At 60.9% G+C, this 57,671-nt stretch carries 51 protein-coding genes, 1 tRNA gene and 2 riboswitches (2 of these 54 only partly in view); of the genes, 31 read left to right on the top strand and 21 right to left on the bottom strand.

Features of this window, described 5'->3' with window-relative positions:
• Window positions 1–3,844: the final stretch of a glucoamylase family protein gene (locus J3A65_RS16985; RefSeq protein ID WP_209902416.1), read on the top strand. The gene continues 4,652 nt to the left of window position 1, outside the view; only the last 3,844 of its 8,496 coding nucleotides appear in the window; the start codon falls outside the window, past its left edge; the stop codon is at window positions 3,842–3,844.
• A 384-nt stretch (window positions 3,845–4,228) separates the two neighbouring features.
• On the opposite strand, the gene J3A65_RS16980 is transcribed toward J3A65_RS16985, so the two are convergent.
• A complete protein-coding gene (locus J3A65_RS16980; RefSeq protein WP_209902414.1) occupies window positions 4,229–6,004 on the bottom strand; it encodes a glucan ABC transporter ATP-binding protein/ permease in 1,776 nt (591 codons plus the stop codon).
• 315 nt (window positions 6,005–6,319) lie between these two features.
• On the opposite strand from J3A65_RS16980, the gene J3A65_RS16975 reads away from it, so the two are divergent.
• Together J3A65_RS16975 and pyc are read left to right on the top strand one after the other, a co-directional pair.
• Window positions 6,320–7,057 (top strand): LuxR family transcriptional regulator, encoded by a 738-nt coding sequence (locus J3A65_RS16975; protein WP_062462620.1) that lies wholly within the window; start codon window positions 6,320–6,322, stop codon window positions 7,055–7,057.
• Window positions 7,058–7,157: 100 nt separating this feature from the next.
• The gene (gene pyc, locus J3A65_RS16970) at window positions 7,158–10,619 is read left to right on the top strand and encodes a pyruvate carboxylase (RefSeq protein ID WP_209902412.1); all 3,462 of its coding nucleotides are present in this window, start codon (window positions 7,158–7,160) and stop codon (window positions 10,617–10,619) included.
• A 20-nt stretch (window positions 10,620–10,639) separates the two neighbouring features.
• Here the strand turns inward: pyc and J3A65_RS16965 are convergent, their stop codons facing one another.
• Window positions 10,640–11,551 carry a DMT family transporter gene (locus J3A65_RS16965; protein WP_062462167.1) on the bottom strand — a complete coding sequence of 304 codons (912 nt, stop codon included), beginning with the start codon at window positions 11,549–11,551 and terminating at the stop codon, window positions 10,640–10,642.
• Between the two features lie 220 nt (window positions 11,552–11,771).
• On the opposite strand from J3A65_RS16965, the gene J3A65_RS16960 reads away from it, so the two are divergent.
• From J3A65_RS16960 to J3A65_RS16950, 3 genes are all read left to right on the top strand, one after another.
• Window positions 11,772–12,965, top strand: a complete 1,194-nt coding sequence (locus tag J3A65_RS16960; RefSeq protein ID WP_209902410.1) for an MFS transporter — start codon at window positions 11,772–11,774, stop codon at window positions 12,963–12,965.
• Window positions 12,966–13,070: 105 nt separating this feature from the next.
• The gene (gene ispG, locus J3A65_RS16955) at window positions 13,071–14,321 is read left to right on the top strand and encodes a flavodoxin-dependent (E)-4-hydroxy-3-methylbut-2-enyl-diphosphate synthase (protein WP_113165653.1); all 1,251 of its coding nucleotides are present in this window, start codon (window positions 13,071–13,073) and stop codon (window positions 14,319–14,321) included.
• 114 nt (window positions 14,322–14,435) lie between these two features.
• On the top strand, window positions 14,436–15,095 hold the full coding sequence (locus tag J3A65_RS16950) for an OmpA family protein (protein WP_062462176.1): 660 nt from the start codon (window positions 14,436–14,438) through the stop codon (window positions 15,093–15,095).
• 25 nt (window positions 15,096–15,120) lie between these two features.
• Here the strand turns inward: J3A65_RS16950 and J3A65_RS16945 are convergent, their stop codons facing one another.
• On the bottom strand, window positions 15,121–15,762 hold the full coding sequence (locus J3A65_RS16945) for a LysE family translocator (RefSeq protein WP_062462179.1): 642 nt from the start codon (window positions 15,760–15,762) through the stop codon (window positions 15,121–15,123).
• 49 nt (window positions 15,763–15,811) lie between these two features.
• The gene (locus tag J3A65_RS16940) at window positions 15,812–16,726 is read right to left on the bottom strand and encodes a polyprenyl synthetase family protein (RefSeq protein ID WP_209902407.1); all 915 of its coding nucleotides are present in this window, start codon (window positions 16,724–16,726) and stop codon (window positions 15,812–15,814) included.
• 131 nt (window positions 16,727–16,857) lie between these two features.
• Here J3A65_RS16940 and mtgA point away from each other — a divergent pair, with 131 nt between their 5' ends.
• The 4 genes from mtgA (at window position 16,858) to rpmF (ending at window position 19,454) form a co-directional block, all read left to right on the top strand.
• Window positions 16,858–17,604 carry a monofunctional biosynthetic peptidoglycan transglycosylase gene (mtgA, locus tag J3A65_RS16935; protein WP_113165656.1) on the top strand — a complete coding sequence of 249 codons (747 nt, stop codon included), beginning with the start codon at window positions 16,858–16,860 and terminating at the stop codon, window positions 17,602–17,604.
• Between the two features lie 111 nt (window positions 17,605–17,715).
• Window positions 17,716–18,438 (top strand): DUF1868 domain-containing protein, encoded by a 723-nt coding sequence (locus J3A65_RS16930; protein WP_209902404.1) that lies wholly within the window; start codon window positions 17,716–17,718, stop codon window positions 18,436–18,438.
• A 14-nt stretch (window positions 18,439–18,452) separates the two neighbouring features.
• Window positions 18,453–19,100, top strand: coding sequence for a glutathione S-transferase family protein (locus tag J3A65_RS16925; RefSeq protein WP_209902402.1), 648 nt, complete (start codon window positions 18,453–18,455; stop codon window positions 19,098–19,100).
• A 168-nt stretch (window positions 19,101–19,268) separates the two neighbouring features.
• Window positions 19,269–19,454, top strand: coding sequence for a 50S ribosomal protein L32 (gene rpmF, locus J3A65_RS16920; protein WP_062462189.1), 186 nt, complete (start codon window positions 19,269–19,271; stop codon window positions 19,452–19,454).
• A 91-nt stretch (window positions 19,455–19,545) separates the two neighbouring features.
• On the opposite strand, the gene phaR is transcribed toward rpmF, so the two are convergent.
• Window positions 19,546–20,142: a polyhydroxyalkanoate synthesis repressor PhaR gene (gene phaR / locus J3A65_RS16915; RefSeq protein ID WP_174197184.1), complete on the bottom strand. Its 597-nt coding sequence runs from the start codon at window positions 20,140–20,142 to the stop codon at window positions 19,546–19,548.
• Window positions 20,143–20,372: 230 nt separating this feature from the next.
• Here phaR and J3A65_RS16910 point away from each other — a divergent pair, with 230 nt between their 5' ends.
• Together J3A65_RS16910 and J3A65_RS16905 are read left to right on the top strand one after the other, a co-directional pair.
• Window positions 20,373–21,554: an acetyl-CoA C-acetyltransferase gene (locus J3A65_RS16910; RefSeq protein ID WP_209902400.1), complete on the top strand. Its 1,182-nt coding sequence runs from the start codon at window positions 20,373–20,375 to the stop codon at window positions 21,552–21,554.
• A gap of 81 nt (window positions 21,555–21,635) precedes the next feature.
• Window positions 21,636–22,364: a beta-ketoacyl-ACP reductase gene (locus J3A65_RS16905; RefSeq protein ID WP_062581568.1), complete on the top strand. Its 729-nt coding sequence runs from the start codon at window positions 21,636–21,638 to the stop codon at window positions 22,362–22,364.
• A 63-nt stretch (window positions 22,365–22,427) separates the two neighbouring features.
• Here J3A65_RS16905 and J3A65_RS16900 read toward each other — a convergent pair whose 3' ends face one another.
• Entirely contained in the window at window positions 22,428–22,682 is a 255-nt protein-coding gene (locus J3A65_RS16900; RefSeq protein WP_062462199.1) for a YMGG-like glycine zipper-containing protein, read from the bottom strand.
• A 40-nt stretch (window positions 22,683–22,722) separates the two neighbouring features.
• On the bottom strand, window positions 22,723–22,878 hold the full coding sequence (locus J3A65_RS16895) for a DUF3309 family protein (RefSeq protein ID WP_082471964.1): 156 nt from the start codon (window positions 22,876–22,878) through the stop codon (window positions 22,723–22,725).
• Window positions 22,879–23,253: 375 nt separating this feature from the next.
• Between J3A65_RS16895 and J3A65_RS16890 the strand changes: the two genes are divergently transcribed.
• From J3A65_RS16890 to J3A65_RS16870, 5 genes are all read left to right on the top strand, one after another.
• The gene (locus J3A65_RS16890; protein WP_209903582.1) at window positions 23,254–26,454 is read left to right on the top strand and encodes a helicase-related protein; all 3,201 of its coding nucleotides are present in this window, start codon (window positions 23,254–23,256) and stop codon (window positions 26,452–26,454) included.
• Window positions 26,455–26,458: 4 nt separating this feature from the next.
• Complete coding sequence (locus J3A65_RS16885; protein WP_062462206.1) at window positions 26,459–26,866, top strand: RNA-binding S4 domain-containing protein; 408 nt, start codon at window positions 26,459–26,461, stop codon at window positions 26,864–26,866.
• Between the two features lie 182 nt (window positions 26,867–27,048).
• Complete coding sequence (gene fdxA / locus J3A65_RS16880) at window positions 27,049–27,387, top strand: ferredoxin FdxA (RefSeq protein WP_062462209.1); 339 nt, start codon at window positions 27,049–27,051, stop codon at window positions 27,385–27,387.
• A 385-nt stretch (window positions 27,388–27,772) separates the two neighbouring features.
• Window positions 27,773–28,348 carry a CarD family transcriptional regulator gene (locus tag J3A65_RS16875; protein ID WP_062462212.1) on the top strand — a complete coding sequence of 192 codons (576 nt, stop codon included), beginning with the start codon at window positions 27,773–27,775 and terminating at the stop codon, window positions 28,346–28,348.
• Between the two features lie 296 nt (window positions 28,349–28,644).
• Window positions 28,645–29,508 carry an RNA polymerase factor sigma-32 gene (locus J3A65_RS16870; RefSeq protein ID WP_062462213.1) on the top strand — a complete coding sequence of 288 codons (864 nt, stop codon included), beginning with the start codon at window positions 28,645–28,647 and terminating at the stop codon, window positions 29,506–29,508.
• 107 nt (window positions 29,509–29,615) lie between these two features.
• Here J3A65_RS16870 and J3A65_RS16865 read toward each other — a convergent pair whose 3' ends face one another.
• From J3A65_RS16865 to J3A65_RS16835, 7 genes are all read right to left on the bottom strand, one after another.
• Window positions 29,616–31,052 (bottom strand): M48 family metalloprotease, encoded by a 1,437-nt coding sequence (locus J3A65_RS16865; protein WP_348635230.1) that lies wholly within the window; start codon window positions 31,050–31,052, stop codon window positions 29,616–29,618.
• Window positions 31,053–31,343: 291 nt separating this feature from the next.
• Entirely contained in the window at window positions 31,344–32,018 is a 675-nt protein-coding gene (locus J3A65_RS16860) for an ATP-binding cassette domain-containing protein (protein WP_209902397.1), read from the bottom strand.
• A complete protein-coding gene (gene thiP / locus J3A65_RS16855; protein WP_209902395.1) occupies window positions 32,011–33,633 on the bottom strand; it encodes a thiamine/thiamine pyrophosphate ABC transporter permease ThiP in 1,623 nt (540 codons plus the stop codon). The genes J3A65_RS16860 and thiP overlap by 8 nt, the downstream gene beginning before the upstream one ends.
• A gap of 15 nt (window positions 33,634–33,648) precedes the next feature.
• A complete protein-coding gene (thiB, locus tag J3A65_RS16850; protein ID WP_209902392.1) occupies window positions 33,649–34,671 on the bottom strand; it encodes a thiamine ABC transporter substrate binding subunit in 1,023 nt (340 codons plus the stop codon).
• 42 nt (window positions 34,672–34,713) lie between these two features.
• A riboswitch (TPP riboswitch) is annotated at window positions 34,714–34,821 on the bottom strand.
• Window positions 34,822–34,988: 167 nt separating this feature from the next.
• Window positions 34,989–35,462: a response regulator gene (locus tag J3A65_RS16845; protein WP_062462225.1), complete on the bottom strand. Its 474-nt coding sequence runs from the start codon at window positions 35,460–35,462 to the stop codon at window positions 34,989–34,991.
• A 167-nt stretch (window positions 35,463–35,629) separates the two neighbouring features.
• On the bottom strand, window positions 35,630–37,444 hold the full coding sequence (locus J3A65_RS16840; protein WP_209902390.1) for an ABC-F family ATP-binding cassette domain-containing protein: 1,815 nt from the start codon (window positions 37,442–37,444) through the stop codon (window positions 35,630–35,632).
• Between the two features lie 7 nt (window positions 37,445–37,451).
• Window positions 37,452–38,102: a thiamine diphosphokinase gene (locus tag J3A65_RS16835; protein WP_192085646.1), complete on the bottom strand. Its 651-nt coding sequence runs from the start codon at window positions 38,100–38,102 to the stop codon at window positions 37,452–37,454.
• 118 nt (window positions 38,103–38,220) lie between these two features.
• Window positions 38,221–38,298, top strand: a riboswitch (SAM riboswitch).
• 62 nt (window positions 38,299–38,360) lie between these two features.
• On the opposite strand from J3A65_RS16835, the gene metA reads away from it, so the two are divergent.
• On the top strand, window positions 38,361–39,284 hold the full coding sequence (gene metA, locus J3A65_RS16830; protein ID WP_209902388.1) for a homoserine O-succinyltransferase: 924 nt from the start codon (window positions 38,361–38,363) through the stop codon (window positions 39,282–39,284).
• A 121-nt stretch (window positions 39,285–39,405) separates the two neighbouring features.
• Window positions 39,406–40,428, top strand: a complete 1,023-nt coding sequence (locus tag J3A65_RS16825; RefSeq protein WP_209902386.1) for an aldose epimerase family protein — start codon at window positions 39,406–39,408, stop codon at window positions 40,426–40,428.
• A gap of 139 nt (window positions 40,429–40,567) precedes the next feature.
• Here J3A65_RS16825 and J3A65_RS16820 read toward each other — a convergent pair.
• A tRNA-Gly gene (locus J3A65_RS16820) sits at window positions 40,568–40,642 on the bottom strand.
• Window positions 40,643–40,855: a hypothetical protein gene (locus tag J3A65_RS16815; RefSeq protein WP_209902384.1), complete on the bottom strand. Its 213-nt coding sequence runs from the start codon at window positions 40,853–40,855 to the stop codon at window positions 40,643–40,645.
• Between the two features lie 50 nt (window positions 40,856–40,905).
• Here J3A65_RS16815 and J3A65_RS16810 point away from each other — a divergent pair, with 50 nt between their 5' ends.
• The 4 genes from J3A65_RS16810 to J3A65_RS16795 all read left to right on the top strand — a co-directional run bounded on the left by J3A65_RS16810 (window position 40,906) and on the right by J3A65_RS16795 (window position 43,538).
• Window positions 40,906–41,403: a prolyl-tRNA synthetase associated domain-containing protein gene (locus J3A65_RS16810; protein WP_062462247.1), complete on the top strand. Its 498-nt coding sequence runs from the start codon at window positions 40,906–40,908 to the stop codon at window positions 41,401–41,403.
• Window positions 41,404–41,484: 81 nt separating this feature from the next.
• A complete protein-coding gene (gene trxA, locus J3A65_RS16805) occupies window positions 41,485–42,498 on the top strand; it encodes a thioredoxin (protein ID WP_209902382.1) in 1,014 nt (337 codons plus the stop codon).
• A 162-nt stretch (window positions 42,499–42,660) separates the two neighbouring features.
• On the top strand, window positions 42,661–43,335 hold the full coding sequence (locus tag J3A65_RS16800; RefSeq protein ID WP_062462253.1) for an LON peptidase substrate-binding domain-containing protein: 675 nt from the start codon (window positions 42,661–42,663) through the stop codon (window positions 43,333–43,335).
• A 14-nt stretch (window positions 43,336–43,349) separates the two neighbouring features.
• Window positions 43,350–43,538: a Trm112 family protein gene (locus tag J3A65_RS16795; RefSeq protein ID WP_062581585.1), complete on the top strand. Its 189-nt coding sequence runs from the start codon at window positions 43,350–43,352 to the stop codon at window positions 43,536–43,538.
• A 26-nt stretch (window positions 43,539–43,564) separates the two neighbouring features.
• Here J3A65_RS16795 and J3A65_RS16790 read toward each other — a convergent pair whose 3' ends face one another.
• Window positions 43,565–44,779, bottom strand: a complete 1,215-nt coding sequence (locus tag J3A65_RS16790) for a ubiquinone biosynthesis hydroxylase (protein ID WP_209902380.1) — start codon at window positions 44,777–44,779, stop codon at window positions 43,565–43,567.
• Between the two features lie 114 nt (window positions 44,780–44,893).
• On the opposite strand from J3A65_RS16790, the gene tesB reads away from it, so the two are divergent.
• From tesB to J3A65_RS16760, 6 genes are all read left to right on the top strand, one after another.
• Window positions 44,894–45,781, top strand: a complete 888-nt coding sequence (gene tesB / locus J3A65_RS16785) for an acyl-CoA thioesterase II (protein WP_092659241.1) — start codon at window positions 44,894–44,896, stop codon at window positions 45,779–45,781.
• 210 nt (window positions 45,782–45,991) lie between these two features.
• Window positions 45,992–46,342, top strand: coding sequence for a P-II family nitrogen regulator (locus tag J3A65_RS16780; protein ID WP_062462263.1), 351 nt, complete (start codon window positions 45,992–45,994; stop codon window positions 46,340–46,342).
• Between the two features lie 28 nt (window positions 46,343–46,370).
• A complete protein-coding gene (locus J3A65_RS16775; RefSeq protein WP_062462266.1) occupies window positions 46,371–47,732 on the top strand; it encodes an ammonium transporter in 1,362 nt (453 codons plus the stop codon).
• A 224-nt stretch (window positions 47,733–47,956) separates the two neighbouring features.
• A complete protein-coding gene (locus J3A65_RS16770) occupies window positions 47,957–50,638 on the top strand; it encodes a DNA translocase FtsK (RefSeq protein WP_209902378.1) in 2,682 nt (893 codons plus the stop codon).
• Between the two features lie 93 nt (window positions 50,639–50,731).
• Complete coding sequence (locus J3A65_RS16765) at window positions 50,732–51,391, top strand: outer membrane lipoprotein carrier protein LolA (RefSeq protein ID WP_062581593.1); 660 nt, start codon at window positions 50,732–50,734, stop codon at window positions 51,389–51,391.
• A 111-nt stretch (window positions 51,392–51,502) separates the two neighbouring features.
• Window positions 51,503–52,306 (top strand): exodeoxyribonuclease III, encoded by an 804-nt coding sequence (locus J3A65_RS16760; protein WP_209902376.1) that lies wholly within the window; start codon window positions 51,503–51,505, stop codon window positions 52,304–52,306.
• A 12-nt stretch (window positions 52,307–52,318) separates the two neighbouring features.
• Here J3A65_RS16760 and J3A65_RS16755 read toward each other — a convergent pair whose 3' ends face one another.
• Together J3A65_RS16755 and J3A65_RS16750 are read right to left on the bottom strand one after the other, a co-directional pair.
• Entirely contained in the window at window positions 52,319–52,774 is a 456-nt protein-coding gene (locus tag J3A65_RS16755) for a cyclic nucleotide-binding domain-containing protein (protein WP_209902373.1), read from the bottom strand.
• Between the two features lie 24 nt (window positions 52,775–52,798).
• A complete protein-coding gene (locus J3A65_RS16750) occupies window positions 52,799–53,479 on the bottom strand; it encodes a response regulator transcription factor (RefSeq protein WP_062462280.1) in 681 nt (226 codons plus the stop codon).
• A 123-nt stretch (window positions 53,480–53,602) separates the two neighbouring features.
• Here J3A65_RS16750 and J3A65_RS16745 point away from each other — a divergent pair, with 123 nt between their 5' ends.
• On the top strand, window positions 53,603–54,154 hold the full coding sequence (locus tag J3A65_RS16745; RefSeq protein WP_209903578.1) for a L,D-transpeptidase family protein: 552 nt from the start codon (window positions 53,603–53,605) through the stop codon (window positions 54,152–54,154).
• 107 nt (window positions 54,155–54,261) lie between these two features.
• On the opposite strand, the gene J3A65_RS16740 is transcribed toward J3A65_RS16745, so the two are convergent.
• Both J3A65_RS16740 and leuC read right to left on the bottom strand, forming a co-directional pair.
• On the bottom strand, window positions 54,262–54,996 hold the full coding sequence (locus J3A65_RS16740; RefSeq protein ID WP_348635223.1) for an EamA family transporter: 735 nt from the start codon (window positions 54,994–54,996) through the stop codon (window positions 54,262–54,264).
• 212 nt (window positions 54,997–55,208) lie between these two features.
• Entirely contained in the window at window positions 55,209–56,618 is a 1,410-nt protein-coding gene (leuC, locus tag J3A65_RS16735) for a 3-isopropylmalate dehydratase large subunit (protein WP_209902371.1), read from the bottom strand.
• Between the two features lie 329 nt (window positions 56,619–56,947).
• On the opposite strand from leuC, the gene J3A65_RS16730 reads away from it, so the two are divergent.
• Window positions 56,948–57,671 carry the 5' portion of a sensor domain-containing diguanylate cyclase gene (locus J3A65_RS16730; protein ID WP_209902368.1) on the top strand. The gene runs 305 nt beyond the window's last position, so the window shows 724 of its 1,029 coding nt (coding positions 1–724); it begins with the start codon at window positions 56,948–56,950; its stop codon lies beyond the right edge, outside the window.

Here is a 57,671-nt window from a genome sequence, read left to right as displayed (position 1 = left end):
GGCCACCAAGGACCGCGAACTGGTTCTGCTCTCCAACGGCCATTACTCGCTGATGCTGACGGCGACCGGTTCCGGCTATTCGCGCTGGAACAACCTTTCGGTTTCCCGCTGGAAGGCGGATCCGACCGAAGACCGCTGGGGGCAGTTCATCTTCCTGCGCGACACGACATCCGGCGAGTGGTGGTCCACCACGGCCGAACCGCGCCGCGCCGAAGGCGAGCAGACCAAGACGGTGTTCGGTGACGAAAAGGCCGAATTCCACAAGACGGTCGGCGAGCTCACCAGCACGGTCGAAGTCATCGTCGGCACCGAACACGATGCCGAAGGGCGCCGCGTGACGTTGCTCAACATGGGCGACGAGGACCGCTTCATCGAAGTGACCTCCTACATGGAGCCGGTGATTGCCGGCGACGATGGCGACAGCGGCCATCCCGTGTTCTCGCGCATGTTTATCCGCACCGAGATCGGCAAGCGTGGCGACGTCATCCGCGCCTGGCGCAACAAGCGCGACCTCAGCGATCCCGACATGATCGTGGCACATCTTGCCGCCGACAATGCCGGGTCTTCGCGACCGACCGAATACGAGACCGACCGTCGCAAGTTCCTCGGCCGGGGTCGCACGCTGTCGGAAGCTGCGGCTTTCGATCCGGGTGCGTCGCTGTCCAACACCGACGGCTTCACGCTCGATCCGATCCTATCGCTGCGCCGCACGGTTCGTGTGCCCGCGGGCAAGAAGGTCAGCGTTATCTTCTGGACGATCGCTGCTCCCCGGCGCGAGGATCTCGACAAGGCGATCGAACATTATCGTCATGCCGAAACCTTCCAGAACGAACTGACCCAGGCCTGGACCCGCACGCAGGTACAGATGCGCCATCTCGGCGTTACATCGCAGGATGCCGCAGCCTTCCAGGATCTCGCCCGCTATCTGGTCTATCCGGACATGCAGCTTCGCGCCGATCAGCCGACGCTGAAGGCCGGCATGCAGGCACAGTCGGGGCTGTGGCCGTCGGCGGTGTCCGGCGACCTGCCGATCTTCACGCTGCGCATCAATGACGAAAACGACATGCCGGTTGCCAAGGAAGCTATCCTTGCGCAGCAGTACCTGCGCTCGCGCGGCGTTGTGTCTGATCTCGTCATCTTCAACGAGCGGGCAACCGAGGGTGCCCAGGAAGTACAGACGTCGATCGAACACATGTCTGCCCGCATGGGTCAGGAAGGTGGACGCCAGCACGTCTTCACGCTGCGCCGCGACCTGATCGAAGGTGCCGGCGCCGATGGTCTGATTGCCGCGTCCCGCGTCGTGCTTCATGCGCGCAACGGCCGCATCAGCGATCAGTTGAACCGGACCAGCACGATCTTCGCCCCGCCGAAGGATCAGGAGATCGAGGTTGATCGCCGTCCGCTGCTAAATGGCGAGATCTATTCCGCTCCCGTCGAGACCAGCGAAGGTCCGGCCGGAGTTGAGTTCTGGAACGGTTTTGGCGGCTTCTCCGCAGATGGCAGCGAATATGTCGTGCGCCTCAACGGTGGTCAGTCGACGCCGCATCCGTGGATCAACGTCATCTCTAACGACAATTTCGGCTTCCACGTTTCCGCGGAAGGCGCAGGCTTTACCTGGGCGCAGAACTCGCGCGACTACCAGATGACGCCGTGGACCAACGATCTCGTCATCAACCGTCCCGGCGAAGGCTTCTACGTGGCCGATATCGACAAGGGCACCGTGGTCACTCCGTTCGCGGCTCTGTCGCGTCGTCCAGAAACCGTGTTCGAAACCCGTCACGGCCTCGGCTATTCGGTGTTCTCGACCGAGGAAGATGGCGTCAAGCTGTCGCTGACCCAGACGGTGGACCGGAACCGGTCCGCAAAGCTTTCGCATATGAAGCTGCGCAACACCGGTTCGGAAACGAAGAAGCTGCGCATCTACGGCTATGTCGAATGGCTGCTGGGCACCAATCCTGCCAAGACCTCGCCATTCATCCTGTCCAGCCGTGACGAGGCGACGGGCACGCTGTTTGCGACCAACCCGTTCAGCATCAACTTCTCGCGCTTTGCCTTCCTCGGCATGCACGAGACACCGTCGGGCTTTACGGCAAGCCGTCGGGAGTTTGTCGGCAAGTTCGGTTCGGTTCAGTTGCCGGCAGCGGTCGTTTCCGGTTCAAGCCTCAGCGGCTCGCTCGATCTCGACGGCGACCCGTGCGGAGCACTTGCCTACGACGTCGAACTGGCGCCGGGCGAAGAGACCGAGGTCACCTTCTTCCTCGGCGATGCTGCAACGAAGCAGGAGGCGGAAAGCCTTGCACTGGCACTTCGCGGCGACCGGTTCGAGGATATCCTTGCGGGGAACCGTAGCTTCTGGAGCGGTTTCACCGGCCGCCTGAAGATCTCGACGCCGGACAAGTCGCTCGACAACATGGTCAATCACTGGCTGCCCTATCAGGCACTCGGTTGCCGCATCATGGCCCGTACCGCCTTCTACCAGGCATCGGGTGCCTTCGGCTTCCGCGACCAGTTGCAGGATACGCTCGCGTTCCTGCTGCATGAGCCGTCGCTTGCCCGCAAGCAGATCCTCAATGCGGCGTCGCGGCAGTTCCGCGAAGGCGATGTCATGCACTGGTGGCTTCCCAACACCGGCGCCGGTGTTCGCACGACGATCTCCGACGACGTGGTGTGGCTTGCCTACGCGATCCACCAGTATGTGTCGGTGACCGGCGATCTGTCGATGCTCGATGAGAAGCTGCCGTTCCTCACCGGACCGATGCTGGAAAAAAACAAGCACGACGCCTTTATCCAGCCGGAGATCTCCAACGAGGTAGCCGATCTGTATGAACACGCAGCACGCGCGCTCGATCTCGCTGTTGAGCGGACCGGAGACCTGGATCTTCCGCTCATTCTCGGTGGCGACTGGAACGACGGGATGAACCGTGTCGGCATGGCCGGTCGTGGTCAGAGCGTCTGGCTCGGTTGGTTCCTGGCGGCTGCGCTTCGAAACTTCCTGCCCTATGCGGAAGCCCGCAAGGATCGTTCGCGTGCCGATCGCTGGAGCAAGCATATCGATACGCTGAAGGCTGCGCTGGAATCGGATGGCTGGGACGGGGCGTATTACCGCCGCGGTTATTTCGACGACGGTTCTCCGCTCGGCTCGGCCAAGAGCGACGAATGCCGCATCGATTCGCTCGGCCAGTCCTGGAGTGTGCTGTCTGGCGAAGGCAGGCCGGATCGTTCCGAGCAGGCTATGAACGCGGTCATGGACAAGCTCGTGGACGAGGATGCGGGTATCATCCGCCTCTTCACCCCGCCTTTCCAGGACACGCGCAGGGATCCGGGCTACATCAAGGCCTACCCACCCGGTGTGCGTGAAAACGGTGGCCAGTATACCCATGGTGCAATCTGGGTCGTGCTCGCGCTCGCCCGGCTGAAGCGCGGCGACGATGCCTGGAAGTGCTTCCAGATGCTCAACCCGATCAACCATGCGCTTGACCGGAATGCCGCCGAAACCTACCGCGTCGAACCGTACGTGGTTGCAGCCGACGTCTACGGTGCCGGCGACTATCAGAGCCGCGGCGGCTGGACCTGGTATACGGGTTCCGCCGGCTGGCTCTACCGCGCCGCGGTCGAAGGCATTCTCGGCATTCGTCGTGCCGGCGACACGCTGTATGTCGATCCGGTCCTGCCAAGCGGCTGGGATGGCTTTACCGCCGAACTTACCCTCGATGGCGTCACCCACGAGATTGTGGTCAAGGACGGCAAGGCGTCGATCGGTGGCGTCGCTGTCGATCCGGTCAACGGCTTGAACCTTGCGGCGCCAGCGACCAGCGCATTGCCGGCTCCGCCCGCAGAAAGCTGATCCCACCGGACGTCGAACGTCCTGATGGTATCCCAAACAGAAACCCCGCTTCCAGCAATGGCAGCGGGGTTTTTTGTTGGTTTGTGCCCGGTGAGGAGACGTGTCGGCCGATCCGGGGGAGGGGCGATGTCCTGCTCTGATGTCCACGTATCGTGCCAGCCGATCGGGATGCCGCTCACAATGCGCGGCATGGATCCCGGCAGGAACAGGTCAGGACCCAACCCGCGCGCCGCTCACGCGCTTTGTATGGCAAGCACTTGCAAAGCCGCGTAGGCAGAAGCTCACGCGAAAAAGCGGTGCTCCCGCATTACCTCACAAAAAACCCCCGCCTCCATTTCTGGAGGCGAGGAGTCTGATGTTCGATCGGTATAAGTGGTCGAGAGCTTAGGCGTGCTCGGCGGGTACCGGGAGCTTGTGGCCTTCCTCGTCCTCGTCGATGACGATGCCGCTGGCGGTGAGGAGCGACGTAAAGCGGCCGCCGCTGCGGCTCAGCTGGTCGTAGGTGCCCATTTCGGCAATCCGCCCACCCTCGAGGAAGATGACCTTGTTGGCGTCGCGGATGGTGGAGAGCCGGTGCGCGATGATGAACGTGGTGCGGTTCTGACGCAGCTTGTCGATCGCCGCCTTCACGCGCTGTTCCGTCTCCACATCAAGCGCCGAGGTTGCTTCGTCGAGAACGAGGATCGGTGCGTTTTTGAGGATCGCACGGGCGATGGCAATACGCTGGCGCTCTCCGCCCGACAGGCGGTTGCCACGCTCGCCGACCGTCGTGTCGTAGCCATTGAGACGCGTTCCGATGAATTCGGCCGCAGCGGCCGCTTCTGCCGCCCGGACGATGTCTTCCCGCGTTGCACCTTCTCGTCCCAGCTGGATGTTGTCGCTGATCGAGCGGTTGAGCAGGCCCGCGTCTTGGAACACGGTCGCGATGGAATGGCGCAGTGACTTGCGGGTGATGGTGCCGATATCCACGCCGTCGATCAGAATCTTGCCCTGCTGCGGATCATAGACCCGCTGCAGAAGATTGATCAGCGTCGTCTTGCCGGCACCGGTCGGGCCGACGATCGCAATCGTTTCCCCCGCTTGCGCGATGAACGATACGTCGTGAACGCCCTGGCTCGTGTTGGAGAAGCCGAAGGAGACGTCGCGGAACTCCACTTCGCCCCGGACCGTATCTCCCAGATCGCGTGCATCCGTCGGTTCGGCGCGCTCCTCGACGGAATCTTCCAGAACGAAGAAATCCTCGAGCTTGGCGCGGGCTTCGAAAATCTGGGTTGCGAACTGGCGCAGAAGATCGAGGCGGCCGATCAGAAGGTTGGCGAAGCCGATAAAGGCGACGACGTCACCGACGCGGATCTTGCCCTGTTGCACCAGCATGGTACCGATCACAAGGATCACGCCCATCGAGACCGTCGACGCCGTGCGGTTGAGGCCGCCGGCCAGCGCCCACCAGTCCAGCACCGGATACTGCGCCTTCAGCAGATCCTTGGTGTAGTTCTTGAGGGCCGAAGTTTCGGCTTCGATGCGGTTGTAGCTGTGAATCACAGAGACGTTGCTGATCGAATCGCTGACATGGCTGAAAACCTGGTGGTAATGGGTTTCGACCGCGGCCTGGCCTTCCTTCGTGCGCTTCATCACGGCAACGCCGATGATCCAGTAGAAGATGCTCAGAATGAGAAGCACGATGCTGAGGCGCCAATCCATCGAGATGGCGGTCGGAATCAGCAGCAGGATTGCAACGGCGGTCGCGAGATGCGTTCGCATGAATTCCAGCCACAGACCGAACAGGCTTTCGGAGGCACGCAGCAGCGTATGCAGCGCGTTCGACGTGCCGCGCTGGTGGTGCCAGGACAGCGGCATCGAAATGATGCGTCCGAAGGCCTCCGTCAGCAGCGAAGCGCGGCGCCCGTGGGCCAGACGGTCGGCCTCGCGTGCAACGAGCACGAATGCGACGGTATTGAAGACCCCGAAGCCCGCCCACAGAAGCAGAACGTTGGTGACGTCACTCTTGGAGGAGATCGCGTCGATGATTCGACCGAACAAGATCGGTTCGGCAATCGTGATGATGGCCAGAATAATGTTGGCGACGACGACCGCGGCGACCCGCCAGCGGTTCTTCGTCAGATATTGCAAAGCTCGGGCGTAAACTTGGAAGAGCGTCAACGGGCGCAACTCCTATTGAAGTGCAGGCATGAAACGATTGGCAGCATAGTTATGGCAAGGACAGGGCGAATCCGAGACGAACCTAGCCGGTGAACTTCTTTTCCGAAAATAATCCAGTGAGAGCAAGGGTTCGCCCGTAGTTAGGTTACCGATGCGGTATGCTGATGCCGATCCTGATCGCTGCGTCAATCACAAGATTTCGGCATGTACGTGGTATAAATGATAACTATGTTAAGCGGGCGGTCGGGTTCTATGCCGGCGTCGGTGTTTTATAAGAATAAAGCCGATCGTCGGGGAGACGGTCTGGGGGCGAATTTGAGCATCCAATTTGTTGTGCAGTTGCTTGTATTGGTTGAAGAGGCACGAACGACGAAGGAAGTGGCGAACAATCTTGCGTCACTCCTCAAAACCTACGGTTTCGAATTCTATGCAATCGTCCTGAGAAAAGGGCAAACGGATCCCGAGGGAATGACCTTGATCTCCCGCTGGCCGGACAGCTGGGTCGAGGTCTATCGCGCGCGCAAATATACCGTCATCGACCCTGTCATGCGGATGCTGAATGCGGCCCATCGCCCGTTCCGCTGGCGCGATTCGATCCTTGCCCTGAAGTCCGATCCGCATCGTTCGCGGATGGACCGGATGATGCAGGAAGCGGGCCGCCATGGTCTCGACGACGGCTACGTGTTTCCGATCCATGGACGCAACGGATTTCTCGGCAACATGATCATCGGCGGCAAACCGATCGATCTATCGCCGACCGAGATCTCACTGTTCGACACGGCCGCCAAGCGCATTTTCTGGAGACTGCTGGAGATCGCCGGCGACGCGACGGCGCTCGAAGCCTCGGCCAGACTGGATACCCAGCTCACCCGTCGCGAGATGGAAGTCATGGCGCTCCTTGCCGACGGCATGACATCGCACGAGATCGCGCGTTCGCTCGACATTTCCAACCACACGGTCGACTGGTATATCAACGGCCTCCAGGAAAAGCTGAAAGCGAAGAACCGACAGCATGTGGTGGCCATGGCATTTCGCCATGGGCTGGTGACCTGAAGCGTCCTTGACGCCGGCTATCGACCAAATAGCCCTTGCCTAATGCGGGAGATGTTGATCTCTTGCGGTGCACCATTCGAGGCACCTGGGGAGGCTTGTCTTGCCGATATCGAAAATTCTCGTCGCCAATCGCTCTGAAATCGCCATCCGCGTCTTTCGCGCCGCCAACGAGCTCGGCATCAAGACGGTGGCGATCTGGGCCGAGGAAGACAAGCTCTCGCTGCACCGGTTCAAGGCGGACGAAAGCTATCAGGTCGGTCGCGGTCCCCATCTGGACAAGGATATGGGCCCGATCGAGAGCTATCTTTCGATTGAAGAGGTAATCCGGGTTGCCAAGCTTTCGGGCGCCGATGCCATTCATCCAGGCTACGGCCTCCTGTCGGAAAGCCCCGAATTCGTCGATGCCTGCGACGCGGCGGGCATCATCTTCATCGGCCCGCGTCCGGATACGATGCGCCAGCTCGGCAACAAGGTGGCGGCGCGCAATCTTGCCATTTCGGTCGGCGTGCCCGTAGTTCCTGCCACCGAACCGCTGCCTGATGATATGGATGTCGTGGCGAAGATGGCCGAGGAGATCGGTTATCCGGTCATGCTCAAGGCGTCCTGGGGCGGCGGCGGTCGCGGCATGCGTGCCATCCGCGATCCGAAGGACCTCGCCAGGGAAGTCGTCGAGGCCAAGCGCGAAGCAAAAGCGGCCTTCGGCAAGGACGAGGTCTATCTCGAAAAGCTGGTCGAACGCGCCCGCCATGTGGAAAGCCAGATCCTTGGCGATACCCACGGCAATGTGGTGCACCTGTTCGAGCGCGACTGCTCGATCCAGCGGCGCAACCAGAAGGTCGTGGAACGCGCCCCGGCGCCTTATCTTTCCGAGGACCAGCGGGCCGAACTTGCCGCCTATTCGCTAAAGATCGCGGGCGCCACCAATTATGTCGGCGCCGGCACGGTCGAATATCTGATGGATAGCGACACCGGCAAATTCTACTTCATCGAGGTCAATCCGCGCATCCAGGTGGAACACACGGTGACCGAAGTCGTCACCGGTATCGATATCGTCAAGGCGCAGATCCACATCCTCGACGGCTTTGCCATCGGCACGCCGGAATCGGGCGTACCGGCCCAGGAGAACATCCGGCTGAACGGCCATGCGCTGCAGTGCCGCATCACCACCGAGGATCCCGAGCACAATTTCATTCCGGATTACGGCCGCATCACCGCCTATCGCTCGGCGTCGGGTTTCGGCATCCGTCTCGATGGCGGAACATCATATACGGGTGCGATCATCACCCGTTTCTACGATCCGCTGCTGGTCAAGGTCACCGCCTGGGCACCGCAGCCGCTGGAAGCGATCGCCCGCATGGACCGGGCGCTGCGCGAGTTCCGCATCCGCGGCGTGGCGACGAACCTCACCTTCCTCGAAGCCATCATCACGCACCCAAAATTCCGCGACAATTCCTATACGACGCGGTTTATCGATACGACGCCGGAACTGTTCGAACAGGTCAAGCGCGCCGACCGCGCCACCAAGCTCCTGACCTATCTGGCCGACGTCACCGTCAACGGTCATCCGGAAACCAAGGGTCGTCCGGCCCCGTCGGAAAAGGCTGCAAAGCCTGTTCTGCCGTATATCAATGGCGATATTCCCGCTGGAACCAAGCAGAAGCTGGATGAACTCGGCCCGAAGAAATTCGCCGAGTGGATGCGGGGCGAAAGCCGGGCGCTGATCACCGACACGACGATGCGCGACGGCCACCAGTCGCTGCTCGCTACCCGCATGCGGACCTATGACATCGCCCGCGTGGCCGGGGTCTATGCACGCGCGCTGCCGAACCTGTTCTCGCTGGAATGCTGGGGTGGTGCCACCTTCGACGTGTCGATGCGGTTCCTGACCGAGGACCCGTGGGAACGGCTGGCGTTGATCCGCGAGGCGGCGCCCAACATCTTGCTGCAGATGCTGCTGCGCGGCGCAAACGGCGTCGGCTACAAGAACTATCCCGACAATGTCGTGAAATACTTCGTCCAACAGGCCGCCAAGGGCGGCATCGATGTCTTCCGCGTGTTCGACTGCCTCAACTGGGTAGACAACATGCGCGTCTCGATGGACGCAGTGAACGAGGAGAACCGGCTCTGCGAAGCCGCGATCTGCTATACCGGCGATCTCCTGAATTCAGCGCGCCCGAAATACGACCTCAAATATTACGTCGCACTGGCGGAAGAACTCGAAAAGGCCGGCGCTCATATCATCGCGCTGAAGGATATGGCCGGCCTGCTGAAACCCGCGGCTGCCCGCGTCCTTTTCAAGGCACTACGCGAAGCGACCTCGCTGCCGATCCACTTCCACACGCATGACACGTCGGGCATCTCGGCTGCGACCGTGCTTGCGGCTGTCGATGCCGGCGTCGATGTCGTCGATGCGGCGATGGATGCGCTGTCGGGCAACACGTCGCAGCCCTGCCTCGGTTCGATCGTCGAGGCGCTGTCGCGAACCGACCGCGATACCGGGCTCGATCCGGAATGGATCCGCAAGATCTCGTTCTACTGGGAAGCGGTGCGCGGCCAGTATGCGGCCTTCGAGAGCGATCTCAAGGGTCCGGCGTCGGAAGTCTACCTGCATGAAATGCCGGGTGGCCAGTTTACCAACCTCAAGGAACAGGCCCGCTCGCTCGGTCTCGAGAGCAAGTGGCACAAGGTCGCCCAGACCTATGCGGACGTGAACCGGATGTTCGGCGATATCGTCAAGGTCACGCCATCGTCCAAGGTGGTCGGTGACATGGCGCTGATGATGGTCAGCCAGGATCTGAACGTGGCCGACGTCGAAAACCCGGCCAAGGACATCGCCTTCCCGGATTCGGTCGTGTCGATGCTGAAGGGCGATCTCGGCCAGCCTCCGGGCGGATGGCCGCAGGCGCTCCAGAAAAAAGCGCTGAAAGGCGATCAGCCTTATACCGACGTTCCCGGTTCGCTGCTTGCCCCCGCCGATCTCGATGCCGAGCGCAAGACGATCGAGGACAAGCTGGAGCGCAAGGTCGACGACTTCGAGTTCGCGTCGTATCTGATGTATCCGAAAGTGTTCACCGACTTCGCCTTGGCGTCAGACACCTACGGTCCGGTCTCCGTGTTGCCGACGCATGCCTATTTCTACGGGATTGCCGATGGCGAAGAGCTGTTTGCCGATATCGAACGCGGCAAGACGCTTGTTATCGTCAACCAGGCGACGAGTGCGCCGGATGCGCAGGGCATGGTCACCGCCTTTTTCGAACTGAACGGGCAGCCACGCCGCATCAAGGTTCCGGACCGGGCCCATGGCGGAAGCGGTTCGGCTGTGCGGGCAAAGGCCGATATCGGCAATCCCCTGCATCTGGGCGCGCCGATGCCGGGCGTCATTTCCCGCGTCTTCGTGGCGTCGGGTCAGGCGGTCAAGGCCGGTGACGTGCTTGTCTCCATCGAAGCGATGAAGATGGAAACCGCGCTGCACGCCGAAAAAGACGGCACGCTTGCCGAAGTGCTGGTCAAGGCCGGCGACCAGATCGACGCCAAGGATCTGCTCGTCGTCTACGGGGCCTGACGGGTCAAACTGTTGACGGCTCAGGCGCCCGCCGGTCCGTCCGATCCGTCCGCAGGTTGAGCGAGGCGATAGCGCCTCGCCGCCAGCCGCTCGCTGGCGACGATCAGCAGTCCGGCGCAGAAGATCAGTGCGGCACCGGCGGCGACATTGCTTGCGGGAATGTCCTGCCAGATGGCGTAGCCCAGCACGAACGCCCATATCAGCGAGGAATATTCGAACGGGGCAAGCACCGAGACCGGCGCCCGTCGCATCGCCTCGAACAGCGTCGCCTGGGCGGTGCCGCCGAGAATGCCGACGAGCGCCAGAAGCGCACCGCTTTTCAGATCGACCGGCTGCCATGTCAGCACGGCCATGACGAAGGTCATCACCACGAAGAAGAAGTTGGTGAGCGTCATCTGGACAAGGGTCTTCTCGTTCATCGCCGTCTTGCGCAAGAGAACGCTGCCGATGGCCCAGAGGATTGCCGCGAGGAGTGCGAGACCGACCGGGAGCGAAAGTGTCAACCCGGCCGGATTTGCGGCAATCACCACGCCGACGAAGCCGAGGATGATCGCCACCCAGCGGACCGCGGGCACCTTTTCGCGCAGAACCGGAATAGCAAGCAGGGTGGCGACGATCGGATTGGCGTAATAGATCGTCGTCAGTTCGGCCAATTGCAGGGACTTGGCTGCGGTGTAGAAAGAAACCCATGCGGCGAGAAGGATCACGCTGCGCACCATCATCGGCCGCACGATCGGCGAGCGGACAACGCGCGGGATGAAACCGCGTCCCCCGATGACGAGGCAGGCGATCAGAACCGTCAGGCTTCGGAAGAAAATGATCTGCCAGACGCCGACATCGACCACCAGCAGCTTGATCACCGCATCATGAAGCGTGAACACGAAGTAGGAGGTACTGACGAGAAGAATGCCGCTGCCGATGCTGGATTTCAAGAAAGTCACACGCCGGATACCGACGCCTCATATCATTGCATATCCGAATGCTTAAGGCGTTCTGCAGCGATTGCAATCAGCTTCGTCGCGCTCCATCCGTCGTTGCTAAAGGGGTGACAAGCGTGAACCGGAGACATAAATCGTGAAACTCATGCTGAGCGCGGAAGATTGCAATCTAAATCGATTTAAATAAATCTCAGCGCCTGGAGGAAGCAACCTGATGAACGATTTGTCTTCGCCGGCGGAAGCCAAGACCCGACGTGCTTTCATCACACCGGAGCGGATCGGCGTATCGCTGCTGTTTCTGATGAACGGCTTCATGATCGGTGCCTGGGCGCCAAAGATCCCGGAATTTGCGGCACGTCTGGAGCTGAGCGAAAAGTCGCTCGGCGTGATGATCCTGATTTTCGGGTTAGGCTCCATCGTGATGATGCCGATCGCCGGCAGCCAGATCGCAAGGTTCGGATCGAGCATTGTCTCCAAGGTCACCGCGGTCCTGCTGACGCCGACGCTTCTTCTGCTGTCGCTGATTGGCAGCATCTGGAGCGGAGCGGTTGCGTTGTTTCTGTTCGGCGGCCTGATCGGCGCGATGGATGTGGCAATGAATGCCAATGCCGTTGCGACTGAGAAAGGCATGCGCCGCGCGATCATGTCATCCTGCCACGCGTTCTGGAGCCTCGGCGGCCTGCTCGGCGCCTCGACCGGTGGCTTTCTTCTCGAACGGATCGGCGTTCTTCCGCATGCGCTTTTCGTAACCGTCGTCGCCGCCGTCATGATCGCCGTCGCCTGGAAAATGGTGCTTCAGGATGCGCCGCATCCGGAGGAGAGGGCGGCCGGGGCCGGACGCCGCCTGCCGTCGTCACCGCTTCCCTGGCTGCTCGGAATCATGGCGCTGTTCTGCATGATCCCCGAGGGATCCATTCTTGATTGGGGCGCGCTTTACATGCGCAACGAGCTGTCGGCCTCGCTGACGCTGTCCGGCTTCGCCTTTGCGGCTTTCTCCTTCACGATGGCGGCGATGCGTTTTGCCGGCGATCTCATCCGCGACCGGTTCGGTGCCGTCAATACGCTTAGGGTCTGCGGCGTCATCGCCATGCTGGGCATGCTGACGATCGGTTTTGCGACCAGTTCGACAATGGCCATTGCAGGCTTTGCTATCGCCGGCATCGGCATTTCGAACATCGTGCCGATCCTGTTTTCCGCGGCCGGCAATCTGCCGGGCATGGCAGCGGGCGTCAGTTTGTCCGTGGTCACCACGATGGGCTATTCCGGAATTCTCGTTGCACCTTCGGCAATCGGCTTTATCGCTGAGCATACGGGACTTGGCAGCATTTTCGCGGGATTGTCGGTGCTGATCCTGGTGACGCTGCTTCTCTCGAACCTTGCAAGGCATGCGGACGGCGCGCATCACTGACCCAACTATTCATGGCCGCTGGTTGACAAGCCGGCGGTCATACGCCACCTGAAAGACGGTTTATGCCCCCAGTTAGCCCCAGGGCAAAGGCAACGAGACGATCCCATGAACGCACCGATTGAATATGACCCGAAGCCCCGCCGCGCCACGGTTGCCGTCGATGTCGGCGGTGTGATCGTCGGTGGTGGTGCGCCCGTCGTCGTCCAGTCGATGACCAATACCGATACGGCGGATGTGGATGCGACCGTTGCGCAGGTTGCGGCGCTCTACAAGGCAGGCTCCGAGATCGTCCGCATCACCGTCGATCGCGACGAGAGCGCTGCCGCCGTGCCGAAGGTGCGCGAGCGTCTGCTGCGCCTCGGCCTCGACGTGCCGTTGATCGGCGATTTCCATTATATCGGCCACAAGCTGCTGGCCGATCATCCGGCCTGCGCCGAGGCGCTCGCAAAATACCGCATCAACCCGGGCAATGTCGGTTTCAAGGACAAGAAGGACAAGCAGTTCGGCGACATCATCGAGATGGCGATCCGTTACGACAAGCCTGTTCGCATCGGCGTCAACTGGGGTTCGCTCGACCAGGATCTTCTGACGACGCTGATGGACCGCAATTCCGAAGCCGGTTCGCCGCTGTCTGCCCGCCAGGTCATGCATGAGGCGATCGTCCAGTCGGCGCTGATTTCGGCCGAGCTTGCGGAAAGCATCGGCCTGCCGCGCAACCGGATCATTCTGTCCGCAAAAGTCAGCCAGGTGCAGGATCTGATCGCCTGCTATTCGATGCTGGCCGAGCGCTCCAACCATGCGCTGCATCTGGGCCTGACAGAGGCCGGCATGGGCACCAAGGGCATCGTCGCCTCGTCGGCCGCCATGGGCTATGTCCTGCAGCACGGCATCGGCGATACGATCCGGGTGTCGCTGACGCCGGAACCGAATGGTGACCGCACCCGCGAAGTGCAGGTTGCGCAGGAAATCCTGCAGGTCATGGGGTTCCGCCAGTTCATTCCGGTGGTTGCCGCTTGTCCCGGCTGCGGGCGCACCACGTCGACGGTGTTCCAGGAGCTGGCCCAGAACATCCAGAACGATATCCGCAAGAACATGCCGATCTGGCGCGAAAAGTATCCGGGCGTCGAGGCGCTGAACGTCGCCGTCATGGGCTGCATCGTCAACGGCCCCGGCGAAAGCAAGCATGCCGATATCGGCATCTCGCTGCCCGGCACTGGCGAGACGCCTGCCGCCCCGATCTTTATCGACGGTCAGAAGGCGATGACGCTGCGCGGCCCCAATATCGCTCAGGATTTCGAAAAGCTGGTGATCGATTACATCGAGAACCGCTTCGGCCAGAAAACCGCCGCCGAGTAAGCGTCATTCCCGGATAGGGATAATTCCTTATCCCGGCTGCCGCTGCCTCTCCTCGCTATTGCCGTATTTCATGGTAAATGAGGGGTACTACGGACGACGGGGAAACTGATTCATATGTTGAAAAAAATTGCTATCGTCGCAGCTTGCGCGACGTATCTCTCTGCCTGCACGACGACCGATCCCTATACGGGTCAGCAGAAAATGTCGAACACGGCTGGTGGCGCTGCCATCGGTGCCGGTCTCGGCGCGGTCGGCGGTCTGTTGATCGGCGGCGGCAACAAGGGCCGCAATGCGCTGATCGGCGCTGCGATCGGTGGCCTCGCCGGTGGCGCCATCGGCAATTACATGGACCGCCAGGAAGCCGAACTGCGCCAGCAGCTGCAGGGAACCGGCGTATCGGTGACCCGCAACGGCGACCGCATCATTCTAAACATGCCGTCGAACATCACCTTTGCCACCGATCAGGATCAGGTGATCCCGCCGTTCTATGCCACGCTCGATTCGGTTGCGATCGTACTCAACAAGTTCGGCAAGACCTATATCGACGTCAACGGTCACACGGATTCGACCGGCAGCCTGCAGCACAACCAGGCGCTTTCGGAACGCCGTGCCGTCTCGGTCGCCAACTATCTCGGTGGTCGCGGCGTCGATCAACGCCGTGTCTCGACCATGGGCTACGGCCCGTCGCAGCCAGTCGCTTCCAACGCCTCGCCGGATGGTCGCGCCCAGAACCGCCGCGTCGAAGTCGCGATCGCGCCGATCGAGCAGGGCTGAGTTCGCTTGAAAGTAGACGAGCCGGTCAGATCCGGCTCGTCAGCAGTTTCACGCCGGCAATGCTGTAGAAGACGGCCATGGTGCCTTCGATCCAGCGCCGCGCGGCCTTGTAGCCGCGAAGCGCGTGGCGGGTCGAAAACAGAACCGCATATCCGGTGAAGATGACCAGGCTCGAGCTCGAGCAGATGCCGACGATCAGCATGATCGCCGAAGGTGGTGCATCCGCGGGCAGGCCGAGCGAAATGATCGCCAGCCAGCCGAAGATTGCCTTCGGATTGGTGACGTGGATGGCATAGCCGCGCAGCCAGAGTTGCCTTGCCGTATAGGACGTCCTGCTCTCGCTCGATGCGGTCTCGATATCCGGGGTCCGCGCCGAGCGGTATGCCTTCCAGGCGAGATAGATCAGATAGAGCCCGCCGAGAACCTTCATGATTTCGAGCGCGATCGCGTAGCTGCGCAGGACTGCGGCGAGCCCTAGTGCGGCAGCGCAGGCCCAGGTCAGCGAGCCGCAGAAGACGCCCAGTGCCAGGATCACGCCGTTGCGACGGCCATGCGAAATCGCCATCCCGATAATGGCGAAATTGGCAGGTCCGGGGCTGAGGACGGCGATGAGATAGGCGAGATAGGCTGGCCAGATATAGGGCAGGTAGGCGAATACATCCGGCATACTTTACTCCTCGGGTCTGATCCGGGAGGCTTGCCGTTGTCCCGTCTCGTCAGTTCTGACGGCTGGCGATAAAGCGCGCCGTCTGCTGCAGAATAAATGCCTTTTCGCCGTAGGGCGCAAGCAGGTCGACGGCCTCTGCCGTCAGCGCATCGAGCTTCTCTTCCGCCCAGCCTGTGCCATGCATGGCAACCAGCGTGCCCTTGCCGCGGGCGGCATCCTTGCCGGTCGCCTTGCCCATGGTCTCGGCATCGGAGGTGATGTCGAGAAGATCATCGGCGAGCTGGAAAGCAAGCCCGATGACCTGGCCGAATTTTCTGAGGCGCTGACGATGTTCCTGATCTGCACCGGCGATGATGGCACCTGCCTCGCAGGCGAAACGGATCAGCGCGCCGGTCTTCATCGCCTGCAGCGTGGTGATGCCGGCCTCGTCCGGTGCCGATTTCTCCGCAGCCAGATCGAGCGCCTGGCCACCCACCATGCCGCCGGAACCGGCTGCGCGGGCAAGGGCCAGAACAAGTTCCGTCTTTGCCCGGTCCGGCAGCGCGGTCTCAGGCGCTGCGATAATGTCGAAGGCGTAGGTCAGCAGGCTGTCGCCGGCCAAGATCGCGGTCGCCTCGTCGAATGCCCTGTGCACCGTTGGCTGGCCACGGCGAAGGTCGTCGTCGTCCATGGCGGGAAGGTCGTCGTGGATGAGCGAATAACAGTGGAGACATTCGAGCGCCGCGCCGATGCGCATGGCGGCCTGTTCGTTTCCATCCAGCAAAAGGGCGCTTTCGCGCAGCAGGAACGGCCGCAGCCGCTTTCCGCCATTGAGCGAGCCGTGGCGCATCGCGGCCATCAGATGGGCCGGGCGCGTGACTTCGTCGGGCAGCGTTTCGTCCGAAAGAAGCGACACAAGCAGCGCCTCGGTGGCGACTGCGCTGTCTTTCAACCCTCTTTCGAATGCAGGATCGGTCGTGTTCATGCCGGGCTGTTTGGCATGAGGCGACGATACAGGCAATGTCGATTTACCAGCATTGCCGAAGTTTCAGCCGGTGGACTGGCCTTCGAAAGCGCCACCGGCTATGAAACTTTAAACGGGCGGGTAGAAGCACCTTGGATATCGCACCTGAACAGCATGCCGAAGAAGACGAACCCGTGAGGCCCGCACGACGGTTTCGCCTGCCTAACACCACGTGGCTCCGGCGCGTCATCCTGTTCGTCATTGCGCTGGTGGCGCTGCCCTATCTTCTCATCCCGGTCTATGCGCTGCCATTCACGCGGCCGGTGTCCACCCTCATGCTGTCGGAACTGTTTCTTCTGCGCGGGTATGACCGCCAGTGGGTTGATATCGAGGACATCTCGCCCAATCTCGTGCGGGCCGTGATGATGTCGGAGGACGGCCAGTTCTGTTTCCACGGCGGCGTCGACTGGCGCCAGATGCGCGGCGTCGTGCAGGATGCACTGGACGGCGAGGCAACGCGTGGCGCGAGCACCATTCCGATGCAGACGGCCAAAAACCTGTTTCTATGGAACGGCCGCTCCTTCATCCGTAAAGGGCTGGAACTGCCGCTGGCGCTGGCTGAGGATTTCATTTGGCCGAAATGGCGGTTGATGGAAATCTATCTCAACGTCGCAGAATGGGGACCTGGCATCTATGGTGCGGAAGCGGCCGCGCAGTATCATTTCAAGGTGCCAGCTGCCAAGCTCAGTGCCCGGCAGGCCGCGTTGCTTGCCGTCGCACTTCCCAATCCGCACACGCGGGTCGCCAGCAAGCCCGGCCGCGGAATGCAGCGGCTGGCCGGTGTCGTGGAACGGCGCGCGCGCGCATCCAGCGATTACATCAAATGCATTTATGGGTGACGTCAAAACTAAGCGTTAAACGTCCCTCATGTCATCTGTCAGTATCGACGCTGGCTTAAGAGCGCATCGAGCACGCTTTGTGAGTGCGTTTACGCAGAAAGTGGACCGCCGATGGATGCCAGACTGATTTCGCAAGATCTCCTCAGATACTCGGCGACGCACAATCCAAAACCGCCGCCGCGGCTCGGAACGCGTTACGGACGGCGAGGCGGCTTTCTGCCCGAGCCCGGCAACACGATCGTCTGCCATCTGGAAAAAGGATCGGCAACGCAGGCGCTGCTTGTGTCGGCACGCGCGCGCTATCTCGAGATGCCGGAAGCCGAGCGTTTTCTCTTCACACCGATCACCAGCCTCCACATGACGCTGTTTCAGGGTGTCATCGAATACCGCCGCAAGCCTCGCTTCTGGCCGGACGATATGCCGCTTGAGACGCCGATCGAGGATATGACGGAAATCATGGCGGCTCGGCTCGAAGGTTTCTCGACGCTGGATCCGTTCCAGGTCACCGTGAAAAGCGCCAAGCCGTCGGGTCTCGTGGTCGAGGGGAAGTCCGAGCATGACCGCAAGGCGATGAAGGCCTGGCGCGATGCGCTGGCGCGGCTCTTCGGTTATCGCCATCCGGATCACGACGACTATGCGTTCCACATTACCTTTGCCTATGTGATCGAGCGCCTGTCGGATGCAGCGCTGCCGGCTTGGCAGGCGATGCTCGACGAGGTGACCGCTGAGATCCAGCGCGCGGCCCCGGTGCTGGAATTGCGGCCGCCGGCATTCTGCTCGTTCGAGGACATGAACCATTTCCACGAACTGATGATTTTCGATTCCGAGACCTGATGGAAACCGCGCCGATGGAAAAACTCGTCCTCTATATCGCAAATAAGAACTATTCGTCCTGGTCCTTCCGGCCCTGGATTGCGCTCACAGCTGCCGGCGTTCCTTTCGAGGAAGTGCTGATCCCGTTCGATTATCCGGCAGGCAATCCACGCTACAAGACGATCTCGCCCAATGCCCAGGTGCCGGTGCTGCATCATGGCGACGTGCGCGTCTGGCAGTCGCTGTCGATCATCGAATACGCAGCCGAGCTGTTTCCGGAGAGCGGGCTCTGGCCGACATCCTCTGCGGATCGTGCCGTCGCCCGTTCCATCTCGATGGAGATGCTCTCGGGCTTTCGCGCGCTGCGCAATGCCTGCCCGATGAATTTTCGCCGGCCGAAGCGGCGTATCGAGCTTGCCGATGGGGTGATGGAAGACGTCGCGCGCATCTCCACGATCTGGCGGGAACTGCGGGCAAAATCCGGCGGTCCGTTCCTGTTTGGCGACTTTACCGCCGCGGACGCGATGTTTGCGCCGGTCGTCAATCGCTTTGCGGTCTATGATCTGGTAGACGACGCCGACACGCTTGCGTATATGGAGGCCATGACGTCGCATCCGGCCTGGGTTTCATGGCAGGAAGCGGCCCTTCAGGAGACAGCAATCGTCGAAGAAGACGAGGCCTGAGGTGTTTCGGCGTGGTTTGCGAAAAAATCCCGCCAATATCCCTGCAGGGACTGGTCAAGTACCCGGTTGGCATGTATAAGCGCGCCAAATTTCCGAGATCGAGACATGGAATGTTCGGCCTCAGTTCCGGCCGGAAATCCCTGTTTTGCACGAAGTGGAGTAACGAAAATGGCTGTACCTAAAAGAAAAACGAGCCCGTCGAAGCGCGGTATGCGCCGCTCTGCTGACGCTCTCAAGACCCCGACATTTGTCGAGGACAAGAACTCCGGCGAACTGCGCCGTCCGCACCATATCGATCTCAAGACCGGTATGTACCGCGGCCGTCAGGTTCTGACGCCGAAGGAAAGCGCATAAGCTTTTCTGATGATTGCTTGAAAGGCCGGCTTTGCCGGCCTTTTTTGTTGCGCGCTCGGTAAGGCGCGTTTCTTCCCGCAGCAGGTGCCGTTCAGGTGCTCATGCTGTCGAGACGACCCTGAAGCGCGCGGAGCTGCTCCTTCAGTTCGTCGATGTCCTTGGCTTCCGCCTTCTTGCCCGATGGTGGGGCGGACTGGTGCGGCGTCGCGGCACCGGCAAAGGGCGCGAACATCTGCATGGCCTGACGGAACATGTCCGTATTGCGCCGCACCTGTTCTTCCATCATCTGCATCGGAAGGTGCAGGTTCTTGGCGATCGGCGTGTCACCGAACGCACTCGTCATCTGCTCGCGCATCTGCACCTGCTGGTCCGTAAACGTCTTCATCGAGTGTTCGAGGAAGGTCGGCACCACCATCTGCATCTGATCGCCGTAATAGGAGATCAGCTGTCGCAGGAAGGACACCGGCAAAAGCGTGTTTCCGGTCTTCGACTCCTGCTCGAAAATGATCTGGGTCAGAACCGAGTGCGTGATGTCCTCGCCCGTCTTGGCATCCTGAACCGTAAATACCTCGCCCTTCTTGACCATTTTAGCCAAGTCTTCGAGCGTCACGTATGTGCTTGTTCCGGTGTTGTAGAGACGCCGGTTAGCGTATTTCTTGATCGTCACGTCACCTTCGGTCTTTGCCATGATTTCCCTCCACTTCGCCATTCGCGCGATTATTAGTGCTTGGCATCTTCTCCCGCCTCGAATGTAAGCTTAAATTGGCGCAACTGACAATCGATTTGTGCGCCGCGATGGATCACCATGCTGCGCAGCAAATCGATGAAAAATCGGGTTTTTCGGGCGAAAACCGGGCGTTTGACAGGGCGCACAGGCTTTGCCAGTCTCGGTGCCAAGAAACGGAAAGAGGAGACATCATGTCCAATCCATCCATCGTTATCGCAGCCGCAGCACGAACGGCCGTCGGCTCGTTCAATGGCGCATTTGCAAACGTCCCCGCACACGAACTCGGTGGCGCGGTGATCAAGGAGGTGCTGGCGCGCGGTGGCGTGGAGGCGGGTGAAGTGGACGAGGTCATCATTGGCCAGGTCCTTCCTGCCGGCGAGGGACAGAACCCCGCCCGCCAGGCGGCGATGAAGGCCGGGGTGCCGCAGGAGGCGACGGCCTGGGGCGTCAACCAGCTCTGCGGTTCCGGTCTTCGTGCCGTCGCACTCGGCATGCAGCAGATCGCGCTCGGCGATGCCAAAATCATCGTCGCGGGAGGCCAGGAATCCATGTCGATGGCCCCGCATTGCGCACATCTGCGCGGCGGCGTGAAGATGGGTGATTTCAAGATGATCGATACGATGATCAAGGATGGCCTGACCGACGCGTTCTACGGCTATCACATGGGCATCACCGCTGAAAACATCGCCCGCCAGTGGCAGTTGTCGCGCGAGGAACAGGATCAGTTTGCGGTCTCCTCGCAAAACAAAGCGGAGGCAGCGCAGGTTGCTGGCCGCTTCAGGGACGAGATCGTTCCGTTCCTGATCCAGACCCGAAAGGGCGATGTTCGCGTCGAAAACGACGAATACATCCGTGCCGGTGCGACTTTGGAGGGGATGGCGAAGCTTCGGCCGGCCTTCGATAAGGAAGGCACAGTGACTGCCGCCAACGCATCCGGCCTCAACGATGGCGCAGCCGCGGCGTTGCTGATGACGGAGGACGAAGCCGGTCGTCGTGGCATTGCGCCGCTCGCGCGCATCGTCTCCTGGGCCACCGCCGGCGTCGATCCGCAGATCATGGGAACTGGCCCCATCCCGGCTTCGCGTCGCGCGCTGGAAAAAGCCGGTTGGAAAATCGGCGATGTCGACCTGATCGAAGCGAATGAGGCGTTTGCCGCACAGTCCTGCGCGGTCACGCGGGATCTGGGCCTCGATCCGTCGCTCGTCAACGTCAACGGCGGAGCGATCGCCATCGGTCACCCGATCGGTGCGTCGGGTGCGCGAATTCTCAATACGCTGCTGTTCGAAATGAAGCGCCGTGGCGCGAAAAAGGGGCTTGCGACGCTCTGCATCGGGGGTGGTATGGGCGTCGCCATGTGTCTGGAAGCGCTCTAGCACTCGGTGGCAGCTGCCCACGTTATCGGCGTAAGCAGTTCCGTTACGCTGACGGCGGCGACGGTATGAAAGGAAGTTTACATGGCGCGTATCGCGTTGATTTCAGGAGGCACGCGCGGCATCGGGGCTGCGATCAGCACTGCGATGAAAGCGGCAGGCTATTCGGTCGCCGCAAATTTTGCGGGCAATACCGAAAAGGCCGCTGAGTTTCACGCGGCGACGGGCATTCCGGTGTTCCAGTGGGACGTGTCGGATTACGATGCCTGCGTGAAGGGCATCGCTGAAGTCGAAGCGCAGCTCGGGCCTGTCGACGTCCTCGTCAACAATGCCGGCATCACCCGCGACGGCATGTTTCACAAGATCACGCCACAGCAGTGGAAGGAGGTCATCGATACCAACCTGTCCGGGCTGTTCAACATGACCCATCCGGTCTGGCCCGGCATGCGCGAGCGCGGCTTCGGCCGCATCATCAACATCTCCTCGATCAATGGCCAGAGGGGCCAGATGGGGCAGGTGAACTATTCTGCCGCCAAGGCGGGCGATCTCGGCTTCACCAAGGCGCTGGCTCAAGAGGGGGCCTCGAAGAACATCACCGTCAATGCGATCTGCCCCGGCTATATCGGCACCGACATGGTGCGTGCCATCCCGCAAAAGGTGATGGACGAAAAGATCATCCCGCAGATACCTGTCGGACGGTTGGGCGAACCGGAAGAAATCGCCCGCTGCGTGCTGTTTCTGGCCTCTGAAGAAGCCGGATTCATTACCGGCTCGACGCTCAGCGCAAATGGCGGTCAGTATTTCGCCGGGTAAGCGGATACAAAAAAACCGGCGCCCATGGGACGCCGGTTTCTATTCTGCGACTAAACGCAGGACTTAGCGGCAACGCGCTTCGTATGTACGGCCATAACGGTCGCGATAGACGCAGTAACCGTTGCGCTTCTGCGATTCGCCGATAGCAGCGCCAACCAGACCGCCGCCGACAGCGCCGACTGCAGCGCCACCCCAGCTGTTGGTCACAGCGCCACCGATAACGGCGCCCGAAGCAGCACCGATTGCAGTGCCCTTTTCAGTGGATGTGCAGGATGCCAGCATTCCGACGAGAGCGCCGACGAGCAAAACTTTTTTCATGTCACTTTCCTTCCCTTGGTAACGTGCGGCTTCGCCGCTTTTAGATCCTGCCCATCAGCAGGAGGATGATGATAATCAGCACAACGAGGCCGAGACCGCCGGACGGACCATAACCCCAGTTCCGGCTGTGCCCCCAATTCGGCAGCGCGCCGATCAAAAGCAAAATCAGTACGATAAGTAGGATGGTTCCGAGCATAGGCTTGTACTCCGCTGACCTACCGGCTCGACATGTCCGGTTGGGATTGCCGAGAAAACGTAGCATGGGAACTTTTGTTCCACTCACCACTTGCTTGCCCGTGGGGTGTGGTTAACGGGTTACACTTTCGCCATGCGTCGGAAAGCCGGGTAATGTTCGAAACAGATCGGGAACGCTCCGGAATCCGCAATCGTCGCCGATTCGTTCACGTTTGTTCGAACGAAACTGGCTTGCGTATCGTACGCATGTTGATCCTGGAAATCGTGGTCTCGCCTTGTCGAGGACAACATATCGGCTTGCGTTTATCGTCGAGCATGGCCATCTGATACTGCGATTGCGTTTCCGTGGAGGATCGCATCGGCGGATAAGCAGGAACTGGCTTTGCATTCTCAGCCCATGATTCTCAGCGGCCGCGGCGTCACGGCCGTGCTAGGCCCCACCAATACCGGCAAGACCCATTATGCCATCGAGCGCATGGTTGCGCACGGTTCCGGCGTCATCGGTCTGCCCCTTCGCCTGCTTGCACGCGAGGTCTATACACGTGTCGTGGAGAAGGTCGGTTATCACAATGTCGCGCTGATCACGGGCGAGGAAAAGATCACGCCGCATATGGCGCGCTTTTCCGTCTGCACCGTCGAGGCGATGCCGCGCGAGACAAAGGCCGCCTTCGTCGCCATCGACGAGGTACAGCTGGCCGGCGATCTCGAGCGCGGGCACATCTTCACCGACCGCATCCTGCATCTTCGCGGACGCGAGGAGACGTTGCTGCTCGGTGCCGGCACCATGCGGCCGATCCTCGAACGGCTGCTTCCCGGGATCACCGTGGTCGAACGGCCGCGCCTCTCGCAGTTGTTTTATGCCGGTCAGAAAAAGATCACCCGCCTGCCGCAGCGTTCCGCGATCGTCGCCTTCTCTGCGGAAGAGGTCTATGCGATCGCCGAACTGATCCGCCGCCAGCGCGGTGGTGCGGCTGTCGTGCTTGGCGCCTTGAGCCCGCGCACCCGCAATGCACAGGTCGCTCTCTATCAGGAAGGCGATGTGGAATATCTCGTCGCAACCGATGCGATCGGCATGGGCCTCAATCTCGATGTGGATCACGTTGCCTTCGCTCAGGATCGCAAGTTCGACGGCTATCAGTTCCGCAATCTCAATCCGTCCGAAATGGCGCAGATTGCCGGGCGTGCGGGCCGCCACCTGCGTGACGGAACCTTTGGTGTCACCGGGCAGGTCCAGCCGTTCGACGACGAACTGGTCGAGCGGATCGAGGGTCATCATTTCGAGCCGGTGAAAGTGCTGCAGTGGCGCACGAAAAGCGTCGACTATTCCTCGCTTGCCGCTCTGCGTGCCAGTCTCGACCGGCCGCCGACCGTGGCGGGGCTTGCCCGCGCGCTGCCGGCAATCGATATCCAGGCGCTCGACTATCTGTCGCGCTACGCAGAAATCCGCGATACGGCGACAACGCCGGAGCGGGTGGAAAAATTGTGGGAGGCCTGCGCTCTGCCGGACTATCGGCGGATTGCCCCTGCGCAACACGCAGACCTCATTTCGACTCTTTTCTCGGATCTTGTGCGCTTCGGCACGGTGAACGAGCAATTCATGGCAGAACAGGTTCGCCGCGCCGACCGGACCGACGGAGAAATCGACACCCTGTCGGCCCGAATCGCGCAGATCCGTACCTGGACCTATGTTTCGAACCGCCCTGGCTGGCTTGCCGATCCGACACACTGGCAAGAAAAGACACGGGAAATCGAGGATAGGTTGTCGGACGCGTTACATGAACGGTTGACGAAACGCTTTGTTGATCGCAGGACATCTGTGCTCATGAAGCGCCTAAGAGAGAATGCGATGCTGGAAGCTGAAATCAGTGTGAATGGGGATGTCTTCGTCGAAGGCCATCATGTGGGGCAATTGGCTGGATTCCGATTCACGCCTATAGCCGGCACGGAGGGTCCCGATGCGAAGGCCGTCCAGGGTGCCGCGCAAAAGGCGCTTGCGCTGGAGTTCGAGGCACGCGCCGCGCGGCTTTATGCATCCGGCAACAACGACCTTGCTGTCGGCTCGGACGGTTCCGTGCGCTGGCTCGGCGAACCTGTCGGCCGGCTTGCGTCGAGCGACCATATCATGCGCCCGCGCCTGATCCTGCTTGCCGACGAGCAGTTGACCGGCAATGCCCGCGAACACGTCGTTGCGCGCATCGAGCGTTTCGTGAACCATCATATCGCGACCGTGCTGAAGCCGCTGGACGATCTGTCGCGCGCTGAAGACCTGCAGGGTCTCGCCAAGGGCCTGGCCTTCCAGCTGGTCGAAAACCTCGGCGTCATGTTCCGGCGCGATGTTGCCGAAGACGTGAAGACGCTCGATCAGGATGCGCGCGCTTCGATGCGCCGCTACGGCATCCGCTTCGGCGCCTACCATGTGTTCATGCCGGCGCTGCTGAAGCCTGCTCCGGCCGAGCTTATCACGCTTCTCTGGGCGCTGAAGAACGACGGCATCGACAAGCCGGGTTACGGCGATCTCATTCCGGCGCTTGCTGCCGGCCGCACATCGGTCGTCGCGGATCCTGCTTTCGAGCGTACCTTCTACAAGCTCGCCGGTTTCCGCTTCCTCGGCAAGCGTGCCGTTCGTATCGACATTCTCGAGCGTCTGGCCGATCTCATCCGTCCGCTGCTGCAGTGGAAGCCGGGCTCCAGCCCGCGTCCGGAAGGCGCCTATGACGGTCGCCGCTTCGTGACGACGACAGCCATGCTGTCGATCCTCGGCGCAACGCCTGACGATATGGAAGAAATTCTGAAAGGCCTCGGCTATCGCGCCGATGCCGTGAAGCCTGAAGAGGCGCAGGCATTCCTGGCTGGCCAGGAGCCAGCTGCGGCTGCCCCTGCCACGCCAACGGCTGCAGCAGACGAGGCCGCACCGACTGCCGAAGGCGATCAGGTCGAAGCAACTGAAGCAACCGAGGCTTCCGCTGAGGTTGTGGCGTCTGCTGAGGCTGCTGCTCCTGCAGAAGACGCTGCGAGTGAAGAAGCTGCAGCGCCTGACGTCGCCGCTTCCATGGAAGCTGAAACCGTTGAGGCACCTGCAACAGCCGAGCCGGACGCTCAGGCCGAGACAGCCGCCTCGACTGAAGCTGCCGCTGCCGTCGAACCCGAAGAAGCAAAGCCTGTTCTCCTGTGGCGCCCGGGTGGCGGTCGCGAGAATAGCCAGCGCCAGGGTGGTCGGCCACAGCAGGGTGATCGCCGTGGTAACGGCCAGGGTCAGCGCAATGCCGGTGCTGCCTCAGCAGGCCGCACCCAGGAAGCCCGCCCCCAGGGCGAAGCCGCTCCCAAGGAAGGCCGCCGCGATGGTCGTCGGGATGGCGAGCGCCGTGACGGTGGTCGTCCGAACCGCGACAACAACAACCGTCGTCCTGAAAACCGGGGCGATCGTCCCGAGCGCGGAGATCGTAACGATCGTCCGGACCGTAACAAGGGACCACAGCCCGCTCGCTTTGAGGCCAAGCCACCGCGCAAGGAAAAGCCGATCGATCCGGATTCGCCCTTTGCCAAGCTTGCTGCTCTCAAGGAGCAGATGAAGAAGTAGGCGCATGGTTGAAAAAGAGCTGCATGCAGGTTCGCGACAGCGCATCGACAAGTGGCTCTTTTTCGCGCGAATGGCAAAGTCACGCTCCATCGCGCAGTCGCTGATCCAGTCCAACTGCATCCGGATCAACGGCGCGCTGGTGTCTCAGCCAAGCTATCAGGTCAAGACCGGGGACCGCCTCGACATCAAGCTGGAACGGCGCGATGTGGTTCTGGTGGTCAAGTCCGGTGGTGATCGGCGGGGTCCATTCGAAGAGGCGCGGCTTCTCTACGAAGATCTGACGCCGCCTCCGGAGGAACGCCAGAAGTTGACGGCGTTCGAGCAGGCGCAACGCCTGCCGGGCTCGGGGCGTCCGACGAAGAAGGAAAGGCGGGAGACCGAACGCCTGTTTCCCGAAGCGGGCGAAAACTAGGTTTAGAAAATCCGCCCTCAAGACCCGGTTTTTACGCACGGTTTATTCTTGCGCAGTTGCAGCAAAGGCATTAGGTGACACTCGAAAAGCATGACTTCCTTTAGTGCTGAAGTCTGCCGGCTTTTCGCCTGCCGCACCTTTCGTCGGCAGCGTGCCGCAATCTGCGATATTCGGAGTTTCGCATGACATTCGTCGTGACAGACAATTGCATCCGCTGCAAATACACAGACTGTGTCGAAGTGTGCCCGGTCGATTGCTTCTACGAAGGTGAGAACTTTCTGGTCATTCACCCGGACGAATGCATCGATTGCGGCGTCTGCGAGCCTGAATGTCCGGCTGAGGCCATCAAGCCTGACACGGAACCAGGTCTCGACAAGTGGCTGAAGGTGAACTCCGACTTCGCGCAGATCTGGCCGAACATTACCGTGAAGCGGGATCCGCTTCCGGAGGCCAAGGAAATGGACGGCGAAGAAGGCAAGTATGAAAAGTACTTCTCGGCGGAGCCAGGTTCCGGCGATTAAACCTGGATGGTGACGGTGCGCCCGTCACCCGCTCGAATCAGCTGTCTTTTGGTTGGGCACTGTCCGACTGTCACGCGGCTTGCAAGAATAAAAGCAAATTATTGATTTCCGCACTTTTTTGTGGTAGAGCTTACTCACTGTTCCACAAGGTGGCACTCGCGTGCCCGAAAAACATCACGAAAGAAACAGATCGCTCCCCGCGTTCCCCGTGACATTGCAACACTTTGATGTTGTCGTCGCCGTTTCGCGAGTTGGTCTGTTTTTGCGCGCGTTGTCGGATCAGTATGGAGTGACCCGACGGTTTCCCCCGTCTCATCCGGGCCTGACAGACCCGGTTTCCCCAGACCCGATAAAACGGGTGAGTCAAAGGGAGTTTGTGAATCGAATGACGACCCAACTGAAAAAGAATTCTCCCGCACGCCAGGGCTTTAGAACTGGTGAATCGATTGTTTATCCTGCGCATGGCGTCGGCACGATCACCTCTATCGAAGAACAGGAAGTCGCGGGCATGAAGCTCGAGCTTTTCGTGATCGATTTTGAAAAGGACAAAATGCGCCTGAAGGTTCCGGTCGCCAAGGCCTTGAGCATCGGCATGCGCAAGCTCTCCGAGACGGATTTCGTCGAACGTGCATTGAAGGTGGTCCAGGGCAAGGCCCGCGTGAAGCGCACGATGTGGTCGCGTCGCGCACAGGAATATGATGCCAAGATCAATTCCGGTGATCTGATCTCCATTGCAGAAGTGGTGCGCGATCTTTTCCGCGCCGAAAACCAGCCCGAGCAGTCTTATTCCGAGCGTCAGCTGTATGAAGCGGCGCTGGATCGCATGGCGCGCGAAATTGCCGCCGTCAACAAGATGTCCGATACGGAAGCCGTTCGCCTGATCGAGGTCAACCTTGCCAAGGGTCCCAAGCGCGGCAAGACAGTTGAGGAAGATGAAGCTCAGGAAGAAGAAGCAGCCTGATTTGTCTCTGAAAGACAACACCAAAAACCCGGCCTAGTGCCGGGTTTTTTGTTGGAACCTTTACAACACAAGCGCGTTAACCCGCCGGAACGGCGAATTTAATGCTGCATCGTGCGGCGTGTTCTCCGTCCTAACCAATAGCGGGGCGATTGCCTAACCGGTCCAAGACCTCCGCGAGACACTTGAGGGACATCGGCAGAAATTCGCAAAAATCAAGGCTGGAATATCGGTAATCCCGCAATTCAGCGTTTTTTTTGGTTCTGCCCTTTGTCGATCACGGCACCACGGAGAACACTATGACAGCCATGTCCGCAGACCGCACAATGATCAAGATAGCGATGTCGGCTCCGTATCTCGCCCGCGAGGAAGAGCGTGATCTGGCAATCCGTTGGAAAGACCGCCAGGATCAGGGTGCTCGAAACCAGATTGCACTCGCCCACATGCGTCTCGTCATCGCGATGGCGTCGAAATTCCGTGGGTTCGGTCTACCCATGAGCGATCTCGTTCAGGAAGGTTATGTGGGATTGCTCGAGGCTGCGGCAAGGTTCGAACCGGCCCGCGATGTCCGCTTTTCCACATACGCCAGCTGGTGGATCCGTGCCTCCATGCAGGACTATATCCTGCGCAACTGGTCGATCGTACGCGGTGGTACGAGTTCAGCCCAGAAAGCGCTGTTCTTCAATCTGCGCCGCCTGCGCGCAAAACTTGCCCGCGGCGACTCCAACCTCACGGCCCAGGCCATCCATGAGGAAATTGCCGTCGCCCTCGGCGTCAGCGTTTCCGACGTGCAGACCATGGATGCCCGTCTCTCCGGCAATGACTCGTCGCTTCAGGCTCCAACGATTTCCGGTGATGCCGACAGTGGCGAACGCCTCGACATGCTGGCCAGCGGCGAACCACTGCCGGACGAACAGGTCTCGGGGATGATCGATGGCGAGCGTCGCCTGAAATGGCTGCAGGGTGCCCTCACCAAGCTCAACGACCGCGAGAAGATGATCATCCGCGCCCGCCGGCTCACTGACGACGGTGCGACGCTGGAAGCGCTTGGCGCCAAGCTCGGCATTTCCAAGGAGCGTGTGCGCCAGATCGAAAGCCGCGCGATCGAGAAGCTGAAGTCGGCACTCGTTACCGCAAATCCGCAGATGGCGCTTGTGTCCTAAGCACACTTTGCCCGCACCGCTCTGGCGGTCGCGACATCTCGATACGATGCTTCAAAGCGCGCAGGCCCTTGAAACGGCCTTCGCGCTTTGAAGCTTTTATACAAGCCTCATTCCGAAATGATTTTGACCTTTTGGCCCGGCGACAACGTCGCGCCGACCGGAATGGCGTTGATCAGCTTGAACAGGTCCAGCTTGCGGTCGGTGCCCATCATCCGGCTCGACAGCGATGCCATCGTGTCCTGCGGCCCAACGCTCACGACGCGAACGCGGAGCGGCTTCAGCGACGCGATTTCAGGCTGTGTCATGCGGCGGAGGCTGTTGCGCAGGATCTGTGCGGTCGTGTCGAGTGCTGGACTGCCCTTCGGAACCGCCGTCAGGAACCGGAAGATCTGGTCGTTGACCTTGATCACGGTCACATCGAAATCCCAGCGTTCGGCGGAGGCGCGTGCGGTCGCGGCCGGCAGGCCGTTGACGGTTGTCTCGCGCACGGTTTCCGGCTGAAGCCCTGCCACCCAGCCGCTGGTCAGATAGTTGGGCAAGCTGCTGGTGTCGCCAGCGGCGACGCCGTCGAAACGGATCGCGGTCTCGCCTGGTCCCGTCGCCAACACGGCTTCGACCTTGTTGTCGATGCGGAAGTCCGGCGGAACGTCGAAGCGTATTCCAAGGCCCCCGTGCAGGAAGGTCTGGCCGCGGACATAACCCTCCTGGGGGCTGTCGCCATAGAGAAGACCGTCGATGCCGGCGAGGAAATAGTCGCGACCCTTGTCGCCGACGCCTTCCTGGCCGAAATTGCGGGCATGCCGGCGGGCCAGATCGACGCGCTGGGCGGAATTCGGGTGGCTGGACAGGAAGTCCAGGCTCTGGTCGCTGTCGGGATCAACCGCCGAGTAGCGCGCATAGGCCGCCATCGAATCGAGGAAGCGCGCAGCGGCGTAAGGGTCGTAGCCAGCTTCGCCCAGCATCCGCACACCGATCACGTCCGCCTGCAGTTCCTGCTGGCGGGAGAACGCCGCAAGTCTCAGCTTTCCGCGGGCAAGCGCCTGCTTGCCGGCGATGTCGCTCGACAGAACTTCGGCGACCACCCGGCTGGCGATTACTTCAGCTTCCTCGCGCCGCTGGCGTTCGATGCCGTGGTTGGCGGTGACGTGTCCCATCTCGTGCGACAGCACGGCCGCAACTTCCGAAGCGTCGTTGGCGAGCGCCAGCAGTCCACGCGTGACGTAGAGATAGCCACCGGGCAGGGCGAAGGCATTGATCGCCGGGGAATTGAGGATAGTGATGCGGAAGGATTGCGTCGGATTTTCCGAAACAGCGGTCAGCGCACCGGCAATCCGGGCAACCAGCCGTTCGGTCTTTGCGTCACGATATTCGCCGCCATAGCTTGCAACGATACGGGGATGCTCGCGTGCACCCATCTGCGCCCGCGGATCGTTCTTTTGAACTTCGTCGACGATCTGAGGCGAGTCTGATGGAGAAACGTTCGGCGTATAGGCCTGGTCGAACACGGACTGACAGCCTGCGAGTGCTGCACCTGCGAGCAACACGACGGCAAAGCGTCTCCAACGGCGCGGTGCGCTGGTCTGCCCGGTCCTGCCGGGTGTCGCGTCCTCGCGTGTTTTGATCCGTGTCTTCTGCACCGTCAGTCCTGTTCACCTTCGCTTCGTACCGATTTTCGCATCGCATGCACAGATAAAAGAGATAGGTTCAGCCGGCGCGTTTGCAATTGACTTCTGATAAACCAAGGCGATGACATCGCCGCAAGACCAAATTGTGGCACTGCGATAACGTTGGTTTTCGCCTGTCTCTATTCGTGACGACGCTCCGTCGACTGGCCTCTAGCGGGCGTAAGGAATAGCCGTGTTTGCGGCGGAGTTCACGATCGTGCCATCGTCGACGGCGACCACCACATCGGCAAGCTTTTGAACCTCGGCGCGGTCGTGGCTGACGATCACCACCGTATTGCCGGTTTCGCGGTGCAGGTCCAGAAGCAGCGATGCCATCGAAGCCCTGAGTTCGGGATCAAGCGCCGCAAACGGCTCGTCCATCAGCAAAACGGGCCTCTTTCTCACCAGCACCCGCGCGAAGGCAGCGCGTTGCCTCTCGCCGCCGGACAGCGTTCCCGGTTTGCGTGTCTCGAAGCCTGAAAGCCCGACACGTTCGAGTGATTGCGATATTCTCGACCTGTCCTCACGCGAAAGCTTCAGCGACGGATCGACACCGAGGCCGATATTGGTGACGAGATCGAGGTGAGCGAACAGATTGTTGTCCTGGAACACCAGCGAGATCGGCCGCTTTGAGGGATGGGCGTGGGTCACGTCCTCGCCGGCAATCAGGATGCGGCCGGACTCCGGTATCTCGAAGCCCGCGATCAGGTTCAAGAGGGTCGATTTCCCCGAACCAGACGGCCCGGTCACGGCGGTAATCGCGCCGTCGGTCATGGCAATATCGAAGCTGAACCGTTTGGTGCCGAGTTGCAGCGCGATCTTTTCCAGGCGGATGCTGTCAGCCATCGTATCCCTTTCGGCGGCTCAGACTTCCGAGGATCGTGAGCGCCAGACATATCATGCCTAAAAGCAGGGCAAGCCCGTCGGCGTCGTTGGTTCGGTAGCTGGATAGTCTGCTGTAGACGAGCCAGGGCAGGGTCGTCAGTTCCGAGGATCCGAACAGGGCCACAGCACCGAGATCGCCGAGCGAGAGCGCCATGGCAAACGACAGTGCCGTCAGGGCAGGGCCGATCAGGAAGGGCAGGTCGATCCGCCGCAGTCTCGAAAAGCCTGTTACTCCAAGGCTCGCGGCCAGCCGTGCCGTCTGTCGCCGATGATCCTCGATCGCCGGTTCCAGCACCCGCATCACGAAGGGCAGGGCCATCAGCATGTTGATGGCCGCGACCAGTGCGGGGGCAAAACGCGAGACATCTCCGAACGGGCGAAGCAGCAGGAACCAGCCTGTCCCGATCACGACCGGCGGCACCAGCAGCACCAGCGACGACGTCGCACCCAGCATCGCCGCCAGCCCGCGCGCCGGGATGCCGGGATGACGGAGATCCCTTATGGCAATGCGCGAATGGATGATCGCCAACGCAGCGCTGACGGCCAAAAGCCCGGAGAGCAGCGCGATCGACAGGCTTGTATAGGCCGCGTTGAGGAAGGCGGGGCTTGAGGCCAGCCGCCAGAGATCGGCCTTGATGCCGGCTAGGAAGATCGAGGCAAGCGGCAGGACGAGAAACAGGGTCGCAGCGAGGATGGTCGAGCCGTCCCACAGCCTTGCGCCCCATGTGCGTCCATCGAAGCGGCGGGTGGCGCGGCCGGCGGTCACATGTGTGCCGTCGGGGGCGGGGAGAAACGCGAGGGCGGCGAGGATCAGGCCGGTTACCGCAATCTGCAGCACCGCCAATCCGATGGCGCGGGGCGGATCGAAATCGAAGCGCAGCGACTGGTAGATCGCTACTTCCAGTGTCGTTGCCGCCGGCCCGCCACCGAGGATGAGGACCAGCGTGAAACTGGTGGCGCAGAGCATGAAGATCAGCCCGGCAATGCCTGGCACGACGCGGATCAGGGCCGGGCCTTCGATGAAACGGAAGATCGACAGGGGCTTCATGCCGAGGCTGGTGGACAGCAGCCAGTATTCCGCCGGCTGCCGTTCAAGCGCCACGAGAAACAGTCTGGCGGCCAGCGGCAGGTTGAAGAACACATGGGCCAGAAGAATGCCGGTCAGGCCGTAAATGCTGATCGGCTGCTCCAGTCCCAATGTCGAGAGGAGGCCGTTCACCGCGCCCTGGCGCCCCCAGATGCCGATCAGACCCAGCGCACCGATCAGAACCGGCAGACCCATCGGCAACGCCATCAGCCGCACGATCCAGATACGGCCGATGAAATGCGGCCGTCTTGCCAGTGACAGCGCCACGGGAAGCGCCAGACACACAGAGAACAAGGTCGATAGCGCCGCTTGCCACAGCGTGAACTGCAGGATGCGGCCGGTATAGGCCGAGAACAATCGCCCCTGCGTTTCAGGGGCGTCCCAGGACAGCAGGGCCGAGACCGCGATACCGACGAAAAGCGCGATCGCGCCGAGGCTTATCACCCCGCCGGAAATCCCTCGTCTTCGCTCGGCAGCGGTCAGCAGCATGCCCGGTTCAGCCGATCAGTTCATGCTCATGGCGTTCAGCCATTCGTCGATCCATGCCTGGCGGTTCTTCGCGACTTCGTCAGATCCCATCAGGAATGTCTTTTCCGGCTGAACCAGCTTGCCGAAAGCGTCTGGCAGCGGTTGCGACGTCTTCGTCACCGGCATCATCCAGTTGGTGGTAGGGATCACATCCTGGAAGCCCTGCGACACCATGAACTTCAGGAAGTCACGGGCGAGATCCTTGTCACGGGCGCCCTTCAGCATGCCGGCCACTTCGATCTGAACGTAATGTCCCTCGGAAAAATCAGCCGCCTGGTAACGGTTCTCGTTCTCCTCCACCATGTGATAGGCGGGCGAGGTCGTATAGGAGAGCACCATCGGCACTTCGCCCTTGGTAAACAGGCCGTAGGCTTCAGACCAGCCGGGGGTGACGGTCAGGATGCGGCCCTTGAGCTTTGCCCAGGCTTCCGGCGCCTTGTCGCCATAGACGGATTTGATCCACAAAAGCAGGCCGAGGCCGGGTGTCGAGGTGCGCGGATCTTCGATCGCGATCTTCTGCGACGGATCGCCCTCCACCAGTTCCCTCAGGCTCTTCGGCGGGTTCTTGATGGTCTTCGTGTCGTAGACGACGGCGAAATGGCCGTAGTCATAGGGCAGGAACGTATCGTCGGCGTAATTGCCGGGAACGCTGATGCCGCCGTTTGTGGAGGATACTTGCAGTCCATGCGGTTCGAACAGGCCGGTGGCCTTGGCCTCGGAAATCAGGTTGGTGTCGAGCCCGAGCGCGATATCGGCCTTGGTCGTCTCACCCTCCAGCTTCAGCCGGGTCAGAAGTGCGACGCCATCGGCGACAGCCACGAATTCGACCTTGCAGGCGCAGGTCTTTTCGAAAGCCGCCTTCACCTTGGGGCCGGGGCCCCAGTCGGCGGTGAAGCTTTCATAGGTGTAGATGGTCAGCACCTTGTCCTCGGCCCTTGCGGCCGGTGACAGGATGATGGTGGCCGCAGCCACGGTGAGCGATAGCAAGAGTTTGCGCATCAACGCCTCCTTCAAAATCAATCTACAAGGGGAATAGGCGCTGATCGTGAGCCGTCTAATCCCTCCGCCGGTGTTAGCCGGATCAGGTTCCGCGGGTTGGCTGAAAGCCTCTCAGCCGCACGTTACCGCGCAGCACCCCGTTAGAGCGGGAGTAGATGTAACGGTGAAGGAATTGTCTGGCAAGTGGTGTCGAACCGCTGCCGTCTTGCGTTCAGGGCCAAGGACCGAGGGGCGTCGTGCGATAGCAGTCTCGATAGCAAGAAAGCCGCCCGGCGTGCCGGACGGCTTTCTTGCTAGTAGTTCTTTGGCAACAAGGTTCACGCGTTGAGCGCGTAGCCTGACTGGGAGTCGTTGCGGAATATCTTGAGGTCACGCGGCACGATCGCCATGCCGCCGAGACGGTTGGCGATGGCATAGTCGATCGTCTGCTCCACCACATGCGGCATGACCGGCTTGGTCAGAACGCCGAGCGATCCTTCGACGCCGTCTTTCACGTCTTCCGGATTGGCCGTCATGAAGATGACCGTCAGGCCGTATTCGGCAGCGAGTTCGCGCCCGATTTCCGGACCGGTCCGGCCGTCGGAGAGATTGACGTCGACCAGCGCGATATCGGCGTATGCGCCGAGCGACAGGGCGTGCTTGCGGGCGCTGGCAAAGCCTGCAACCTTGAGACCCATGCTCTCGACAGTCTCGGCAACATCAAGCGCGATCAGGAATTCGTCCTCGACGATCAGAACGCGCTGTTCCATTGCATCACTCGCCAGCCGACGACGCATCACATTAGTCAGCATTGGACATTCCTAACCGTTTTGTTTCCATCTGGTCGGCATGTCGGCATTCATACCGCACTACGCATTTCGACCACTTGATGGATGCCAACGTCAGCGGGGAATGTTTGTTCCGGCTCGCGACAAATAAAACGGTGGATATTTATTTGTTAAGTATAGGAATTCTTTAACTATCCTTCAATCTGTTCTCGGAGCATCTCAAGCTCCAGCCATTCTTCTTCCATTTTGGCGACACGATCGCGTAGTTTTGCCGTCTCTGCGGCGAGCTTTGAAAACGCCGACGGGTCTTTGGCGAAGAGTTTGGGATCGGCCATCTTCCGTTCGGATGTAGCGATCTCGTCCTGCGCCTTGGCCATGTCCTTGGGGAGGTTTTCCAGCGCGAACTTCTGCTTGAAGGAGAGCTTGCCCTTTGTCTTGGTGGCAGCCGGAGCAGTGCTGTCCGTTTTCGCCTTTTCCGCCTTATCGGCGCGGCGCTTTTCGTCGGCCATGCCTTTGCGCTGCTGCAGCATGTCGGTATAGCCGCCGGCATATTCGATCCATCGTCCATCCGGCGAATCCGGATCTACCGGAGCGATCGTCGAGGTCACGGTCCGGTCGAGAAAGTCGCGGTCATGGCTGACGAGAATGACGGTGCCGGCATAGCCCGCGACGATTTCCTGCAAGAGGTCCAGCGTCTCGATGTCGAGGTCGTTGGTCGGTTCGTCGAGGATCAGAAGGTTCGACGGCTTTGCCAGCATGCGGGCCAGCATCAGGCGCGCGCGCTCGCCACCGGAGAGGTTCTTGATCGGCGTGCGGATCTGTTCCGGCTGGAACAGGAAATCCTTCATGTAGCCCGCGACATGCCGCTGTTCGCCGTTGACCAGCAGCGTTTCGCCGCGGCCGTCTGTCAGGTAGTGAGACAGCGTATCTGCGGGGTCGAGGTCCTCGCGCTTCTGGTCAAGCGTGGCAATTTCGAGATTGGTGCCGAGCTTGATCCAGCCGCCGTCGGGGGCGAGCTGGCCCGTCAACATCTTGAGCAGCGTCGTCTTGCCAGCACCATTCGGGCCAACAAGACCGATGCGGTCGCCGCGATGGATGCGGATCGAGAATGGCGCAACGATCGGCTTGTCATAGGTCTTGGTGATGTTTTCCGCTTCCACCACCAGTTTGCCGGACTCGCGGCCTTCGGCGACGGAGGCCTGAACGGAGCCCTGCGGTCCCTTGTGGCCGCGGTAGTCGGCACGCATGGACTGCAGCTCGCCGACGCGGCGCATGTTGCGCTTGCGCCTTGCGGTCACGCCGTAGCGCATCCAGTGTTCTTCACGCTCAATCGCCTTGCCGAGCTTGTGCTGCTCGATCTCTTCCTCTTCGAGAACCTGATCGCGCCAGGCTTCGAAATGGCCGAAACCGCGCGACAGGCGGCGGGAGGTGCCGCGGTCGAGCCAGACTGTGGCGTTCGACACCTTTTCGAGAAAGCGACGGTCATGGCTGATGACGACCAGTGCGCTACGGGTCTTGCGCAGCTCGTCTTCCAGCCATTCGATGGTCGGCAGATCGAGATGGTTGGTCGGCTCATCCAGCATCAGGATATCAGGTTCCGGTGCCATGACGCGGACAAGTGCTGCACGTCGCGCCTCGCCACCGGAAAGCCTGACCGGGTCTTCCTCGCCTGTCAGGCCCAGATGCTCCAGCAGATAGGTGACGCGGTAGGGGTCGTCGCCCGGTCCAAGCCCCGCTTCCGCATAGGCCTGCACGGTTTTGTAACCAGCAAAATCCGGCGCCTGTTCGAGATAGCGGATCGTCGCATTGGGGTGCCGGAAAACCTCGCCCGACTGCGCTTCCACCATGCCGGCGGCGATCTTCATCAGCGTCGATTTGCCCGACCCGTTGCGGCCGACGAGGGAGATGCGGTCGCCGGGCTCCACCTGCAGCGCAGCTCCGTTGAGAAGCGGCGTGCCGCCGAAGGTTAGAACGATATCGTCGAGTTTCAGAATAGGCGGTGCCATGCGGCGTCTATGCTCCGGAAAAATCGTTTGGACGGGCAAGGATCATCGCCCTGCCGTCACGTAAATGGAATTGGACCGGCCCTTCTGCAACGTTGGACACGGTGCGGGAGGAACCGAAGGGCAGTGCGTAATCCTTGAGTGGATAGCGCGCGCCGAGAATGTCGAGGCCTGCAAGGCCGGTAAAACCGATGACGGAAAACAGCGCGCCCTTCGGCAGGTCGAGCGTCATCGTGCCGGTGAGAAACGGCACAGCCTCTTCCTCGCCGGATGTCAGAAGAACGTCATGGCCGCGTTCGGCAAGGCTCATCGCATGTAGAAAATGCTGGAGCGCGTGGTCGGATCGTTCGCCGCCCAGTGCGCCGATCAGGATCAACCGCGTCGCGCCGCGTTCGATCGCTTCAGCCGTCGCAATCTCGCCGTCCGTCTCGTTCTTTTCAGGCGGATAGGTCCGGCGCTCGACATCCGGAAAGCGCTCGATCAGGGCGGCGTCGGAGGAATCGAAGTCGCCCACCCAGAGCTCCGGCATCACACCCAGCGCCTCTGCATGGCGCATGCCGCTGTCGGCCGCAATGAAGCGGCTTGCGGCAACTGCCTTTTGCAGTCGGTCGGTTACGGTGAGGTCACCGCCGAGCAGGATCGTGAAGGTCGAGTTGGCCATTGCCCATGCCCATATCCTAAAGCGGCTCGCAAGGGAAAGGCGCGTGTCGCACTGTTCGTGCGAAAGCGGTCATTTTTGCTGCCATTGACGGCGGGCGTGGCAGGGATTATTTGAAAAGTCGAAATTCCGTGGTGATTTGGCCGGCCGGCTTGCAGCCACGTAAAAAAAGTCGCTAAAGGGCCGCGAGAAGAGTTTCAAAAACTTCCCACGGGCCGGCTGCGATTCTTCGTGCCGGCTTTTTGTTTTTGGGTTGAAGAGATGCCGATCAAGATCCCCGATACGCTGCCTGCCTTCAACACGCTCGTTTCCGAGGGCGTGCGCGTGATGACCGAAACGATGGCGGTCAGGCAGGACATCCGGCCACTGCAGATCGGGCTTCTCAACCTCATGCCCAACAAGATCAAGACCGAAGTGCAGATGGCGCGCCTTGTCGGCGCTTCGCCGCTGCAAGTCGAGTTTTCGCTGGTCCGCATCGGCGGCCACAAGGCCAAGAACACATCGGAAGATCATCTCCTGTCGTTCTACGAGACGTGGGAAGAGGTGAAGCACCGCAAGTTCGACGGTTTCATCATCACGGGAGCGCCGGTGGAAACCCTGCCCTACGAGGACGTCACATACTGGCAGGAGATGAAGGAAATCTTCGACTGGACCACCACCAACGTGCATTCCACCATGAATGTCTGCTGGGGGGCGATGGCCGCCATCTATCATTTCCACGGCGTTCCGAAGCACGGGCTGAAGGAAAAGGCGTTTGGGGTCTATCGCCACCGCAACCTGTCGCCGGCCTCCGTCTACCTCAACGGCTTCTCCGACGATTTCCAGGTGCCGGTGTCGCGCTGGACGGAAGTTCGTCGGGAGGATGTTGAAAAGGCCGGCAGTGACCTCGAGATCCTGATGGAATCAGACGAAATGGGCCTCTGCCTCGTGCATGAGCGGGCCGGACGGCGGCTGTTCATGTTTAACCACGTCGAATACGATTCCACCTCGCTTGCCGACGAGTATTTCCGCGATGTCGATGCCGGCATACCGATCAAGATGCCGCACGACTATTTTCCGCACAACGACGATACGCTGGCTCCGCTCAACCGCTGGCGCGGTCATGCGCATCTGCTGTTTGGAAACTGGATTAACGAGATCTACCAGACGACGCCTTACGACGTCGAAAAAATCGGCACCGAGTGACCGAGACCGGTTTCTGCCCCGTCATCCTTGCTGGATGAGAGCCTGACGGAATTTTCCGCTGGCCTCGTTGCAGCTTTGATCGAAATCACGCAGTTTGCCGCAAACATTCGGGAGATGGGTTATGACGGGTCATGAATTCGAGATTTTCGGCACGACGAAGAGCGGCGAGGCGGTGCATCGGATCACGCTGTCGGGCGGCGGGCTGACAGCCCAGGTTCTTACCTGGGGCTCCGTTATTCAGGATCTGCGGCTTGCCGGCCACGAGCCGCCTCTGGTGCTGGGGTTCGACAATTTCGCAGACTATGAGGCCTACTCGCCCTATTTCGGCGCCACGCCGGGTCGCTGTGCCAATCGCATCGGCGATGGCCGCTTCTCGATCGACGGCACAGAATACCAGCTGGAACTCAACGAAGACGGCGTAACCCATCTGCACGGCGGATCCGACGGTATCGCCCGGCGCATCTGGTCGATCGTCGATCACGCGGAAGACCGAGTCGTGCTGCAGATCACCGACCCGGACGGACGCGCCGGATATCCCGGCAATTGCACCGTCACTGCGACCTACCAGCTGATGGAAGACGGGGTGCTTTCGGTGATCTACGACACGGTGACCGACCAGCCGACGCCCGCCAACGTCTGCCAGCACTCCTATTTCAATCTCGACGGTCGTCCCGACATTTTCGGCCACGACATGATGATCGCCGCGGCTGAGCTGACGGCGGTGGATGAAAGGATGGTGCCGACCGGCGTCCTGATGCCGCTTGCTGGCACCACGTTCGACCTGAGCGAGATGGGTCCGATCCAGCGGACCGGTGCCGATGGCGAGCAGGTGCCGTTCGATCACAACTACTGCCTCTCGGAGGAAAGGACCGCCAAGCGCTCGATCGCGCTTGCCCGCAGCCTGTATTCCGGCGTGCAGCTCGAAGTGCGCACCACGGAGCCGGGGATCCAGTTCTACGCGGGCTTCAAGCTCGCCTTGCCGGTGCCCGGCATGGAAGGCCGTCCCTACGCGCCTTACGCCGGCTTCTGCCTGGAAACCCAGGTCTGGCCCGATGCAATCAACCACGAGACTTTCCCCAATGCAGTGCTTCGCCCGGGCGAAACCCTGCGCCAGGAAACCGACTACGTGTTTTCGAAGAGCTGAGGCGATGAGGGCTGAGGCTGCCGAAAGGCGGCCTCAGTCTGGCTGCGAGGATGCAGGCAGCCAGCGAATGACGATAATAGACGAGGTACCCTACTGGGTACCAATACCGTTATTCGTTTTTTCGTCTGAAGGGAGAATTTGGAGCGGGCGAAGGGATTCGAACCCTCGACCCCAACCTTGGCAAGGTTGTGCTCTACCACTGAGCTACACCCGCTCATAAACCGTCGACCCGGTGGTAGTCTGGATCGTCGGTGCCGCTCGTTGCCGGCGACGGGCGGTATATGGCCCAGACTTTTTTCAAATGCAACAGGGAAATGACGATCTCGATGAAGAATTTTTCATGAGCTTCGAAAGCCCCTGCGAAACAAGGGTTTGCGCCAAAGCGTGCATCTTGGCCGGTCCGAACAATCTGTCTATAGTCCGCCATCCTTACCCCGCCGGCCGGGGCCAACACCTCAAGAGCAGCCACGATCGATCATGCCAAAAACTGCAGAAGACCTGTTCGCCTTTCTCGATAGCCTCGATATTGCCCACAAGACGAAAGCGCATGCACCGGTGTTTACGGTATCGGAATCAGCCAGTCTGCGTGACGAGATCCCGGGCGGGCATACCAAGAACCTGTTCGTCAAAGACAAGAAGGACCAGTTCTTCGTCATCACGGTCGAAGAAAACGCCAGCGTCGATCTAAAGACCGTCCACAAGGTGATCGGGGCCTCCAGTCGCGTCTCGTTCGGCAATCCTGAAAAGATGCTGGAATTTCTCGGCGTCGTGCCAGGCTCCGTCACCGTGTTCGGAGCACTGAACGACACGGATAACAACGTCACGTTCGTGCTCGACGAAGACCTCATGCGCGAAGAGGTGATCAATGGCCATCCACTCTCAAACGATGCGACGACGTCGATCGGTCGCGACGATCTTATCCGCTTTCTGGAGGCGACGGGCCATACGCCGCTTGTCTTGAAAGTGACGGGCTGACATACGATCTTTGCAATTCAGAGTAAGACATAATGCGCATCGGCCGTGTGCCGATTGGACTTTTTCCGGGAGAACACTTTCATGAGCGGCACGAACAATCCTTATGGTGGCTCCTATGGCGCCGGTAACTACGGCGGCCAAAACGCGACGGTGAACTTCGGTTCGACGCCTGCTGCGGCCCCAGCGCCCGCGCCTTCCTCTGCCCCTGCTGCTGCCGGTAGCTATATCTCGGACACGACGACCGCAGGCTTTGGCAAGGACGTGATCGAGGCATCGCGCAGCCAGCCGGTTCTCGTCGATTTCTGGGCGCCCTGGTGCGGTCCGTGCAAGCAACTCACGCCCGTCATCGAAAAGGTCGTCAACGAAGCCCAGGGTCGCGTCAGGCTCGTCAAGATGAACATTGACGACCATCCCTCGATCGCGGGACAGCTCGGGATCCAGTCGATCCCGGCCGTGATCGCCTTTGCCGATGGCCGTCCGGTCGACGGGTTCATGGGTGCCATTCCGGAAAGCCAGATCCGCGAGTTCATCGAAAAGGTCGCAGGTCCAGAGGGCATGGACCAGGCGGCCGAGATCGAGGCGGTGCTCGGCGATGCGGAAACCCTGCTCGGACAGGACGATATCCAGGGTGCCGCACAGCTCTACGGCGCCGTGCTGCAGGCCGACCCGGAAAACCCCAAGGCTGCGGCCGGCATGATGCAGTGCCTGATCGGCATGGGCGAAACGCCCCGCGCCGGCGAGATGCTCGCCTCCCTGCCCGAAGAGATGGCTGCCGATCCCGCAATACAGGCGGTCGCCAAGAAGCTGGAGCAAATCGAGGAAGCCCGCAAACTGGGTGACCCTGTCGCACTCGAGCAGCAGCTTGCCGCCAACCCCGACGATCACGAGGCCCGCGTGAGCCTTGCCAAGATCCTCAACGTCCAGGGCAAACGCGAAAAGGCGGCCGATCATCTGCTGACCATCATGCGCAAGGACCGTACGTTCGACGACGATGGCGCGCGCCGCCAGCTGCTGCAATTCTTCGAGGTCTGGGGCCCGAAAGATCCGGCTACGATTTCCGGGCGCCGTCGTCTTTCGTCGATCCTGTTCTCCTGATTGTGTTGCCGATTGATCGCTAAGCCGGATCGCAGCCTTGCGTTCCGGCGACGATGCCCCACATTAGTTTTATAGGTTTGGCTGAACGGCCAGGTTTGGACAACGGCCAGATTCGGACAGACATTTTTGTCCGGTGAATGTGGTCTGGGAGGTATCGGACCAATGCATGTGGGAAACGCGCGCTATCTGAAGCGGGAGGATCTTCCGGAAACGATCCCGGTCTTTCCGCTGACTGGGGCTTTGCTCCTGCCGGGAGGCCAGCTTCCTCTCAATATCTTCGAGCCGCGTTATCTGTCCCTGTTCGATGCAGCGCTTGCGGGCGACAGGTTGATCGGCATCGTGCAGCCATCATTGATGGAACCGGACGAGCCGCTCGGCGGCGGGCGCTCGGCGCTGTCGTCGATCGGTTGCGCCGGCCGGATCACGTCCTTTGCCGAAACCGGCGATGGCCGCTACATCATTTCGCTCAGCGGGATCTGCCGCTTCAGGCTGCTCGATGAGATCGGTGGCGGCCATCCGTTCCGCAAATTCAGACACGCGCCTTTCCTGTCCGATCTGACCGACGAGGATGACGAAAAAGCCGTCAACCGGCCGGAACTGCTGCGGGTCTTCAAGGCCTATCTCGACGCCAACAAGCTGGAGGCGGACTGGGAAAGCATCGAGCGGGCCGGAAACCGGACGCTGGTGAATTCGCTGTCGATGATGTCGCCCTTCGGTCCTGCCGAGAAGCAGGCGCTTCTGGAGGCACCGGATCTGAAGAGCCGGGCTGATACGTTGATCGCAATCACCGAGATCCTGCTTGCGCAGGGATCGGGGACAGCGAACGTGCTGCAGTAGGGCAAAGGCCGGTCATGGACGAAAAACTCAGCAAGGTGGATCCGAAACTGCTCGATCTTCTCGTCTGTCCGCTGACCAAGGGCAGGCTGTCACTCGATCGCGAAAACAACGAGCTCGTGTCGCAAGGCGCGCGCCTTGCCTATCCGATCCGCGACGGGATCCCGATCATGCTCATGTCGGAAGCCCGCAAGCTCGAGGACTAGCCTTCAGATCGAGCCGTGAGCAACCTTCAGATCGATCGGCCGCTCAGCAGTTTCGGGTTGTCCTTCACCGTCGTTCCGGCAGCCTGACCGATGAAGAAATCCTTGATCTTCGGAAGCCGCTCCACGACGCCCAAGCCGAAATCGCGGGCGATGCGGATTGGCGTGACGTCGTTGGAAAACAGCCGGTTCAGCACATCCGTCGTCACGCCCATCCGGAACGTATCGAAACGCCGCCACGACTGGTAGCGCTCGAGCACATTGAGCGAGCCGATGTCGAGGCCGAGGCGATCCGCCTCGACGACGGTCTCGGCAAGCGCTGCCACATCCTTGAAGCCGAGGTTGAGGCCCTGGCCGGAGATCGGATGAATGCCGTGGGCGGCATCGCCGGCAAGCGCGAAGCGCGGTGCGACAAAGGCACGCGACAGGGTGAGGCTGAGCGGATAGGCCTTGCGACCGCCGACCAGCCGGATCTCGCCCAGCTTGTGGCCGAAGCGCCGCTGCAGCTCTTCCTCGAAGATCAAGTCGTCCGATGCCATCAGGCGCTCGGCGGCATCGGTGCGCTCCGTCCAGACCAGCGACGAGCGATTGTTGGTGAGCGGCAGGATGGCGAACGGGCCGGACGGCAGGAAATGCTCTTCCGCCACGCCTTCGTGGTCGCGTTCATGGGCAACCGTCGCGACGATGCCGGACTGGTCGTATGTCCAGTTGACAGTGCGGATGCCGGCCATGTCGCGCAGCTTCGAGCGCACGCCGTCGCAGGCAACGAGGAGGCGGGTTTCCTCGGTCGAGCCATCGGAAAACTTCACGGTCGTATGCGTTGCGGTCGTCTCGAAGCCGGTGGCGGAAAGGCCGTGACGGATCGATACGCCGAGCCGTTCGGCGGCGCCGCGCAGGGCGCGCACCATCGCAACGTTCGGCACCATATGGGCGAAGGGCTTGCCTGCCTGGATCGTGCCGTCGAAGGTGAGAAAGACCGGGCGGACCGGATCGGATGTCCGGCTGTCGGTGACGATCATCCGGTTGATGGGTTGGGCATGCGGCAAGATCTCGTCCCAGGTGCCGAGAATGTCGAGCATCTGGCTCGCGGCCGCGATGATCGCGGAGGCGCGCTCGTCCTTTTCCCAGACACCGGCCGGTGCGGCCTCGACGACCTGGACCTCCAGATGCGGCGCCGCCTGCTTGACCGCGACCGCCGCCGCAAGGCCCACATAACCACCACCCACAACCAGCATGTCCAGCATTGCAAAACTCCCGAGCACGTCAAACACTTCGTGGCGTTTCCATTTGAGCTCGAAACGCTTAGCCTTAGATATAGATCATCAAGTGCCCGCTTCCTACCGCCGGAGTCCGTCTTAATGTCGAGTTCTTCTACCCCAATCGATCCCATCAGCGCACTGCTGACCGTACTCGACCTCGAAAAGCTGGAGGAGAACCTGTTTCGCGGCAGGACCGGCCCCGACACGGGATGGCAGAGAGTGTTCGGCGGACAGGTGATCGGCCAGGCGCTGGTTGCGGCACAGCGGACGGTCGCCAGCGATCGCTTCGTGCACTCGCTGCATGCCTATTTCCTGCGGCCTGGAGATCCGCTGGTGCCGATCATATACCAAGTGGAGCGAATCAGGGACGGGTCGAGCTTCACCACGCGACGGATTGTCGCCATCCAGCATGGGCATGCCATCTTTTCGATGTCCGCTTCGTTCCAGATCGACGAAGGCGGTTACGACCATCAGATGTCGATGCCGCCCGTCGCCATGCCGGAAGAGCTGATGCCGGAAAGCGAATTCAAGAAGATGTTCCTGAAGCACGGCTCCGAAGCCGTGCGCCGCTACTGGTCTCGCGAGCGTCCGATCGAGATGCGGCCGACATCGCTTGCGCATTATCTGTCCAAGGAGAAGCTGGAGCCGCGCCAGGATATCTGGGTGAGGACCACCGGCCCGGTGCCGGACGACCGGACGATCCAGGCGGCGTTGCTTGCCTATCTCTCCGACATGACGCTTCTCGATGCCTCTCTCTATCCGCACGGCACCTCGATCTTCGATCCAACCATCCAGGCCGCGAGTATCGACCATGCGATGTGGTTCCACCGTCCGATCCGTTTCGACGACTGGCTGCTCTATTCGCAGGACAGTCCCAGCGCATCCGGCGCGCGCGGCATGACCCGCGGCGCAATCTACAGTCGATCCGGCGAGCTCGTCGCATCCGTCGCGCAAGAAGGTTTGATTCGTAAAAGAGCAAATGAATAATATTTGGGCATTTTGAGAAAACTGCACAAGTTTTCGCCGCAATTTGGCCGGCGCGTTGCCCGTTATTTGGCGACGTTCTGAAAGGGTCATTCTTATCAATAGCTTAATCTGGCTTCTCAAACTGGCATGACCCTTGAATGTGTCATGTCAGTCGCTGCTCTTGATCAGGCAGTGATCCAGGAGAATCGGCCCCGAGCCGAGCAACAAAGGATGGGAAGCCAGATGAAAATTGTAATGGCCATTATCAAGCCATTCAAGCTGGATGAGGTGCGCGAAGCCCTCACCGCTGTCGGTATCCAGGGCCTTACCGTGACCGAAGTAAAGGGCTACGGACGCCAGAAGGGACACACGGAAATCTACCGTGGGACGGAATATGCGGTCAGCTTCCTGCCGAAGCTGAAAATCGAGATCGCGGTTCCGACCGACCTCGTCGAAAAAGCCGTTGAAGCAATCGCCTCTTCCGCCAAGACCGGCCAGATCGGCGACGGCAAGATCTTTGTCTATTCGATCGAGCAGGCCGTGCGCATTCGCACCGGCGAAACCAATACTGAAGCGCTGTAAGAACGGCTGACAGGGGAGTCTTCAAGCTATGCAATTTACTAAATTTTCCACTCTCGGGCGCCTCGGTGCCGCGGCTGCGGCCTTCGCCGCGCCCGCCGTCGCCTTTGCGCAGGACGCTGCCGCCCCGGCAGTCGCCGCCGCGGCTGCCGCCCCGGTTGCCGACAAGGGCGACACCGCGTTCATGTTCATCTGCACGCTTCTCGTGCTGTTCATGCTGATGCCGGGCATCGCCCTGTTTTACGGCGGCCTCGTCCGCACCAAGAACATGCTGTCGGTCCTGATGCAGTGCACCGTTGCCGGTGCCGCCATCATGATCATCTGGGTGACCTACGGCTATTCCTTTGCCTTCGGCGGCAGCACCTCCGCCTTCTGGGGTGGTACGGCGAAAATGTTCCTGTCGGGTGTCAACATGGACTCGACGGCTGCAACCTTCTCCGACGGCGTGGTCATTCCGGAATTCATCTTCGTGATGTTCCAGATGACCTTTGCGGCTCTGACGCCTGCACTGATCATTGGCGCCTTCGCCGAGCGCATCAAGTTCTCGGCTTCGATCCTGTTCTGCATCCTGTGGGTTACCTTCGTCTACTTCCCGATCGCCCACATGGTCTGGGACGCAAACGGCCTGATCTTCGGCTGGGGCGCGCTTGACTTTGCCGGCGGCACCGTCGTTCACATCAATGCAGGTCTTGCAGGTCTGATCGGTGCGATCATGGTCGGCAAGCGCACCGGCTACGGCAAGGACATGATGGCTCCGCATTCGATGACGCTGACGCTGGTCGGCGCTGCAATGCTCTGGGTCGGCTGGTTCGGCTTCAACGCAGGCTCCAACCTCGAAGCTTCGGGCGGCGCAATGCTCGCAACGGTCAACACCTTTGTTGCAACCGCTGCAGCCGTCCTCTCCTGGTGCGTCGTCGAAACCTTCACCCGCGGCAAGGCTTCGCTGCTCGGTGCTGTCTCGGGCATGATCGCCGGTCTCGTCGCCATCACGCCGGCTGCCGGCATTGCCGGTCCGATGGGCGCCATCGTCATGGGCCTGATCGTCTCGCCGCTGTGCTACTTCTTCGTTGCCGTCATCAAGAACAAGTTCGGCTATGACGACACGGCAGACGTGTTCGGCGTCCACGGCATCGGCGGCCTGTTCGGCGCTCTTGCCACGGGCATCTTCGCATCCGCCTCGCTCGGCGGTATCGGCTATGCCGAAGGCGTCACGATGGGCGGTCAGTTCATGACCCAGGTCTATGCCGTTCTCGTCACCATCGCGTGGTGCGGTATCGGCTCGCTGGTCATCTACAAGATCGTCGATCTCGTCGTCGGCCTGCGCGTCACCGTGGAAGCAGAACGCGAAGGTCTCGATCTCGCCTCGCACGGCGAAGCTGCCTACCACTCGTAAGGGGCTGCAACTGCCTCTCGAAGGCAGCGTCAATCTCTGATGACCATCACTCAAGCCCGGGCCTCTGGTCCGGGCTTTTGCGTTTTGCCAAGCGAATTCCAGCCGATCAATCTTGGTTAAAGTCGCGTTAACCATCGCGGGGGTATTCTGCCTGGAATTGCGTGACCGGCCGAAACCTGCCGGTTCATGAAACAGGCGGTTTTTCAGGACGGCGGGCAGACAAGATGGGCAGAAGCAGTTCGGCGGCTATGGCAAATCGATCCACCCGCCTGGTACTCACAGCCTTTGTCTGGCGACAGGCGCTTGCGCTGACAGGCTTTGGCATTTTCACGCTGCTGGCGCTGGCGGTGGCAGCCCTTGCCACGTGGAATGTCGCAGATCCGAGTTTCTCCTACGCCACCGACAACCCGCCTGCCAATATCCTCGGCTTTTCGGGCGCAGCCTTCGCCGACCTGATGATGCAGTTCCTCGGACTTGCGAGCATCTTTGCGCTGCTTCCAATCCTTGCCCTGGCGCTCGCTCTGATTTCCGGGCGTCGTTACGATCGCATTCCGGCGCGGCTTGCAGCATGGGGCGGCGGTACGCTTCTGGCATCGGCAACGCTCGGCTGCTTTCCGGCGCCGGCGACCTGGCCGATCCCGAACGGCATCGGCGGCGTCATTGGCGACATGATCCTGCGCTTCCCGGCTCTCTTCGTCGGCGCCTATCCGACAGGCATGGTCGCAACCGTGCTCGGCTGCATCTTTACCATTCCCTGCATCTGGCTGATGCTGTTTGCGTCCGGCTTTGTCGGCGAAGCCGTCGAGACGGAAAGCGATGACGACGATGCGCCCGTGGCCGCCGTCTCCGCGCGCAACCGTCAGGATGAGGACGATGACGGCGACGACAATGGCCTCTTCGGGGGCTTCCTGGCGTTCGGCGCATTGGCCCATTACTGGTATATCGCTCAGGCGCGCCTGCGGCGGCTGACTGGCGCAAAGCCCCGCGCCCGTGTCGGTTTCGACCAGCCCTACGATTTCAACGACGACGAATTCGGCACCCTGAACGAGCCGGTTCGTGCCAAGCAGGCGTCTGCCGGTGGCAGAAGCCGGATGGAGCCGTCGCTCGATGGCGCACCGGAGCGGGTCCTGTCGCCACGCCGGATCGTATCTGCGCCGCCGATGTCCTCCAATGACGCGGATGACGACGATGATTCGTCGCTCGATACGGCAGACAATCCACGTCGCCCGGCCGGGATCCTTGCCGACCACGATGAGGATTTCGCGGCCGCGCGCGGGTCGAAATCTGCTGGCAACGGCTCTCCGCGCGTCGTCCCGGCGGCACCGCCTCCCAAGCCCAGCGCTCGCGTCGGTCGCGATGCGCAGGGCTCGTTCATCTCTGCCGACGGGTTCCAACTGCCCTCCGTGCACCTGCTTGCCGAACCAAAGGCGATTGCCCGCGATGCTTCGCTGTCTGCTGACGCGCTGGAGCAGAACGCCCGCATGCTGGAAGGCGTGCTGGAAGATTTCGGTGTCAAGGGCGAGATCATCCACGTCCGCCCGGGCCCTGTCGTGACACTCTACGAACTGGAACCTGCGCCGGGCATCAAGTCGTCCCGCGTGATCGGACTTGCCGACGATATCGCCCGCTCGATGAGCGCCATCGCCGCCCGTGTCGCGGTCGTTCCCGGCCGCAACGCGATCGGGATCGAGCTGCCGAACCGCATTCGCGAAACGGTCTACCTGCGCGAAATGATCGGCTCGAAGGATTTCGAAACCAGCAAGGCAAAGCTTGCCATGGCACTCGGCAAGACGATCGGGGGCGAGCCTGTTGTCGCCGATCTCGCCAAGATGCCGCATCTTCTCGTGGCCGGTACCACCGGTTCTGGAAAATCCGTCGCGATCAACACGATGATCCTCTCGCTTCTCTATCGTTACACGCCGGAGAAGTGCCGCCTGATCATGATCGACCCCAAGATGCTCGAGCTTTCCGTCTATGACGGGATCCCACATCTTCTGTCTCCCGTCGTCACCGATCCGAAGAAGGCCGTTGTCGCGCTCAAATGGACCGTCCGCGAGATGGAAGAGCGCTACAAGAAGATGTCGAAGATCGGCGTGCGCAATATCGACGGGTTCAATTCGCGCGTCGAGCAGGCGATGGAACGCGGCGAGGTTCTGACCCGTACCGTCCAGACCGGTTTCGATCGCCAGACCGGCGAGGCGGTTTACGAGACGGAAGAGTTCGACCTGCAGCCGATCCCCTATATCGTCGTCATCATCGACGAAATGGCCGACCTGATGATGGTGGCCGGCAAGGATATCGAAGGCGCTGTCCAGCGTCTGGCGCAGATGGCGCGTGCGGCCGGCATCCATGTGATCATGGCGACGCAGCGCCCCTCGGTCGACGTCATTACCGGCACGATCAAGGCCAACTTCCCGACCCGTATTTCCTTCCAGGTGACGTCGAAGATCGACAGCCGTACCATTCTCGGCGAACAGGGTGCCGAACAGCTGCTGGGTCAGGGCGATATGCTCTATATGGCGGGCGGCGGTCGGATTCAGCGTGTCCACGGGCCTTTCGTCTCCGATACCGAGGTCGAAGAGATCGTCGCCTACTTGAAAACTCAAGGGTCGCCCCAATATCTCGAAGCTATCACGGCTGATGACGACGAGGATGGCGAGGGCGCAGGACCTGCTGGCACTTCCAACCTCTCCGACTCGGACGATCCTTACGACCAGGCGGTGGCGGTTGTGCTCAAAGACGGCAAGGCCTCCACATCCTACATCCAGCGCCGTCTCGGCATCGGCTACAACCGTGCGGCATCGCTGATCGAGCGGATGGAGCAGGAGGGCCTGATCGGCCCGGCCAACCATGCCGGAAAGCGCGAGATCCTCGTGCCGACCGAAGCGGATGTGCTGGATCGGTAAGGCCGGTAAAGCGGTCTTCAGGGGTTCGTGATCCGGCGCAAGCGGCCATCAAGACGCCGTGTTTCCACAACAGAAACACGGAAGGAGACCAGAATGACAGAACAAAAGACCACTCTTTCCAAAAGCATGACCGGACTTCTCGGCCGTCGCCAGTTCTCGCTCGGCCTTGCCGGCGGTGTTGCCGGGCTGCTGGTTGCGGGAGCGGCCAAGCCCGTTCTGGCGCAGGCCGCAGCCGGTGCCTCGGCTCAGCGGATCGCCGACCATTTCTCGTCGGTGAAGACGATGATGGGCGAGTTCGTTCAGTTCGGGCCACGCGGCGAACAGACCGGCGGCAAGTTCTTTATCGAACGCCCCGGAAAGCTGCGCTTCAACTTCGAGGATCCGTCGCCGCTGCGCGTGATTGCCGATGGCCGCAACGTGGTCGTGGGCAACGTCAAGCTCAAGACCTGGGATATCTACCCGCTGTCGAAGACGCCGCTCAGCCTGCTCTTGTCCGAGCGCATCGATTTGACATCCGCGACCGTGCGCAGCGTGCGTGAAGAGACCGACCTGACGACGATCGTGCTCGGCAACAAGTCGATCTTCGGCGATTCGACCATCACCATGATGTTCGACACCAAGACCTTCGACCTTCGCCAGTGGACGATCACCGACGCCCAGAACAAGGATACGTCCGTGATGGTCTATAACGTCCGCAACGGCGTGGCGATGGACGAGAGAGTGTTCACCATCCCCTACGATCAGGTGAAATAAGACCCATCCGCCGAGACGGATCGCTTTTGGAGGGCTGCGGAAACGCGGCCCTTTTTGCTTTTACTGCTATCCGAAATTGCCTAGAGGTGATGCCCATCAGCGAGGGCAGGCATGACATTCTCCATCACCACCTGGAACATCAACTCGGTCCGGCTTCGCATGCCGATCGTGCAGGAGTTCATTACCCGCAACCAGCCGGACATTCTCTGCCTGCAGGAGATCAAGTGCCAGGAGCCTGAATTCCCCTACCAGCCGCTGAGAGACCTCGGTTACGAGCACATCATCGTGCACGGCCAGAAGGGCTATCACGGCGTCGCCATCGCCTCGAAAATTCCGCTGTCGGAAGATCACCGCCAGAATTACTGCAATGTCGGCGATGCCCGGCACATCTCGGCGCTTTTCGAGACGGGTTCCCAGCGCATCCGCGTGCATAATTTCTACGTGCCGGCGGGAGGCGACGAGCCGGACCGGACGATCAATCCGAAATTCGGTCACAAGCTGGATTTCGTCGAAGAGATGAAGGTTTTGCAGGTCGATGCGACGCCCGGCATTTCGTCGATCCTCGTCGGCGATCTGAATATCGCGCCGCTGGAGCACGATGTCTGGTCGCACAAGCAGCTTCTGAAGATCGTCAGTCACACGCCGGTCGAGACTGAGGGCATGAAGGAGATCATCTCCAAGGGCGGCTGGCTCGATCTGATGCGCCAGTACACGCCGGAGCCGGAAAAGATCTACACTTGGTGGAGCTACCGCGCCAAGGACTGGGAAGCCGCCAACAAGGGTCGCCGTCTCGATCATATCTGGTCATCGCCGGACCTTGGGCCGTTTCTAGACCGGATCGAGGTGCTGAAGGAAGCCCGAGGCTGGACCCAGCCATCGGACCACGTTCCGGTGACGGCAGTGTTCAAGTTCTAAGGAGCAGTCGTCTCAGCGGAACCGGTGCTGCATGGCGAGTGCTGCCTTGGCGAGGTTGACGATGTTGTCGCGGATGCGGTTTTCGATGAGACGACCGACGTGGGGATATTCCTCCAGCAGGCGCTCGAACAGGGATCGGCCGATCCTGAGCGTTTCGGAATCCTCGGCGGCAATTGCCGTGAACTTGCGCTCGACCATGGTCACCAGCGCGAGCTCGGATAGAAGCGTGCCGGCCCCGACCGTCTTGTCGAGACGAACGCTGCCGTCGCGGGTGGTCGAGTAGAGGTCGAAACTGCCTTTGCAGACGATGAAGGCGGATTCGGCGGGGGAACGCTCGCGAAACAGCTCCTGGCCGCCGGATGTCGAGCGTCGTTCCGCCCCGAACGCAATCAGCCGCAGTTGGTCGCCATCCAGTTCCCTGAAAAGCGGCACTTGCGACAGAAGCCGGATATCGTCGGACAGTGCCATTTTACGGGTTTGCGGTCTTCGGGGTTAAGGAACGATCTTGTATCCACCGTTTTCCGTCACCAGAATCTCAGCATTCGAGGGGTCGCGCTCGATCTTCTGTCTCAGACGATAGACATGGGTTTCCAGTGTATGCGTTGTAACGCCGGAATTATAGCCCCATACTTCTTCCAGAAGAATATCGCGTGTGACGACCTTCAGCCCTGCGCGATAGAGATAGCGGATGATCGCCGCTTCCTTTTCCGTCAGACGGATCTTCTTGCCGTCATCCGTGGTCAGAAGCTTCTGGCTTGGCTTGAACAGATAGGGGCCGACGGTGAACGTGGCGTCCTCGCTCTGTTCGTACTGGCGAAGCTGGGCGCGGATACGCGCCAGCAGAACCGCAAAGCGGAACGGCTTCGTCACATAATCGTTAGCGCCGGCTTCGAGGCCGAGGATCGTGTCGGAATCGGTGTCGTGGCCGGTCAGCATGATGATCGGGGCCTTGAAGCCGTTCTTGCGCAGAACCTTGACCGCCTCGCGGCCGTCCATATCCGGCAGACCGACATCCATGATCAAAAGATCGACCTGGGTCGCCTTGGCGGTATTGACCGCCTTGGTTGCATTGGCTTCCTGCAAAATCGAGAATTCGTCGTAGAAGCCGAGCTGCTCCACAAGGGTCTCGCGCAGATCATCGTCGTCATCGACCAGCAGTATCGTTCTCGCCATGCAGTTCTTGCCTTCCGTAGCGCCTATTGCGTTTGTAAGACGTATCTAGGGATCTTCGATGTAAAACCCAACCCGCTATGAATTCAAACGAAATCATATTCAAAGCAAAACCTTGTGAGTGAAATGCATCGTTTTCGCGAGAAAGATCACAAAACCGGACCCGTCGTCGTGGTTCGTACCGCGCCGCGTGACCGCCGGCGTGCCATCGTGACATGCGGCGGGATCACCGTTCAGGCAGCACTGGGGCGATCCGGAACGACCGCCTTCAAGCGCGAAGGCGACGGAGGAACGCCGATTGCCGCGATGCGGATCATCAGCGGCTTCATCCGCGGCGACCGTCTTTCGGTGCCGGCCACGCGGCTTCCGCTTCGCCGCATCGGCCGCGACATGCTCTGGTGCGACGAGCCGAAGCACCCGGCCTACAACCGTCTGGTGAAGGCCCCGTTCAAGCCCAGTCATGAGGAGATGAAGCGGGCCGACGAGCTCTACGATATCTGCCTCGTGCTCGACTGGAACATCACCTCGCGCAAGCGCCACGGCGGCTCGGCCATCTTCTTCCACCTGATCCGCCCAGGCTACCAGCCGACAGCCGGCTGTGTCGCGGTTCACCCGCGCGACATGAAGCGGCTGCTGCCGTTTCTGCGCAAGGGGACGCTTGTAAGGGTGATGGGGTGAGGGTCGTCTGAGTTACTGGCCGATGGCAATCGCACCGGCCGCCACGATGAGCCCTGCCACGATGCGCTTTGGTGTGAGTGTCTCGCCGAGGAACAGCCTACCGATGATCATCGCGAAGACCACGCTCGTTTCGCGGATGGCGGTGATAGGGCCGGCAGTCCCATGGAGTAGGCGATGATGACGACGCCATAGGCGATCAGCACGAAGATGCCGGCCAGCAGGGCCTTGCGGGTTTCCCGCTCGCGGATGTCCAGGCGCAAGCGGCCCCGCATCAGCGTATACGCGACAATCAGAAGCACGCCATAGGTGAACAGCACCCAGGCGGCATAGGCACCCGGATCGGCCAGATAGCGTACGCCGATGGAATCAACCGTCGCGTAGGTGGCGATGATTAGGCCGGTCAGCAGCGCCCACAAAATGGACGTGGTCGGCGCGCGCTGGCTGCCAGTCGAGAGGCTCATGATGCCAGCCGCTACCAGGATGACGCCGAGAATCTGGGAAGAGGTGAGCGTTTGTCCCATCATCAGGAAGCCGCCGAGTGACACAAGAAGCGGCACGGAGCCGCGCACGATCGGGTAGACCTGTCCGAGGTCGCCCAGCCGGTAGGCGAAGACGAGGAAGATGCTGTAGGCCACCTGCAGCATCGATGAGGCGAGGATAAACCCGAGGCCTGCGGCCGTCGGCCATGGAAACCACAGCATGACCGGGAGAGCGGCGAGAATGCCCGTGATGCCCACCACGGTGATCGACCATAGCCTGTCGGCGCCCGAGCGCAGGAATGCATTCCAGCTGGCATGCATGACGGCGGCTGTAAGCGCCAGCGCGATGACGGTCGGGCTCATTGCTTGGCGATCCTTCCGGCCCGCGGCAAAAGACGGAGCGGGCAGACAGGCATTGCCGTACCGATCTCCTTAAAAATCTACCGTATTGGCGCGTCCCGAAAGGTCAAACGTGTTTTCCTGAACCGGCTGTGAGCGCTGCTCATCGCAGCAAAAAGCCGCCGGATGCTTTCACATCCAGCGGCTTCGCTTGTCTGGCATGAAGAGCCTTCAGCCTATTTCCAGTCGCGGATATCCACGAAGCGACCGGCGACGGCGGCAGCTGCTGCCATGGCCGGTGAGACCAGGTGGGTGCGGCCCTTGGAGCCCTGACGGCCCTCGAAATTGCGGTTCGAGGTCGAAGCGCAACGTTCATAGGGGTTGAGGCGGTCGTCGTTCATGGCAAGGCACATGGAGCAGCCCGGCTCGCGCCAATCGAAACCGGCATTCTTGAAGATCCGGTCGAGACCTTCGGCTTCCGCCTGTTCCTTGACGAGGCCGGAGCCCGGAACGACCATGGCCGAGACAGTGGGCGCCACGGTCTTGCCTTCGACCATCTTTGCCGCAGCGCGCAGATCCTCGATGCGGCCGTTGGTGCAGGAGCCGATGAAGACGCGATCGATGGTGATGTCGGTCATCTTCGTGCCCGGCGTCAGGCCCATATATTCGAGCGCGCGCCATTTGGAGGTGCGCTTGTTCTCGTCCTTGATCTGGTCCGGATCCGGCACCGTGCCTTCGATCGTGGTGACGTCCTCGGGCGAGGAGCCCCAGGAAACGATCGGGGGCAGGGCGGCGGCATCCAGTACGACGACCTTGTCGTAGTGAGCGCCTTCGTCAGTATGCAGCGTCTTCCAGTAATCGACGGCCATATCCCAGGCGGTGCCCTTCGGCGCCCGTGGCTTGCCCTTGATATATTCGAATGTCGTCTCATCAGGCGCGATCAGGCCGGCACGGGCGCCGCCTTCGATCGTCATGTTGCAGACGGTCATGCGGCCTTCCATGGAGAGCGACCGGATCGCCTCGCCGGCAAACTCGATGACGTGTCCGGTGCCGCCGGCCGTGCCGATTTCGCCGATGATCGACAGGATGACGTCCTTTGCCGTGACGCCGGCGGGCAGTCTGCCGTCGACGCGCACCAGCATGTTCTTGGCCTTGGTCTGCAGCAGCGTCTGGGTGGCCAGAACGTGCTCCACTTCCGACGTGCCGATGCCGTGCGCCAGCGAACCGAAGGCGCCGTGCGTCGAGGTATGGCTGTCACCGCAGACGATCGTCATGCCTGGCAGGGTAAAACCCTGTTCCGGCCCGACGATATGGACGATACCCTGGCGGACATCGCTTTCGGAAAAGTATTCGACGCCGAAATCCCTGGCGTTTTCCGCCAGCGCCTCGACCTGGATGCGGCTCTCCTCGTTCTTGATCCCGAGGTGACGGTCAGGCGAGGTCGGCACGTTGTGGTCGACGACGGCGAGCGTGCGCTGTGGCGAGCGCACCTTGCGTCCGGCAAGGCGCAGGCCCTCGAAGGCCTGCGGGCTCGTCACCTCATGCACCAGGTGACGGTCGATATAGAGAAGACAGGTATCGTTTTCATCGCGGGAGACGACGTGGTCGTCCCAGATCTTGTCATACAAAGTACGAGGTGCGCTCATGGCTGCGGTCCAATAAGATTGAGAATGGGTGGGGAAATAGAGGCGGCATCTTAGGCCGCGCCGGACATGTCTGCCCGGTCAGCTAAGTCGGCTGCATAGAGCGCCGGATACGCGCGCAAAAAAGCGTGACGGCAGACGCTTGTGGTCCTGCAGCACGATCATGCGGTTCGCGAGACATCCGAATTTCGATCCCATGGCAAAGGGTGTAGCAGTTTTTTGAATTCTCGGCAATTGCCTCCAGAAAACGTACATGCGAGAACGCTACTAAAGGAACCCCCTCATGGGGGGCCGGTCTGCAGCGCCTCCCGGGCCTGAAAGAGGAGACGAGAATGGCTTTGCCAGCGCAGCTTCCCGACAACGAGGCTGAACGCCTGCTCTCTGTGCGGGCCCTGATTTCCGCCGACGGACCCTCCACGCCGGAGCTCGAGGCGCTGGTGAAGCTTGCCAAGGATGTGTTCACGACGCCTTATGCGGCCGTCAACATCGTCGACGCCGATTGGCATCGGGTGGCCTGCCAAGTTGGCATTCGAACGAGCGAATGCCCGCGCGACATCTCGATCTGCTCCCGTGTCGTGTTCGACAACGAGGTCGTGGTGGTTCCCGATCTTGCCCGCCATCCGGAACTGCGCGATCTTCCTTATGTGCTGGGCGAGCCGGGTTTCAGGTCCTATGCTGGTGCGCCGGTCGCGCTGGAGCCAGGTCTTCCCGTTGGTGCCTTCTGCCTTCTCGATACGGAGCCGCGCGAATTCAGCGACCGGGAGATCGCCAATCTCATGCATTTCGCCGAGGTGGCGAGCGGTCTTTTGCGGCTTCAGAAGGCAAATCATGTGATGGGCTTTGCCGAGGAAAAGCTGCGGCTGGCCGCGATCACCGATCCGATGACCGGTTTCTACAATCGCGCGGCGCTGGTCTCTATCGTCGACGGCATGCTGGCCGATGCGTTTTCGGCGCACCAGACTGTCGGCGTTCTCTACATGGATATGGACGGGTTCAAGACGATCAACGACACGCTCGGCCATCCCGCGGGCGATGACGTGCTGAAGCAGGCGGCGC

It is taken from the genome of Rhizobium sp. PvP014 (assembly GCF_017876855.1).
GTDB lineage: Bacteria > Pseudomonadota > Alphaproteobacteria > Rhizobiales > Rhizobiaceae > Neorhizobium > Neorhizobium soli.
This window is presented reverse-complemented; position numbering and strand designations above follow the sequence as displayed.

Coding starts and splice junctions, on each gene's coding strand:
- J3A65_RS16960 (WP_209902410.1), top strand. CDS start 11,772: ATGAACGATTTGTCTTCGCCGGCGGAAGCCAAGACCCGACGTGCTTTC.
- ispG (WP_113165653.1), top strand. CDS start 13,071: ATGAACGCACCGATTGAATATGACCCGAAGCCCCGCCGCGCCACGGTT.
- J3A65_RS16950 (WP_062462176.1), top strand. CDS start 14,436: ATGTTGAAAAAAATTGCTATCGTCGCAGCTTGCGCGACGTATCTCTCT.
- J3A65_RS16945 (WP_062462179.1), bottom strand. CDS start 15,762: ATGCCGGATGTATTCGCCTACCTGCCCTATATCTGGCCAGCCTATCTC.
- J3A65_RS16940 (WP_209902407.1), bottom strand. CDS start 16,726: ATGAACACGACCGATCCTGCATTCGAAAGAGGGTTGAAAGACAGCGCA.
- J3A65_RS16930 (WP_209902404.1), top strand. CDS start 17,716: ATGGATGCCAGACTGATTTCGCAAGATCTCCTCAGATACTCGGCGACG.
- J3A65_RS16925 (WP_209902402.1), top strand. CDS start 18,453: ATGGAAAAACTCGTCCTCTATATCGCAAATAAGAACTATTCGTCCTGG.
- rpmF (WP_062462189.1), top strand. CDS start 19,269: ATGGCTGTACCTAAAAGAAAAACGAGCCCGTCGAAGCGCGGTATGCGC.
- phaR (WP_174197184.1), bottom strand. CDS start 20,142: ATGGCAAAGACCGAAGGTGACGTGACGATCAAGAAATACGCTAACCGG.
- J3A65_RS16910 (WP_209902400.1), top strand. CDS start 20,373: ATGTCCAATCCATCCATCGTTATCGCAGCCGCAGCACGAACGGCCGTC.
- J3A65_RS16905 (WP_062581568.1), top strand. CDS start 21,636: ATGGCGCGTATCGCGTTGATTTCAGGAGGCACGCGCGGCATCGGGGCT.
- J3A65_RS16900 (WP_062462199.1), bottom strand. CDS start 22,682: ATGAAAAAAGTTTTGCTCGTCGGCGCTCTCGTCGGAATGCTGGCATCC.
- J3A65_RS16895 (WP_082471964.1), bottom strand. CDS start 22,878: ATGCTCGGAACCATCCTACTTATCGTACTGATTTTGCTTTTGATCGGC.
- J3A65_RS16885 (WP_062462206.1), top strand. CDS start 26,459: ATGGTTGAAAAAGAGCTGCATGCAGGTTCGCGACAGCGCATCGACAAG.
- fdxA (WP_062462209.1), top strand. CDS start 27,049: ATGACATTCGTCGTGACAGACAATTGCATCCGCTGCAAATACACAGAC.
- J3A65_RS16875 (WP_062462212.1), top strand. CDS start 27,773: ATGACGACCCAACTGAAAAAGAATTCTCCCGCACGCCAGGGCTTTAGA.
- J3A65_RS16870 (WP_062462213.1), top strand. CDS start 28,645: ATGACAGCCATGTCCGCAGACCGCACAATGATCAAGATAGCGATGTCG.
- J3A65_RS16860 (WP_209902397.1), bottom strand. CDS start 32,018: ATGGCTGACAGCATCCGCCTGGAAAAGATCGCGCTGCAACTCGGCACC.
- thiP (WP_209902395.1), bottom strand. CDS start 33,633: ATGCTGCTGACCGCTGCCGAGCGAAGACGAGGGATTTCCGGCGGGGTG.
- thiB (WP_209902392.1), bottom strand. CDS start 34,671: ATGCGCAAACTCTTGCTATCGCTCACCGTGGCTGCGGCCACCATCATC.
- J3A65_RS16845 (WP_062462225.1), bottom strand. CDS start 35,462: ATGCTGACTAATGTGATGCGTCGTCGGCTGGCGAGTGATGCAATGGAA.
- J3A65_RS16840 (WP_209902390.1), bottom strand. CDS start 37,444: ATGGCACCGCCTATTCTGAAACTCGACGATATCGTTCTAACCTTCGGC.
- J3A65_RS16835 (WP_192085646.1), bottom strand. CDS start 38,102: ATGGCCAACTCGACCTTCACGATCCTGCTCGGCGGTGACCTCACCGTA.
- metA (WP_209902388.1), top strand. CDS start 38,361: ATGCCGATCAAGATCCCCGATACGCTGCCTGCCTTCAACACGCTCGTT.
- J3A65_RS16825 (WP_209902386.1), top strand. CDS start 39,406: ATGACGGGTCATGAATTCGAGATTTTCGGCACGACGAAGAGCGGCGAG.
- J3A65_RS16815 (WP_209902384.1), bottom strand. CDS start 40,855: ATGGCGGACTATAGACAGATTGTTCGGACCGGCCAAGATGCACGCTTT.
- J3A65_RS16810 (WP_062462247.1), top strand. CDS start 40,906: ATGCCAAAAACTGCAGAAGACCTGTTCGCCTTTCTCGATAGCCTCGAT.
- trxA (WP_209902382.1), top strand. CDS start 41,485: ATGAGCGGCACGAACAATCCTTATGGTGGCTCCTATGGCGCCGGTAAC.
- J3A65_RS16800 (WP_062462253.1), top strand. CDS start 42,661: ATGCATGTGGGAAACGCGCGCTATCTGAAGCGGGAGGATCTTCCGGAA.
- J3A65_RS16795 (WP_062581585.1), top strand. CDS start 43,350: ATGGACGAAAAACTCAGCAAGGTGGATCCGAAACTGCTCGATCTTCTC.
- J3A65_RS16790 (WP_209902380.1), bottom strand. CDS start 44,779: ATGCTGGACATGCTGGTTGTGGGTGGTGGTTATGTGGGCCTTGCGGCG.
- tesB (WP_092659241.1), top strand. CDS start 44,894: ATGTCGAGTTCTTCTACCCCAATCGATCCCATCAGCGCACTGCTGACC.
- J3A65_RS16780 (WP_062462263.1), top strand. CDS start 45,992: ATGGGAAGCCAGATGAAAATTGTAATGGCCATTATCAAGCCATTCAAG.
- J3A65_RS16775 (WP_062462266.1), top strand. CDS start 46,371: ATGCAATTTACTAAATTTTCCACTCTCGGGCGCCTCGGTGCCGCGGCT.
- J3A65_RS16770 (WP_209902378.1), top strand. CDS start 47,957: ATGGGCAGAAGCAGTTCGGCGGCTATGGCAAATCGATCCACCCGCCTG.
- J3A65_RS16765 (WP_062581593.1), top strand. CDS start 50,732: ATGACAGAACAAAAGACCACTCTTTCCAAAAGCATGACCGGACTTCTC.
- J3A65_RS16760 (WP_209902376.1), top strand. CDS start 51,503: ATGACATTCTCCATCACCACCTGGAACATCAACTCGGTCCGGCTTCGC.
- J3A65_RS16755 (WP_209902373.1), bottom strand. CDS start 52,774: ATGGCACTGTCCGACGATATCCGGCTTCTGTCGCAAGTGCCGCTTTTC.
- J3A65_RS16750 (WP_062462280.1), bottom strand. CDS start 53,479: ATGGCGAGAACGATACTGCTGGTCGATGACGACGATGATCTGCGCGAG.
- J3A65_RS16745 (WP_209903578.1), top strand. CDS start 53,603: ATGCATCGTTTTCGCGAGAAAGATCACAAAACCGGACCCGTCGTCGTG.
- J3A65_RS16740 (WP_348635223.1), bottom strand. CDS start 54,996: ATGAGCCCGACCGTCATCGCGCTGGCGCTTACAGCCGCCGTCATGCAT.
- leuC (WP_209902371.1), bottom strand. CDS start 56,618: ATGAGCGCACCTCGTACTTTGTATGACAAGATCTGGGACGACCACGTC.